This is a genomic window from Oryzibacter oryziterrae, from assembly GCF_021864535.1.
Lineage (GTDB): Bacteria > Pseudomonadota > Alphaproteobacteria > Rhizobiales > Pleomorphomonadaceae > Pleomorphomonas > Pleomorphomonas oryziterrae.
Genome location: NZ_JAKJIC010000013.1, coordinates 110,991 through 155,184, shown reverse-complemented (window position 1 = coordinate 155,184; position 44,194 = coordinate 110,991). Strand labels below are relative to the sequence as shown.

Here is a 44,194-nt window from a genome sequence, read left to right as displayed (position 1 = left end):
CGGTGGCTTTCGGCGAGGACGCGCTGGCGACCGATGAGGGCGAAGTGGCGCGTCTCGAAATCCCCCTGCGCCTCGATGCGGCCCAGAGCAACTGACCAGCGACTGTTGCAGGCATGAAGGAGACTGTGCGCGCCTTGAAGGGCGCGGGCCGCGATCCGCGCACAGCCGCTCCCACCTCAGAATGGCGTGCGCGACCTGATCGCTGCCGTGAGCGTGCCCTCGTCGAGATAATCGAGTTCACCACCGACCGGCACGCCATGGGCGAGGCGGGTGATTCGGACCTCGAGACCTTCCAGACGATCGGTGACGTAATGCGCCGTCGTCTGGCCGTCCACCGTGGCATTCACCGCCAGGATGATTTCCTTGACCGCAGGATCCTGCGCCCGGTCAACCAGACCGGCGATGTTGAGATCGTCCGGCCCGATCCCGTTGAGGGGCGACAGCACGCCGCCGAGCACATGATAGCGGGCGTTGACGGCGCCGGCGCGTTCCAGCGCCCAGAGGTCTGCCACGTCCTCGACGACGACGATGGTCGAGCCGTCGCGGCCGGGATCGGTGCAGACGGCGCAGGGATCGGACGTATCCACATTGCCGCAGCAGGAGCAGACCTTGACCCGGTCACGGACCACGCCCATGGCCTCGGTCAGCGGTGCCAGCAGCTGATCGCGGCGCTTGACCAGTTGCAAGGCTGCGCGGCGCGCCGAACGCGGTCCGAGGCCCGGCAAGCGCGCCAGCAGCTGGATCAGCTTCTCGATTTCCGGTCCGGTGACGCGGCGTGCCAAGTCTCAACTCCAGAGTTTCGGTCGGGCCAGCAAGGCCCGGGGCTGCGTGTTGCGATCAGAACGGCAGCTTGAGGCCGGGCGGCAGCTGCAGACCGCCGGTCACGGCGCCCATCTTGTCGGCGACCAGGGCATCGACCCGCGCCTTGGCGTCGGCATGGGCGGTGACGATCAGGTCTTCCAGGATTTCAGCGTCGTCGGGGACGATCAGGGACGGATCGATGCTGATCGCCTTGAGTTCGCCCTTGCCGGTGAGCGTCACCTTGACAAGGCCACCGCCGGAGGTGCCTGTCGCCTCGGCGCGCTGGATCTCTTCCTGTGCTTCGGCCATCTTGGCCTGCAGGGCCTGGGCCTGTTTCATCATCTTGCCGATATCGCCGAACATGAACGTCTCCACACTGCCGATGGGTCTGCGATTGGATTTGGCGGCTCCGGTCCCCATTGTCAAACGACTTTCTTGCCGAGGCCGAATCGGAGGAAAGTGCCGACCCACCCCAAGGAGAGACCATGCCGCTGCATCCCGACATCGCCACCCTTCTGGCCGAGGCTGACGCGCCTGGATTGACCCCGCTTGAACAGATGACCATCGCCGAAGCACGCCGGCTCGATGCCGAGGATCCGCCGGCCCCGGGCGTGCCGCTGGACGCGGTTGTCGATCTTGGGAACGGGCCGGTGCCCTTGCGCCTCTACCGTCCCTTTGGCGCGCCGACGCCGGCACCGGCAATCGTGTTCATCCACGGCGGCGGTTTTGCCCTGTGTACGCTCTCCTCCTACGACGGCCTGTGCAGCCGGCTTGCCGCCGACAGTGGTGCTGTGGTCGTGTCGGTGGATTATCGTCTGGCGCCGGAGCATCCCTTTCCCGCTGCGCCCGACGACTGTCGCCAGGCGCTGCGCTGGATCGCCGCGCAGGCTTCGGCGCTCGGCTGCGATCCGGCGCGCCTGATGGTGGCCGGCGACAGTGCCGGCGGCAATCTGGCCGCCGTTGCAGCGCTCGACGCCCGCGATGGCGGCGGCCCCGACCTGCTGGGACAGGTCCTCGTCTACCCGGTCACCGCTCATTACAGCGCGGGGCTCGCCTCCTATGGCGAATGCGCCACGGGCTACGGGTTGACGGCGGCGGGCATGAAATGGATGTGGGACCATTATGTGAGCGACCCGGCGCTTCATCGCCATCCCAGGCTTTCGCCGCTCTTCGCGCCGGAGCTTGCAGGCCTGCCGCCCACCTTTCTGGCTGCAGTCGAGTATGACATCTTGCGCGACGAAGCCGTGGCTTATGCCGAACGCCTCAAAGCAGCGGGCAACGCGGTCTGGCATCGGCTCTACCCGGGTGTCCACCACGGCTGCCTCAGCCTGCTCGGACAAAGTGACGCCGCCGATCCGCTCTGGCGCGACATGATCGCCTGGATCCGCGCCCGCTTCGCTGCCGCCTGAAAGCGCTCCGTACCGAAGGGAGTGCCTCGGTTCAGAGAATGCGGCTCAGGAACTCGCGGGTGCGGGCTTCCTTGGGATTGCCGAAGATCTGCGCCGGCGGGCCGGCCTCGGCGATCACACCCTTGTCGAGGAAGCAGACCCAGTCGGCGGCCTCGCGGGCAAAGCTCATCTCGTGAGTGGCGAGCACCATGGTCATGCGCTGGCTCTTGAGCTGGCGCACCACGTCGAGCACCTCGCCCACCATTTCCGGATCGAGTGCCGAGGTCACCTCGTCGAACAGCATGATCTCCGGCTTCATGGCCAGCGCGCGAATGATGGCCACGCGCTGCTGCTGGCCGCCCGACAACTGGTCGGGATAGTGGCCGATGTGGCTCTTGAGGCCGAAGCGCTCGAACATGGCGGTGATCTCGTCCCTAAGCTCGGCGCGGCTCCTGCGATGCACGCGGCGCGGCGCCAGCATCACATTCTCGATGGCCGTCATGTGGGGGAAGAGATTGTAGCTCTGGAACACCATGCCGATGCGGCGGCGCAGCGGCAGCGGATCGATCTCGGGATCGGCGATGTCGAAGCCGTCCAGCAGGATCTGGCCGCTGTCGATGGGCTCCAGAAGATTGATGCAGCGCAGGAGCGTCGACTTGCCGGAGCCGGAGGCGCCGATCAGGCAGACCATGGATCCCTCGGCAACGGTCAGGTCGATGCCGCGGCAGACCTCGTGTTCGCCGAAGCTCTTGCGCAGGCCGACAAGCTTGAGTTTTTCGTGCGTTTGCATGGCTCAGCTTCGCTGCCGGTTCTGTCGCTCGATCAGCCGATCCGCGTAACGCGTGGCCGGAATTGTCACGGCGAGGAATATGATCGAGGCGCCCACATAGGGCGTGAAGTTGGCGGCCAGCGACTTCTCGACGCCGGCCTGGCGCAGGATCTCCACCGGGCCGATCACCGACAGCAGGGCCACGTCCTTCTGCAGGGCGATCAGAATGTTCATGTTGGCGGGAATGACGCGCCGGATCGCCTGCGGCAGGATCACGAAGCGCATGATGTCGGAGGGCGTGAGCCCGAGCGACATCGCCGCCGAACGCTGCGACTCATGGATGGATTCGATGCCGGTGCGGATGATCTCGGCGACATAGGCGGCGTAGGTGCACACCAGCGCCAGCGTGCCCCAGATATAGGGGCTGTTCCACGGGCGCGGCAGACCGAGGCCGGGAATGCCGAAGCCGAACAGATAGATGACCAGCATCACCGGCACGCCGCGGAAGACGTCGTTGTAACCGATGGCGAACAGCTTGAGGGGAAACAGCGCGGGAGAGCGGACATCGCGGCAGAGAGCCATGGCCAATCCGCTCACGGCGATCAGCGGCGCACTCCAGGCGAAGATCATGATGTCGACCAGGAAGGCCGACAGGAGCTTGGGAAAGGTCTTGGCGAACACTTCCCAATCGAAGAAGGAGGCCTGAACCTTCGACCAGCCGGGCGCCATGGGGATGAGGATCCACAGCGCCAGCACGACGGCGGCCGTACTGGCCGAGGCGACAGCAAAGCCTCGGCGACGAATGCGCTCCTCGCGGATACGGCGCGGATTGACCGCGCCGCTTGCCTGGAGCTTAGGCTTTTCCAATGCGCCGGTCACTTGATCACAGGGACCCCGGTGGCGGACGACAGCCATTCGGCTTCGATCTTGGCCAGGGTACCATCGGCCTTCATGGACTGCAGCGCCTTGTCGACGCAGGCCACGAGCGGATTGCCCTTCTCGAGAACCATGCCGAACTGGTCGAGGCCTTCGGAATTGTCGGTCGGGAACTGGCCGAGCACCACGCCGTCGTCCATTTCCACGGCCGACTCGTAGAGGGCGGTCGGCAGGTCGAGCATGGTGGCGTCGATCTGGCCCGACTTCAGCGCCTGCACCACGTCGGCGGTGTCGTTGAACATCATCGGGTCCTTGTCCGGACCGACGGTCTTGGCGAGGATGCCGCCGGCGGTCGTACCGGCCGCGACGCCCCACTGCAGCTTCTTGAGCGCGGCAAGATCCGGCTTCAGACCGGCCTCGACGGTGGGCTTGCGCACCAGAACCGCGGTGGCGGCCGTGTAATAGGAATCCGAGAAATCGATCGTCTTCTTGCGCTCTTCGGTGATCGAATATTGCGCGACGGAGAAGTCGAAATTCTTCGGGCCCGGCTGGATGCCTTCGTCAAAGGTGGCAACCGCCCATTCCACCTTGTCGTGGGGATAGCCAATGCGCGCGGCAACTTCATAGACCACGGCGGCTTCGAAGCCCTTGCCGGCCGAGGGGTTGTTGTCGGCCACCCAGGGGAAGTAGGCCGGATCGCCCGTCGCCGGGGTCAGCACGCCGTCCTTGACGGTCTTGGCTGCGCAGACTTCACCCGCCGAAGCCGAAAACACGGAAAGAGCAATGGCCGAGGCAGCCATCGCGATCACGCGCACAAGCGACATATCCTGAACCCTCATTGACAGAAGCCGCGAAACCGCGCCCGCAGCCCCTCATTGAACCCTGACCTCAACAAGGGACAAGCAAGGCGAACTGTCAAGTTCGACAAGGCCCGATTATCGCCGGTTCCACGCAAAATCATTGCGTTGGCACCAACGGCCTCGCTTGCAGCAGGGTTTGCAGCCGGCTCGGCGTGCCGCGCCGGTCAGGGCTCGAAATCCACGTCGCCGTCAAAGATGCCCGCGGCCCAGTCGCCGGTGTCCTCGAACACCGGATCAATGGACAGCGCATCCTCGTAGACGGGTGCCGCCTCATCCACCACGTCGCCATCCTCGAACTTGACGTCGACGATCTCCGCGCCGGGGAACGTGCGCAGGATGGCGGCGACCACCGGGTCGGCCCGGGCGTCGTCGACGGCCTGGGTGCGGCGCGCTTCGCGCATTTCATGCAGCGTCGGCTGGCCGTCCTCGCGCGCAATGGCAACGATCCAGCGCTTGCCGGTCCAGGCGGAGAGCTTGCGGCCGAGATCGCCGGCGAGATTGGGATTGGCGCCGGCGACCGGATTGAACTCCAGCCGACCGTCCTCGAAGCGCACCACACGCACGTGGCGTTCGAGGGCGAATTTCAGGGCGATGTCGCGGTTCTTCTCGGCGAGACGGACGGCCTCCTCGATGGTGCCCAGCGAAATGGCGTTCTCGGCCTCCGCCTGAGGACTGGCAAGGCGCGCCGTCGCACCGCCGCGCGGCCCGGTGAGCCCGCCCTGGATCACCATGCGCGGGCCGGGACCGCCACCACCCTGCCCGCCGGCACCGCCCGACGACGGGGCGCCCTCGCCACCGGAGAAGGCCCCCGACTGCAGCATCTTCAGCGCTTCGTCGGGCGTGGGCAGATCGGCGGCATAGGCAAGGCGCACCAGCACCATTTCGGCGGCCGGCAACGGCCTCGGCGCGGTCTGCACTTCGGCGATGCCCTTCATCAGCAACTGCCAGGCGCGCGAGAGCACGCGCACCGACAGCTTGCCGGCAAAATCGCGACCGCGCGTGCGCTCGGCTTCGGTGAGCGAAGCGTCGTCGGCACTTTCGGGCACGTGCTTGAGACGCGTCACCAGATGCACGAAGGAGGCGAGGTCGGCGAGAATCACCGACGGATCGGCACCGGTGTCATATTGATCGGTGAGGATGGTGAGGGCAGAGGCAACATCGCCCTTCATCACCGTCTCGAAGAGATCGACCACGCGCGTGCGATCGGCGAGGCCGAGCATGGCGCGCACCGTCTCCGCCGACACATGGCCGCCGCCATGGGCAATGGCCTGGTCGAGGATGGTCAGGGAGTCGCGCACCGAGCCTTCGGCGGCGCGGGCGATCATCGCCACCGCCTCATCGTCGATGGTCACCGCTTCGGCACCGGCGATCTTGCGCAAGTGATTGGCGAGCGTGCCCGTCTCGACGCGCCTGAGATCGAAGCGCTGGCAGCGCGAGAGCACGGTGATCGGCACCTTGCGGATCTCGGTGGTGGCGAAGACGAACTTCACATGTTCCGGCGGCTCTTCCAGCGTCTTCAGGAGCGCGTTGAAGGCCTGCGTCGAGAGCATGTGCACTTCGTCGATGATGTAGACCTTGTAGCGGGCCGACACCGGCTTGTAGCGCGCCGCCTCGATGATCTCGCGCACATCATCGATGCCGGTATGCGAGGCGGCGTCCATCTCGATGACATCCACATGCCGGCCTTCCATGATGGCGCGACAATGGGTGCCCTCTTCCTCGATATGCACCGAGGGGCGATCGACCTTGCCGGGGATCTCGTAATTTAGGGCGCGAGCCAAGATGCGGGCGGTGGTGGTCTTGCCGACGCCGCGTACGCCGGTCAGCATCCAGCCCTGGGCGATGCGGCCGGTCTCGAAGGCGTTTTCGAGCGTGCGCACCATGGCGCCATGGCCGATCAGATCGGCAAAGCTCTGCGGACGGTATTTTCTGGCAAGAACCCGGTAGGGCGACGCCGAGGGCTTCTGATCGGAGGGCGTCAGACTGTCGGACATGCGCATATACCAGGAAAAAAGAAGGTGGGAGGCCGACGAGTGACCCGAGCCGAAGCTCGTTGGGGCTGCTTCCTTCCGGACCTGACCCGGTTGGCGAGTGGTTCGTCCACAGCCAACCTCCCGCCCTTCATATCGCGATCTTGCGTGAAAAAAGCAAGAGGCTTCGTCGGCGAACATCGGGAATGGATTGCGTTGCGGCGGCTTTGATGGAAATTTCGCAAAGACCATGGTTTTTTCGCGAGGATTGCCGATGATTCGTTTTGCGTTCGCATTGTCTGCCGCCCTGGTGGTCGCCGGCCTTGCATCCGTGCCGCCGGCGCTTGCCGACGAACCGGTCTGGCGGCATGCGAGCGCGCTCAACGGCGAGCCGCGCTATCCCGCCGATTTCAAGCATTTCGACTATGTGAACCCCGACGCCCCCAAGGGCGGCACGGTTCGCTTCGGCGTCGAGGGCGGTTTTGACAGCACCAATGTCTATCTCGGCACCAAGGGCGATCCCGCCTCCGCGGTGGCGCAGGTCTACGAGGCGCTGACCACCGAGTCGCTCGACGAGTACAACATTTCAGCGACCTATGGGCTGCTGGCCGACAAGTTACGCTATCCAGATGATTACGCCTGGGTGGACTATCACCTCAACCCGGCAGCCCGATGGTCCGATGGCCAGCCGGTGACGGCGGACGACGTCATCTGGTCGTTCACGACGCTGAAAGACATCTACCCGCTGTTCGCGTCCTATTATGGTCACGTCGTCAAGGCCGAAGACGCCGGCGACAACGTGATCCACTTCACCTTCGATGCCCCTGGCAACCGCGAACTGCCGCACATCGTCGGCCAGCTGCCCGTGTTGCCGCGCCATTGGTGGGAGGGCAAGGACGCCTCCGGCAAGCCGCGTGACATCAGGGCAACGACACTCGAAGCGCCCATGGGCTCAGGCCCCTACAAGGTGACGTCGGTGGATGCCGGCCGGCAAATCGTGCTTGAACGGGATCCCAATTATTGGGGCAAGGACCTGCCCGTGAATGCCGGCATCAACAATTTCGATCGGATGAGCTACGAGTATTTCCTCGACCCGACCGTGTTGCTTGAAGCCTTCAAGGGCGACAAATACGATTTCCGTCTCGAACGCTCGGCCAAGATGTGGGCGACGGCCTACGACTTTCCCGCAAAGACCGAAGGGCGCGTCGTCACGGAGACCTACCCCAAGCGCGGCGTTGGTGTGATGCAGGCTCTGGTGGTGAATCTCCGCCTGCCGAAATATCAGGACGCCCGTGTGCGCTCGGCGCTCAACTATGCCTTCGACTATGAAACACTGAAGCACAACGTCTTCTACGATCAGTATGACCGCATCAACAGCTATTACTTCGGCACCGAGCTTGCCTCCTCCGGCCTGCCTTCGGCCGAGGAGCTGAAGCTTCTGGAGCCGCTCAAGGACCAGATCCCGGCCTCGGTGTTCACCACGCCTTACACCAATCCGCTCGGCGGGTCGCCGGAGGCGCTGCGCAAGAACCTGCGGGAGGCCATCCGGCTCTTCGGCGAGGCTGGCTGGACGCTGCAGGATGGGGTGATGAAGAATGCCAAGGGCGAAGCCTTCACCATCGAGTTCAAGACCAACGACCAGCTGAGCGAACGCTACGTGGCGCCCTACGCCAAGGCCCTGAAGCTGATCGGCATCGATCTTGTCTTCCGCGTGGTGGATGACGCCCAGTATCAGAATGTGATGGACAGCTTCTCCTTCGACATGACCACCGGCATCTGGGGCGAAACGCTCTCGCCCGGCAACGAGCAGCGCGAGAACTGGGGTTCGGCGGCCGCCGACAAGCCGGGATCGCGGAACCATGCGGGCATCAAGAATGCCGCTGTGGACAAGTTGATCGACGCCGTGATCTTCGCCCAGGACCGGCCAGCGCTGGTGACCGCCACCCACGCGCTCGACCGGGTACTGCTCGCCAACAATTTCGTCATTCCGCTGTTCTATTCGCTCAACGACCGCATCGCCTACTGGAACCGCTTCTCCCATCCCGACAAGCTGCCGGAATACAGTGTCGGTTTCCCGACCGTCTGGTGGTATGACGCCGCCAAGGCTTCCGCCACCGGCGGCCCCTGACACGACCAAGAGCCCAAGGATCCAGAAGCTTCATGGCAGCCTATCTTCTCCGGCGCATCCTGCTGATGATCCCGACCCTGATCGGTATCATGGCGATCAACTTCATCGTGGTGCAATTCGCGCCGGGCGGCCCGGTCGAGAAGGTCATCGCCAAGATGCAGGGCACGGATGTGGACGCCACCGCGCGCTTCAACGGCGGCTCGGGCGACACGGCGCAGGCCGATCAGGGCGGCGAGGGGTCCATGACCTCGAAATATCGCGGGGCTCAGGGGCTCGATCCGGAGTTCATCAAGAAGCTCGAGAAGGAGTTCGGCTTCGACAAGCCGCCGCTCGAACGTTTCGGCCTCATGCTGTGGAACTATGCCCGCTTCGACTTCGGTCAGAGCTACTTCCGCTCCATCTCGATCATCGATCTCATCAAGGAGAAAATGCCGGTCTCGATCTCGCTCGGCATCTGGATGACGCTGCTGAGCTACGGCATTTCCATCCCGCTCGGCATTGCCAAGGCGGTGCGGGACGGGACCCAGTTCGACGTGTGGACCTCGGCGGTGATCGCGGTGGGCTATGCGGTGCCGAGCTTCCTGTTCGGCATCCTGCTGATCGTGCTGTTTGCCGGCGGATCCTTCTGGTCGGTGTTTCCCTTGCGTGGACTGGTCTCGGAGAACTGGGCCGATCTCAGCTGGCCCATGCGCATCGCCGACTATTTCTGGCACATGGCGCTGCCGCTGATGGCCATGGCGACGCATGCCTTCGCCACCACGACATTGCTGGTGAAGAACTCCTTCCTCGACGAGATCCGCAAGCAATATGTGCTGACGGCCCGCATGAAGGGCCTCCCCGAGCGGCGCGTGCTCTACGGCCATGTGTTCCGCAATGCCATGCTGATCGTCATCGCCGGCTTCCCCGGGGCCTTCATCGCGTCCTTCTTTGCCGGCTCGCTCCTCATCGAAACGATCTTCTCGCTCGACGGGCTCGGCCTACTCTCCTACAACGCCATCATCGATCGTGATTATGCCGTTGTCTTTGCTACACTTTATGTCTTTTCGCTGATGGGACTCGCCGTCAATATCCTGTCCGACCTCATGTATATGTGGATCGATCCGCGCATCGATTTCGAAAGCCGGGAGGTCTGAGCGATGGCCAACGCATCCGATCGCCCCTGGCTCAGCCCGGTCAATCGCCGCCGCCTCGCCAATTTCCGCGCCAACCGGCGTGGCTGGTGGTCCTTCTGGATCTTTGCCGTGCTGTTCGTGGCGACGTTGCTGTCCAACTTCATCGCCAACGACAAGCCGCTCGTGGTCTCCTACAAGGGCGAGATCCTGTTCCCGGTCTTCGTCGACTATCCCGAGAGCAAGTTCGGCGGCTTTCTTGCCATCACCAACTATCGCGACCCCTTCAATCGCGACGAGATCGAGCAGAATGGCTGGATGATCTGGCCGCCGATCCGCTATTCCTTTGACACCGTCAACTCAAGCGCCCCGACGCCGGCCCCCTCGCCGCCGGCCTTCCTGCTGTCGCCGGAGGACCGCTGCAAGGGCTATACGGACGGAGTGGCCGACAAGGATTGCGTTGCCGGCAACATGAACTGGCTCGGCACCGACGATCAGGGGCGCGACGTGATCGCCCGGGCGCTCTATGGCTTCCGCATTTCCGTGCTGTTCGGCCTGACGCTCGCCTTCTTCTCATCGATCATCGGCGTGATCATCGGTGCGGTGCAGGGCTACTACGGCGGCCTCCTCGATCTCCTGATGCAGCGCTTCATCGAGATCTGGAACGCAGTGCCGACGCTCTATCTGCTGATCATCATCTCCTCGGTGCTGGCGCCATCCTTCTGGATCCTGCTCGGCATCCTGCTGGCCTTCTCCTGGACGCATCTGGTCGGCGTGGTGCGCGCCGAGTTCCTGCGGGCGCGCAACTTCGAATTCGTCCGCGCCGCCCGGGCACTCGGCGTGTCCAACACAACGATCATGACGCGGCATCTCCTGCCCAACGCCATGGTGGCGACGCTCACCTTCATGCCCTTCATCCTCAACGGGTCGATCACCACGCTGACCTCGCTCGATTATCTCGGCTTCGGCCTGCCGGCCGGCTATCCGTCACTGGGCGAACTGCTGCGGCAGGGCAAGGCCAACGTCTTCGCCCCCTGGCTCGGCATCACGGGCTTCTTTGTGGTGGCCGTCATGCTATCCTTGCTCATCTTCGTGGGCGAAGCCGTGCGCGACGCCTTCGACCCCCGCAAGACCTACTCGTGAGGAGGCGGCGATGAACAAGGTGGTCACGTTGGAAATGCTCGCTTCCGAACTGCCTGAGAAGGTCCGCGGCGCTATCGCGTCCGATCACCGCGTCGAGGTCAGTGTGCGCGACCTGGGCGTGGAGAAAGACCAGCCGCTGCGGAAGGGAAAGGGCGTGTTTTCACGCCATTTCGACATTCACTTCCAAAATTTCAGCTCGACCGATGACGTCCTTGATCACATCAGAGCCATACGCGACGGCGAGGATGGTTCGCAAGAATGACCACCCGCATCTATGTTGACACCAACATTTTCATATCAGCTTTTGAAGGGGCTTTGCCGAAGGCGGAGGAAATCCGCAGGATCATGGCGCTCTTGGAAACCCCCGCTTTCCTGCCCGTCACCAGCGAGTTGACGATCGCGGAGCTGTTGGTCGGCCCCTTGATGTCAGGCAACACCGTCTTGGCCGATCGCTACAAGGCGATTCTTGGTTCGCCAGACGAACTTGAGGTCATTGGGATCAACAGGCAGGTCTTGGAAAGATCCGCGCAGATAAGAGCCCGCAGACAGTCCCTCAAGTTACCCGACGCAATACATGTTGCCACGGCTGTGCAAGCTGGGTGCCGGCTGTTCTTGAGCGATGATCGACGCATGCGTATGGATCTGCCAGACCTCGCATTTGCTGGATCTCAAGCAGGGGAAGCTGTAGCCGCTCTCGAAAGTCTCGCCCCATGACAGAACCTCTTCTTGCCGTTCGCGATCTCTCCGTTGCCTTCGCGCAGGGCAGCAGCACCGTCACTGCCGTCGACCGCATCTCCTTCACGCTGATGAAGGGGCGGACGCTGGCGATCGTCGGGGAATCGGGGTCGGGCAAGTCGGTCACGGCCTTGTCGATCCCGCGGCTGCTGCCGCCATCGGCCAGCCATCCCAGCGGCGAAATCCTGTTCAAGGGCAAGAACCTTCTCAAGGCCGGCGAAGCCGACCTGCTCGCCCTCCGCGGTTCGGACATCACCATGGTGTTCCAGGAACCGATGACCTCGCTCAACCCGCTGCACACCATCGAGCGGCAGATCGGCGAGATCCTCGACCTGCATGGCGGTGCCGCCGGCCGGGCGCGCCGGGCGCGGATCGTCGAGTTGCTCACCGAGGTGGGCATTCCCGATCCGGCGAGCCGGCTCGGTGCCTATCCGCACCAGCTGTCCGGTGGCCAGCGGCAGCGCGTGATGATTGCCATGGCGCTCGCCAACGCGCCCGATCTTCTGATCGCCGACGAGCCGACCACGGCGCTCGATGTCACGGTGCAGGCGCAAATCCTTCAGCTGCTGAAGGGCCTGCAGGAAAAGCATGGCATGGCCATCCTGTTCATCACCCACGACCTCGGCATCGTCGAACGGTTTGCCGACGACGTGGTGGTGATGACCGAGGGCAAGATCGTCGAGCAGGGACCGACCGCCAGGGTCTTCGCAGCACCGCAGCACGCCTATACGCGGCATCTGCTGGCCGCCGCGCCCAAGGGCGAACCGCCCGTTCCGGATGACGCTGCCGCCGAGGTGATGACCGCGCGCGATCTGCGCATCTGGTTTCCCATCAAGGCCGGCTTCCTGCGCCAGACCGTCGGGCATGTGAAGGCGGTTGACGGGGTGTCCCTGACGGTGCGGTCCGGCCAGACCCTCGGGATCGTCGGCGAGAGCGGTTCGGGCAAGACCACGCTCGGCCTAGCGCTGTTGCGCCTCATCTCGTCACAGGGCGCGATTTCCTTCGGCGGCCAGGCGATCGAGGGGCTGAACTCCAAGGGCATGCGACCGCTTCGGCGCGACATTCAGGTGGTGTTCCAGGACCCCTATGGCTCGCTCAGTCCGCGCATGACGGTCGCCGACATCATCGCCGAGGGGCTGAAGGTGCACGAGCCCGGCCTCTCCCCTGAGGAACGCGATCGGCTGGTGGTCTCGGCTCTTGAGGAGGTCGACCTCGATCCGGAGGCTAGGCATCGCTACCCGCACGAGTTTTCCGGCGGCCAGCGCCAGCGCATCGCCATCGCGCGGGCCATGGTGCTGAAGCCGAAGTTCGTCATGCTGGACGAGCCGACGTCGGCGCTCGACATGAGCGTGCAGGCACAGGTGGTCGACTTGCTTCGCGACCTGCAGCGCCGGCACGGCCTCGCCTATCTCTTCATCAGCCATGACCTCAAGGTGGTCAAGGCGCTCGCCAATGACCTGATGGTGATGAAGAACGGCAAGGTGGTCGAAGCCGGCCCCGCGGCAGAAGTGTTCGCCAATCCGCGCGAAGCCTATACGCGCGCCCTGCTCGCCGCGGCCTTCCGGCTGGAGAGCCGGGAGGGGGCCGTCGCGGGGTGACCGGCGGGCGCTGGTCCAAGCGATTCCTCTCGACTTTCCGGCCTTGTCATGGCACTTCCGACAGGCCATGACACACGCCTCCCTCCTCACCAAGATCTGCGGCCTGTCGACGCCAGAGACTCTGATTGCCGCGCTCGACGCCGGTGCCGACATGATCGGCCTTGTGCAGTTTCCGCCGAGCCCGCGCCATGTCGACCTCGGCAAGGCCGCGGAACTGGCTGCGCTTGCCCGTGGCCGCGCCAGTGTGGTGGTCCTGACGGTCAATCCCGATGACGCCCTGATCGATGCCATCCTCAAGGCAGTCTCCCCGGACTTCATCCAGCTGCATGGCAAGGAGACGGTGGATCGGGTTGCAGAGGTACGGCGGCGGATCCCCGTGATCAAGGCGCTCGGCATTGCCACAGCCGAGGACGTTGCGGCCGCGCGCGCCTATGACGGCGCTGCCGATTATCTCCTGCTCGACGCCAAGCCGCCCAAGGACGCGACACGGCCGGGCGGGCTCGGTCAGGCCTTCGACTGGTCGCTTCTCGACAGCTTCAAGGTCGGCACCTCAGTCTTGCTTTCCGGCGGCCTTCACCCTACCAACGTTGCCGAGGCCATTTCCCGCGTCCGCCCCGAGGGCGTGGACGTGTCGTCGGGTGTCGAAAGCGCACCGGGCGTCAAGGACAAGGCAAAGATAGAGGCCTTCCTGATCAATGCGCGCGCCGCCGCCGGCAGCATGCGTTGAGGGAACCTGAGGGACGGAACGACATGAACGATATCGCCAAGCCCAACAGCTATCGCACCGGCCCGGACGAACGAGGCCATTTCGGCATTTTCGGCGGCCGCTATGTGGCCGAAACGTTGATGCCGCTGATCCTGGAACTGGACGCGGCCTATACCGCCGCCAAGGCCGATCCCGCCTTCCAGGCCGAGCTTGCGGCATTGGGCGCCACCTATACCGGCCGTCCCTCGCCGCTCTATCTTGCCGAGCGGCTGACCGCCCATCTGGGCGGCGCCAAGATCTACTTGAAGCGCGAAGAGCTCAATCACACCGGTTCGCACAAGGTGAACAACTGCCTCGGTCAGATCCTGCTGGCCAAGCGCATGGGCAAGACGCGCATCATCGCCGAAACCGGCGCCGGCCAGCATGGCGTCGCCTCGGCCACGGTTTGCGCGCGCTTCGGCTATCCTTGCGAAGTCTACATGGGCAAGCTCGACACCGAGCGGCAGAAGCCCAACGTGTTCCGCATGAATCTCCTGGGTGCCAAGGTGCATCCGGTCACCGCCGGCAACGGCACGCTCAAGGACGCCATGAACGAGGCGCTGCGCGACTGGGTGACCAATGTCGAGAACACCTATTACATGATCGGCACCGCCGCCGGCCCGCATCCCTATCCGGCCATGGTGCGCGACTTCCAGTCGGTGATCGGCATCGAGACCCGCGAACAGATCCTCGCCGTCGAGGGCCGCCTGCCCGACGTGGTGGTCGCCGCCGTCGGCGGCGGGTCCAATGCCATCGGCATCTTCCATCCCTTCCTCGACGATCCGAGCGTCGAGATCGTCGGCGTCGAAGCCGGCGGCCATGGGCTGGACGTCTACAACGGCCACGCCGCCTCGCTGAACGGCGGTCGTCCGGGCGTGCTGCATGGCAACCGCACCTATCTGCTGCAGGATGACGACGGCCAGATCCTCGAAGGCCATTCGATCTCCGCCGGCCTCGACTATCCGGGCATCGGCCCCGAGCACTCCTGGCTCAAGGAAAGCGGCCGCGCCCGCTATGTGCCGGCCACCGACACCGACGCGCTCGAAGCCTTCAAGCTGCTGACCCAGATCGAAGGCATCATCCCGGCGCTCGAATCGGCGCATGCCATCGCCGAGGCGATCCGCCTCGCGCCGACACGCGGCAAGGACGAGATCATCGTCGTCAACCTCTCGGGCCGCGGCGACAAGGATGTCTTCACCGTCGGCAAGATTCTCGGCTTCGATCTGTGAGTATGCCCATGCGTCCCGTTACCCGTATCGATGCCCGTCTTGCCAAGCTGAAGGCCGAAGGCCGCGCGGCGCTCGTCACCTTCGTCACCGCCGGCGATCCGAACTATGACACCTCGCTTGAGATCCTGAAGGCGCTGCCGGGCGCCGGTGCCGACATCATCGAGTTCGGCATGCCCTTCTCCGACCCCATGGCCGAGGGCCCGCCGATCCAGGCGGCGACGCTGCGCGCGCTCGGCAATGGCCAGACCATGGCGAAGACGCTGGAGATGGTCCGCGCCTTCCGCGCCGGTGACAACGAGACGCCGATCGTTCTGATGGGCTATTACAATCCCATCTATATCTACGGCGTGGAGCGTTTCCTCACCGATGCCAAGACCGCTGGCGTCGACGGCCTGATCGTCGTCGACCTGCCGCCGGAAGAAGACGAGGAGCTTTGCGTTCCCGCCCTCGCCCATGGCGTCAGCTTCATCCGCCTGGCGACGCCGACCTCCGACGACAAGCGCCTGCCGGCGCTGATCCGCAATACCTCCGGCTTCATCTACTATGTCTCGGTGCTGGGCGTGACCGGGGTCAAGAGCGCGGCGGCCACCGATGTGGCCGAGGCGGTGGAGCGCATCCATCGCCATTCCGACCTGCCCGTCATGGTCGGTTTCGGCGTCAAGACCGGTGATCAGGCCAAGGCGATCGCAGCCAAGGCCGAAGGCGTGGTGGTGGGATCGGCACTGGTCAACGCCGTACGCGACAGCCTTGAGGACGGCAAGCCAACGGGCCGCACGGTGAGCGCCGTGACCGACCTCGTCCGCGAGCTGGCGGCCGGCGTGCGCGCAGCCCGCGCCTGATCCACTCGGGAAGACAAGATATTTCGCGCGGGGGCTTCGGCCCCCGTTTTCGTTTGCGTGGGGATGCACATGGCATGCTCCAGGGAAGTCTTCCCGAGTTCACGGACCCAAGACAGGATGTGATCGAAGTAATGCACTGAGGCTAAATGCAGACCTGTGGACAGGACTCCGTTTCCTCAAAACTCGCTCACCTTATTGTGAATCCCGGTCCGGAAATTGCCTTAGTTTAGCCGCGGCGCATTTTCATGCTTCACGCATGAAAATACTGAATCTTTTCGCCGCTCTGGCGCTCAGCACCCTCATGTGGTTTGGCATTGCGGCCGTCGTCCGCGGCATGTGGCACGACGTGCGAATCGCCGAGTCGCAGTCCGCAGTCCATCCCGGCTAGAAGCCTCTCCGCCAACCGGCGAACAGGCTGGCGCCGTCGTCCGGTCATGGCGCCACCGTGACCCGGCTCTCCATCCGCCAGGCCCGGGGCAGGTGATGCACGGTGCCGGTCAGCCGTACCACCGCCTTGAGGCGAATGTCGCCACTCGATGCGCCGATCATCAGCTCGAAGTCGCCGGGTTCGACGATGCGACCGCCCTCCGGTCCGGTGAAGTTGAGCATGTCGGTCGGCACGGTCATGGTCACCTGCCGCGCCGCGCCCGCTTCGATCTCGACGCGGCCGAAGGCCTTGAGTTCCTTGACCGGACGAACCACCGACGCCAGCACATCGCGCATATAGAGCTGCGGCACCGCCACGCCCTTGCGCGCTCCGACATTGCGAATGGTGAAGCTGACCACCACCTCGCCGCTGCGGCAATCCACCAGGGGATCAGCGAGCGTCAGGTCTTCATAGGCGAAATCGGTGTAGGAGAGACCGTGCCCGAAGGGATAGCGGCTGCCGAAATGCAAGGCCACCGGCGTGCCGGAACTCTTGAACTTGTGATTATAGAAATAGGGCACAGCGCCGACGGAGCGGGGCACGGAGACCGTCAACCGGCCGGAGGGTTCCACCCGGCCGGTCAGCACGTCGGCGAGTGCCGTTCCCCCTTCCTGGCCGCCGAAGAAGGCCATCACCTGGGCTGCCAGCTGGTCTTCAAGACCGCCGAGATTGTAGGGGCGACCATTCGTCTGGACCACGATGACGGGCTTGCCGGTGGCCACCACGGCCTCGAGGAGCTGCCGTTGCACGCCTGGCAGCTCCAGCGTCTCCACGTCCGACCCTTCACCGACCGTGCCGGCCTGGAACAGGCCCGAGAGGTCGCCGACGCAGACGATGGTCACGTCCGAGGCTGCGGCCGCGGCCACGGCCTCGGGGATCAGATCGAGCCGGGTCGACAGACCGCTCTGCTTGCGCTGCAGCGCTGCGGCATCGGGCACGTCGCCGGGGAAGACCGGAGCGCCGGACGAGCGCTGTTCGAGGATGTGGCAGCCCTTGGCATAGGTGACCTTGTTGGCGCCCAGGAGATCGCGGAAGGCGGCATATGGCGTGCGCACATTGCTGGCTGCTTCCATCTGGTCCGAAAGGATCAGATGGACTGGGAAGGTGTAATCGCCGAGCAAGGCCAGCGGATCGTCGGCGGTCGGCCCGATCATGGCGATGGTCTCGTGACCCTTGAGCGGCAGGATGCCGTTGTTGTCGAGAATGGTCACGGCCTGTTCGGCCACCTTGCGCGCCGTCGCCACCGCCGACGGGGTCTCAAGGACAATGGCGCCCTCGTCGGCATAGGGCTTTTCAAAGAGGCCAATGCGGACCTTTTCCGTGAGCACGCGGCGGACGATCTCGTCGATGGTCTCGAGCGTGATTTCGCCGCGATCGAGCGCGGTCTTGAGATGCTGGGCGCAGTCCTCACCCGGCAGCTCGATGTCGAGGCCGGCATTGAAGGAGAGCGCCGCGGCGGCGGCCCTGTCCTCGGCGATGCCATGGTGGGTGGCAAGCAGGGTGACGCCGATATAGTCGGCGACGATCAGACCGTCGAAGCCCCAGTCCTCGCGCAAGACCTTGGTGAGCAGATGCCGCGAGGCATGGCAGGGTTCATTGTCGATGTCGTGATAGGCCGGCATCACCGAACCGGCGTTGGCAAGCTTCACGGCCATCTCGAAGGGCAGGAGGAAGATGTCGTTGAGTTCGCGCCAGCCCAGATGCACCGGCGCGTGATTGCGGCCACCCTCGGAGAAGGAATGGCCGACATAGTGCTTCAGCGTGGCCAGAAGATCGCGCTTCTCGCCCTGCAGGCCGCGCACATAGCGGCTGGCCAGTACGCCCACCAGATAGGGATCTTCGCCGAAGGTCTCCTCTGTGCGGCCCCAGCGGGCGTCGCGCGCCACGTCGAGCACCGGCGCGAGCCCCTGGTGACAGCCGATGGCGCGGGCTTCGAGACCGATGTGACGGCCCACCTCCTCGATGAGGTCGGGATTGAAGGTGGCGCCGAAGGCGAGCGCCGAGGGGAAGAGCGTGCCACCGCGAGCCATGATGCCGGTCAGGCATTCCTCGTGGCTCATCACGGGAATGCCGTGCCGTGTCTCCTCCACGAGCACCTTCTGCAAGGCATTGAGCGCGCGAACGCCCGGTTTGGGATCGACCACATGGGTGCCGAGCGGACGCGTGATCTGGCCGAGACCGTTCAGCAGTCGCTGGCGCAGATGGGCGGGGTCGGTGGAGCCGATGAAGGCATCGTCGCGAACCTTGTGGTCGCCATCTTCCGAGAGAATCAGCCAGAGGGCGTGCATCTGCGCGATCTTCTCGTCGAGAGTCATGCGGACGAGGAGATCGTCGACGCGGGCTTCGACGGCGCGGGTGGGGTCCTTGTAGAGCGGCAGCATGGCGCAGTTTCCTGAAGGGAGGTGGGCGCGGTCGACGGGACCGGTCGAGGCCGCCGCGCACGGCGAGAGCAGGATGGGGCTAACGTTAGCGCTAACGTTACAGGTCGTCAATTGCCGCTGCGGTTGCGCCTGGCACCCGCGAAGGGGCGCATTTGAGCCGTTGTGCCGGCAGCGCAGGCGCGTTAATGCAGGTTGAGCCCGATAACGTGGAAGGAACGGCCGCGGTCATGGCGCAAAGCAGAGGTCCGACCCTTGCCGAAGTCGCAAGGATTGCCGGCGTGTCGCTGATGACCGCGTCGCGGGCTGTCAACAATCGGCCCGGCGTGTCGGATGAGAAGCGCGAGGAGATCCTCGGGATCGCCGACGCCATCGGCTATGTGGCCAATCGGGCGGCGCAGAAGCTGTCCGGCGGGCGAACGCATGTGATCGGCGTCATCGCGCAGCTGCACACCCCGTTCACCAGCGATCTCGTGCTCGGCATCGGCAGCGCGGCGCGGGCGGTAGGCCATGAAATGCTGGTTTACTCGCTGCCCGATGAAGGCCGTCGGCCGCCGGACAGCGTCGTCGACCTGCTGCATCAGGTCGCCGATGGCGTGATCGTCATCCTGCCCTACGCGTCGGACTATCTCACCAATCTCTCGCGCTCGCATATCCCGATCGTCACCATCGAGGCGGGAGAGACGGCGGAGTTCCCGACGGTCGCCGCCGACAACTATCACGGCGCGGCGCAGGCGATCCGGCATCTGCACGACCTCGGCCACCGGCGCATCGGCTTCATTACCGGCAATGAGCGGCTTGCCTCGGCACGCGACCGCCATCGCGCCTTTGTGGACCTGCGCCACCAGCTCGGGCTCGACGCCGACGACGACCTCGTTGCCATGGGCGACTTCACGCAGCGGGGCGGCTTCGTCGCGGCAGAGCGCCTCATGGCCCTTGCATCGCGACCGACCGCCATTTTCGCGGCCAATGACGCACAGGCACTCGGCGCCATGACGGCGATCCGGCAGGCAGGCTTGAGCGTCCCGCAGGACATTTCGCTGATCGGCTTCGACGACATCCTGCTGGCGGCACAGATGCACCCGCCGCTGACCACCATACGCCAGCCGCTGGCGCAGATGGCCCGCGCCGCCATCAAGCTGTTGCTGACCCTGGTGGCCAAGGGCGAGCCGCCCGCGACCCCGATCACCCTGCCGACGCAACTGATCGTGCGCGAAACGACGGCGCCGCCCCGCGCTTGATCGGCGTTACGGGGACTTGTTCACCGGAAATCTCCGTTGATCCCCCTGGCAAGCATGGAATGGCCATATCAGAAAGTAGCAATCGGCAGCCCTTGACGACCCAATTTTTGGAACAAGCCTTCCATTTTTCCCTGTCATATTTCACTTTCAGTCCATTCCGGCGGGGCCCTCGCACTTTGATCAAGGCCCTGGGCATGAGCGAACCGCGCCACACGGGCACCTTGCCAGACAATTTGCGCCCGCAAAGAATGCTCTACCGTCGAGCAAGGAAAGATGAGTTTTACCGACAACTGTCGCAGGAGCCAGAAGGTCGAGCGTCGCGGCCCGGAGTCTGCGGTCGGCGCCAAGGACTCGCGGCCAATACTGCATGGAAGCCGGACTCCGGCTGCGGGAATTACACTCACGACAACATCTTTTATATCTGATATATCACATATATTCTATGAATCTTTTCTTTGTAAATCTCATCTTCTGCTGACCCTACTACTGAGCAGGAACCTTCTGCCGACTCACCGGCATTCCCTCCCGCGTGGGCGGCCGATCATCCTGGCGACGGTCGAATTTGCCCCCATGAACGCGACAACGACTCTGCCTTCCGCCAAATTCCCCCTTGACCCATCCGATTAAAATAGAATATTTGTTCTGATATTGTTTGACGACGACTTTTTTGTTGCATTGCGGAGATGGTGCAACAGGAAACGTGCGGGGATGGCGGTGGAGGCCGGTGCCCTGCGCTTTGGAGAGGATCCGGATTTTTACGGGGTGCGAACCGGACACCCCTTGTGGAGGAGAGAACATGAAGAAGCTTTTCCTGACGTCCGCACTGGCCCTCGTCCTGTCGACGGCCGCCCATGCCGAAACGATCGGCGTGTCCATGGCCCTGTTCGACGACAACTTCCTGACCGTTCTGCGCAACGGCATGATCGACTATGCCAAGACGCTCGACGGCGTCACGCTGCAGGTGGAAGACGCCCAGAATGACGTCTCCAAGCAGCAGAGCCAGATCCAGAACTTCATCGCCTCGGGCGTGACCGCCATCGTGGTCAATCCGGTCGACACCGACGCCACCGAAGCCATGTCCAAGCTGGCTGCCGACGCCGGCATCCCGCTCGTCTACGTCAACCGCCAGCCGGTCAACGTCGACACGCTGCCCGACAAGCAGGCCTTCGTTGCCTCGAACGAAGCCGAGTCCGGCACGCTCGAAGCTCAGGAAGTCTGCAAGCTGCTCGGTGGCAAGGGCAAGGCCGTGGTGATGATGGGCGAACTGTCCAACCAGGCGGCGCGCATGCGCACCCAGGACGTCCATGACGTCTTCAAGACCGACGCCTGCAAGGGCATCGAGATCGTTGAAGAGCAGACCGCCAACTGGCAGCGCACCCAGGCGTCCGACCTGATGACCAACTGGCTGTCGGCCGGTCTCGAGTTCGATGCCGTCATCGCCAACAACGACGAAATGGCTGTCGGTGCCGTTCAGGCGCTCAAGGCCGCTGGCCGCGACATGAAGACCGTCGTGGTGGGTGGTGTTGACGCCACGCAGGACGCGCTTGCCGCCATGAAGGCCGGCGATCTCGACGTGACCGTGTTCCAGAACGCCGCCGGCCAGGGCCGTGGCGCGCTCGACGCTGCTCTGAAGTTCGCCAAGGGCGAGACGGTCGACAAGAAGGTCTACATCCCCTTCGAACTCGTCACGCCGGAAAACGTCGACAAGTACATCACCAAGAACTGATCCGTCTTCGTCTGGGGCAAGCGGGTGCCAGCCATCCGCTTGCGACCGGAAGACGTCCCGACCGGACGGCAACATCCGATCGGGAGAGACTGCACAGACAAGTCAGGGCGCGGCGGGCCAACCGGCGGCGCGGCGCCCTTTGACCTTGAATGCAGAGACGTTTCGCGCCGGGCGCCAAGGGTTGCCCCCGGACGCCAACTTGCCAGGACCATCAGGGGGTCGAGATGACCATCAGCCCGTCGACCATGGCGGCCGTGCGCGCCAGCGGCGCCATTCCCAACGCCGAATTCCTGCTCACCGTCGAAGGCGTCCGCAAGGAGTTTCCAGGCGTCGTTGCCCTGGATGACGTGCAGTTTCGCCTCAAGCGCGGCACGGTGCATGCGCTGATGGGCGAGAACGGCGCGGGCAAATCGACGCTGATGAAGATCCTCGCCGGCATCTACCATCCCGACAAGGGCGAGGTGCGCCTCAAGGGCCAGGTGATCCGCCTGCAATCGCCGCTCGACGCGCTGGAAAACGGCATTGCCATGATCCATCAGGAACTCAACCTGATGCCCTTCATGACAGTGGCCGAAAACATCTGGATCCGGCGCGAGCCGCTCAACAAGTGGGGCTTCGTCGACCACCGCGAGATGTACCGGCGCACGGCTGCCCTGTTCGAGCGCCTGCATATCTCCATCGATCCGGGCATCGAAGTGCGCCAGCTGTCGGTGGCCAATCGCCAGATGGTCGAGATCGCCAAGGCGGTCTCCTATGATTCCGACGTGCTGATCATGGACGAGCCCACTTCGGCGCTGACCGAGCGCGAGGTGGAACATCTGTTCCGCATCATTCGCGACCTGCGCGCCCAGGGCATCGGCATCGTCTACATCACCCACAAGATGAACGAGCTGTTCGAGATCGCCGACGAATTCTCGGTGTTCCGTGACGGCCGCTACATCGGCACCCATGCCTCCAAGGACGTGACGCGCGACGACATCATCCGCATGATGGTGGGTCGCGAGATCACGCAGATGTTCCCCAAGGAGATCGTGCCGATCGGCGACGTGGTGCTTTCGGTGAAGGACCTCTGCCTTGACGGCGTGTTCCGCGACGTGAGCTTCGAGGTGCGCGCCGGCGAGATCCTCGGCGTCGCCGGTCTGGTCGGCTCGGGCCGCTCGAACGTGGCCGAAGCGTTGTTCGGCGTCACGCCGGCCAGCTCCGGCACCATCACGCTCAACGGCCAGCAACTGAGCATCAACAAGCCGTCCGACGCCATCCGCAACCACATGGCCTTCCTCACGGAAGACCGCAAGGATACCGGCTGCCTGCTGCTGCTCAGCGTGCTCGACAACATGCAGGTGTCGATCCTGCACGACAACAGCTACGTCAAGAATGGCTTCGTCGAGGAACGGCGCGTCGCCACCGCCTGTACGGAGATGGCACAGAAGCTGCGTGTCAAGACGCCCAACCTGGCCGAGCCGGTGCAGAACCTCTCCGGCGGCAATCAGCAGAAGGTGCTGATCGGTCGCTGGCTGCTGATCAATCCCAAGGTGCTGATCCTCGACGAGCCGACGCGCGGCATCGACGTGGGCGCCAAGGCGGAAATCCACCGTCTCGTCACCGAACTCGCCCGACAAGGCGTCGCCATCATCATGATCTCCTCGGAAATGCCCGAGGTGCTCGGGATGAGCGACCGCATCATGGTCATGCACGAGGGCCGGGTCACCGGCTTCGTCGATCGGGCCGACGCCACTCAAGTGAAAATCATGGATCTGGCCGCTCGCTGACGGCGCGACCGCAGCGAAAGGCAAAGGAGGATACAATGTCCGCCAACACGGCATCGACAACACCGTCTTCGACGAAAGCCACGACGAAGAAGCGCCTGCCGCCGGAAGTCAGCATTCTCCTGGTGCTGGCCGGCATCGCGCTGGTCTACGAGGCGCTGGGCTGGATGTTCATCGGGCAGAGCTTCCTCATGAACTCGCAGCGCCTGACCATCATGATCCTGCAGGTGTCGGTGATCGGCATCATCTCGGTGGGTGTGACGCAGGTGATCATCACCGGCGGCATCGACCTGTCGTCGGGCTCGGTGGTGGGCATGACGGCGATGATCTGCGCCTCCTTCGCCCAGTCGTCCACTTGGGCACGCGCACTCTATCCCTCGCTCACCGACCTGCCGGCGATCGTGCCGATCCTGGTCGGCCTGCTCATCGGTCTCCTGGTCGGCATGGTAAACGGCTGGCTGATCAGCTTCACCAAGATCCCGCCCTTCATCGCCACGCTGGGCATGATGGTGTCGGCGCGCGGCGTGTCCAAGTGGTACACCAAGGGTCAGCCGGTATCCGGTCTCACCGACAGCTTCAACTTCATCGGCACCCATGCCTGGCCGGTGGTGGTGTTCCTGATCGTCGCCGCCATCTTCCACGTGGCACTGCGCTACACCCGCTATGGCAAGTTCACCTATGCCATCGGCGCCAATGTGCAGGCGGCGCGCGTGTCGGGCATCGACGTCGACAGGCATCTGATCAAGGTCTATGCCATCGCCGGCTTGCTTTCGGGCCTCGCCGGTGTCGTGACCACCGCCCGCGCCCAGACGGCGCAGGCCGGCATGGGCATGTCCTATGAACTGGACGCCATCGCCGCGGCAGTCATCGGCGGCACCTCGCTCAACGGCGGCGTCGGGCGCATCACCGGTACGGTGATCGGCACCGTCATCCTTGGCGTCATGATGTCGGGCTTCACCTTCCTGCGCGTCGACGCCTATTACCAGGAGATCGTCAAGGGCGTGATCATCGTCGCCGCCGTGGTGACCGACGTCTATCGCCAGAAGAAGCGCACCAAGGTCTGATCGACCCCAGGCGTCGGCTGGCCACGGCCGGCGCCTCTCCCCTTGCAGGCGCCGGCGACGCGCCGCCCCAATCCCCCATCTCCGCGCGGAATTTCCATCATGAAGACGATCGGCATCGGTCTCATCGGCACCGGCTACATGGGCAAGTGCCATGCGCTCGCCTGGACCGGCGTGGCGGCCACCTTCGGAGAGACGCTGCGCCCCCGCCTCGTGCATCTGGCCGAGGTGAACGCCGACCTTGCCCACACCAAGGCGACCGAGTTCGGCTTTGCGCGCTCGAGCGGCGACTGGCGGGCGCTGATCGCCGACCCCGAGGTGGATGTGGTCTCGGTGACCACGCCCAACGCCTTCCACGCGGACATGGCGATTGCCGCCTTGCAGGCGGGCAAGCATGTGTGGTGCGAAAAGCCCATGGCCACCGCGCTTGCCGACGCGGCGCGCATGCGTGAGACGGCGCGGGCCAGCGGGCGGATTGCCGTGCTTGGCTACAACTATATCCAGAACCCGACGGTCCGGCAGATCGAGGCCCTGATCGCCGGTGGGGCCATCGGTACGGTCAACCATATCCGCATCGAGATGGATGAGGATTTCATGGCCGACGCCGAGGCGCCGTTCAACTGGAAGAACGAGGCGGCCTCCGGCTATGGCGCGCTCGACGACTTCGCCGTGCATCCGCTGTCACTGATGACGCGTTTTCTGTCGCTGCCCTCCGAGGTGCTGGCGGACATGTCGCGCCCGGTGGCAAGCCGTCCCCTGGCCGACGGCAGCCGGCGCGCCGTCGAGACCCATGATATCGCCAATGTGCTCCTGCGCTTTCCCGGCGGGGCCAGCGGCGTTCTCACCGCCAACCGCGCCGCCTGGGGCCGCAAGGGCCGCATCTTCGTGCAGATCTTCGGGTCGGCCGGCACCCTGCATTTCGACCAGGAACGCGGCAACGAGTTCAATCTCTATCTGGCCAAGGGCGATCCGGCGACGCAAGGCTTCCGCACCGTGCTGCTCGGGCCGCAACATGCGCCCTATGATCGCTTCATTCCCGCGCCCGGCCATGGGCTCGGCTTCAACGATCTGAAGGTGATCGAGGCGCATGAACTCATCCGCGCGCTCAACGGCGACGCCGACGCCCGCGTGATCGACTTCGAGACGGGGCTCGCCATCGAAGGCTGCGTGCACGCCATGGCCAAGTCCCATGCGGATGGCCGCTGGACCCCGACCGGCGCCTGACCCTGGCGCAGGTGCGGTTCCCTCCCTGAAAGCGAACTCCTTGCCCCTTCAGGCGCTGCGACCATCGGGTCGCGGCGCCTGTCTGCATGGGCAGGCGCAGCGGCCGCGCCTCGGGGATCTCGGGGCATAGTGACAAACCCGGATGGCCGCGAATCCAATCGAAATACAATATTCATTCCAAAATTATTTGGATACAATCCGTTCATTCCATTTTCGGCCCAATCCAGTCGGCCGAACCTCATGCGGGAGGCAAGAGATGAACGTGATGGTTCCCAGAAATCAGGTCGCCGGCATCGCCCGTCTGCGCTATTGCGTCGACAACGAATGGCGGCTTTCCACCACCGACACCTACATGCCGGTGATGAATCCCTCGACCGGCCAGCAGATCGCCGAGACGCCCTGCTGCACCCAGGCCGAGGTGGACGCCGCCGTTGCAGCCGCCGACGCGGCCTTCCCCGGCTGGGCCGATACGCCCATTCCCACCCGCATCCAGCTGATGTTCCGCTTCAAGCAGCTGCTGGACGCCCATCTCGACGAGCTCACCGACCTGCTGGCCACCGAGAACGGCAAGGTTCTGGCTGAAGCGCGCGGCGATGTGCTGAAAGCCATCGAAGTGGTCGAATGCGCCTGCTCCACCCATTACCTGATGCAGGGCGATACCTGCATGAACGTCTCGCCGGGCTATGACACCGTCTCCTATCGCGAGCCGCTGGGTGTCTTCGCCGCCATCGCGCCTTACAACTTCCCGGCCATGATCCCCATGGGCTGGATGATCCCCTTCGCCATCACCACCGGCAACACCGTGGTGCTGAAGGCGGCGTCCATGGTGCCGCAGACCGCCATGCGCATGCTGGAACTGTTGATCGAGGCGGGCCTGCCCAAGGGCGTCGTCAACATCGTCACCTGCTCGCGCGTCGAGGCCGACAGCCTCCTGGTCAATCCGGCCATCAAGGGCGTCTGCTTCGTCGGCTCCACCTCCGTCGGCCAGCATATCTACAAGACCGCCGCCGGCGCTGGAAAGCGCGTGCAGGCGCTGACCGAAGCCAAGAACCACGCCTTGGTGCTTGAGGACTGCGTGCTGGAACGCTCGGTGCGCGGCATCATCAACTCGACCTATGGCTGCGCCGGCCAGCGCTGCATGGCCTTGCCGGTCGTCTGCGTGCAGGAGTCCATCGCCGACGAGTTCGTCGCCCTGCTCACCAAATTTGCCCGCGAACTCAAGCTCGGACCGGCCTATCTTGCCGATTCGCAGCTCGGGCCGGTGATCTCGGCGGCGCAGAAGGTGTCGATCGAGAAGGCGATCCAGCGCGGCGTCGATGAAGGCGCGCACCTGGTACTCGACGGCCGCGGCGTCAAGGTGCCTGGCCATGAGGGTGGCTACTATGTCGGTCCGACGGTCTTCGACCATGTGAAGGCCGGCATGTACGTGGGCGACGAGGAAATCTTCGGACCGGTGACGTCGATCAAGCGCGTCAAGGACTTCGAGGAAGGCCTCGCCATCATGAATGCCAACCGTTTCGCCAACGGTTCGTGCATCTACACCACGTCCGGCCGCAAGGCGCGCGAGTTTGCCAAGCGCACGCATGGCGGCATGGTGGGCGTCAACGTCGGCATTCCCGTGCCCTTCTCCATCTTCCCCTTCTCGGGCCACAAGCAGTCCTTCTTCGGCGACCTGCATACGCTCGGCAAGGATGGCGTCGCCTTCTTCACCGAGACCAAGTCGGTCACCTCCGTCTGGTTCTCCGAGGAAGACGCCAAGCAGAAGGTCAGCACCTGGGACGGCACGCTGACGCGCAGCTGATCACGCCCCCCGCTCCCGGGGGCTTCCGGCACCGCCGCAGGCTGCGTTTTCCCGTGCGGCCCTCCCGGCGGCGGTGCCGGCCTTACAGTGTCGGCTCGCCGCAATTCTCGCGGAAATGCAGCCGAAACTCGCTCCGGCGGGCGGGGGGCTCCGGCCCGTCGCCCGCCTTTGCCGTTTCGATCAGCCGGCGCAGGGCGCTCGCCGCCTGCAGGTCCGGGTCCTGATCGATCACCATGGCCAGGCGGCCCGCCAAAAGGGCGTGGCGGTGATTGTCGGAGAGCTCGTGGGTGATCCACACCACGCGGCCCTCAGGATCATAGCGCTCCAGTGCCTTGAGGATGCCGGCCGACCCTTCGCCCGAATTGTAGATGCCCACCACGTCGCCCTGCGTCAGGGCCGCGCTCACCGCCTGATAGCAGGCGGTGTCGTCGTCATGGGTCTCGATCGGTCGTTGGGTGGCGGCAAGGCCGGGGAAGGCCGTGAGCACGTCGCGGCAGCCGGCCACGCGGCGCAGATGCGCCTCCCAGGTATCGCCACCGCTCAGGAACAGGATGCGCCCGGAAGTCCGGATGAAGCGACCGAGGATCAGCCCTGCCGTCCGGCCGGCTAGGTAATTGTCGATGCCGTGATAGCTGACGCCCTCAAGGCCTGCGAGCTGTGACATCACGGCGGCGATCGTCTCGCCGCGCCTTGCCGCTTCGGTCAGGGCCGCGCGCACCGGCGCGGTGTCGGGGGCAGCGATCACCAGACCGTGCCGGCGATAGGCTGGCTCCAGGATGGCGCGCAGCAGCGCCTTCTCGTCGCTCTGCCGGAAGATGCGCCGATGCAGCACGAAGCGCTTGTCGAGAAAGGCGGAAGCCTCGGCGAAGGCCCGTCCCAGACGCTGGAAAAACGGCGTCCGGTTATCGGGCAGAAGAATGTCGAGATGCACCAGCGAATGGTCGGTGCGCGGCAGGAGGCGCGGTACACCCAGCCGTTCGGCGGCGGCGATCACGCGCACCCGCACCGCCTCGGACACGCTGTCGCGCTCGTTGAGCACGCGGTCGACGGTGGAGACGCTGACGCCGGCCTCGCGGGCAATCTCGACGAAGCGCGGCGCGCGCTTGCGACGCAGTCCCTCAGTCATGGGCAATCTCCGATTTCCGCCTGTGCAAGCAATCAGCTTGACGATAAATCGTCAACTCCCCATGAGGTAACCGGGACCGGCTGCGCTAGCTTTTGCGCCAATCAGAAGCTGGAGGAAACAATGTCAGCACCTTCGATCAAGTTCGGCTTCAACCACATGGTCTGCCCGGCGCTCAGCCCGGACGATTTTCTGAAGGCGGCCGTCGCTCTCGGCGCCAGTGCGGTGGAACTGCGCAACGACATCGGCGTCAACAGCGTCACCGACATGGCCGCCGCGCGCGAGATCGGCGCCAAGGCACGCGATCTCGGGCTCGAGATCCGCACCATCAACGCGCTCTATCCCTTCAACGTCTGGACGCCGGAGCTGGCGGCCAAGGCGGTATCCATGGCCCAGCTGGCGCAAGCCTGCGGCGCGACAGGGCTTGTCATGTGCCCGCTCAACGAGGGCCGCCTGCTGGAGGACAATCTGGAAAAGACCGCCGGACTGCACGCTTCGCTCGCCGGCATTGCCAGGATCCTCAGGGACTTCGGCCTCAAGGGTTTTGTCGAACCCTTGGGCTTCCCCTTCTCGTCGATGCGCTTCAAGGCGACGGCGCTCGCCGCCATCGACGAACTGGGGCTGTCGGGGCTCTACAGTCTCGTGCACGACACCTTCCACCACACCGGCGCCGGCGAGGCCGATCTCTTCCCGGCTCGCACCGGACTCGTGCATATCTCCGGCCTCGAGGATCCCGCCATCAGCTTCGCCGACATGCTGGACGGCCATCGCGTGCTGGTCGGCCCCAAGGACCGGCTCGGCAACATCGGCCAGCTCAAGGCGCTCTATGCCGGCGGCTTTGACGGCATCGTCTCCTTCGAGCCCTTCGCCAGGGAAGTCCACGATCTGCCCGACCCGATCGCCGCGGTGCGCGCGAGCATGGACCATGTGCGTCAGGCCTTGTCCAGCTGACGGCGTGAGGCGGACTAAAGCCGGTAGAGATCCGGCCGCCGTTCCGTCAGATACTCGCTCTCGGCCCTGGCGCGGCTGATCTCGGCGCGATCGAGATCGGCGATCAACAGCGCTTCGGCAGGGCCGGCCCGCGCGAGATCATTGCCGTCGGGGCCGGCGATCACCGATCCGCCGTGGTAGCTGCAGGCGCCTTCCTCGCCGCAGAGGTCGGCATAGGCGACGAAGAGACTGTTTTCGAGCGCGCGCGTCCCGATCATGCGTCCGGAGATGCTGTAGGAGATCGGCGCGCGCGGCAGGGCGGTCGGCACCAGCACCAGTTCGGCGCCAGCCAGCGCCAGGCTGCGCACCGTCTCGGGGAACTCCACATCGAAGCAGATGAGAAGACCGATGCGCCAGCCGCGGTAGTCGAACACCTGCGCTGGGTCGGACGACGGCTGAAAAGCCGCCTTCTCCTGCGGCCCGTAGAGATGGGCCTTGCGATAGAGCTGCAGGCTGCCGTCGGCGCCGGCGAAAACGGCGCTGTTGTAGACGACGTCCCCCGATCGCTCGGGAAAGCCCGCGACAATGGCAAGGCCGAGGCGACGCGCAAGCGCCCGCAGCCGCTCCACCATGGGGCCGTCGGCCGGCTCGGCGATGGCCGCAAAGCGATCTGCCAGCGCATAGCCGGTCAGCGCCAGCTCAGGTGTCAGGAGGAGATCGGCGCCCATGGCGACGGCTGCCGTTGCCGCCGCCTCGATCTTGGCGAAGTTGCCCTCGATGTCGGCGGACAGGGGCTGCATCTGCAGGGCGGCGATCTTCATTCGGGCTCCTCTGCGCCCCATGGAAGCGGGCGGATCGACAGGATCGCCAATCCGCCCGTCAAAGTCGAGCACAGCGCGCTTTCAGAGCATACATTCAGCCCCTGGAGCGCTTTCCAATCAGGTGGAATCACCTGATCGCCAAGAAATCGCTCCAGACTCAATAGTTAGGGCAGCCGCTTTTCGATCATGTTGTTTCAACATGATCGGCGGATGCCCTGGAGGCCAGGTAGGCGCGCCAGCCGCCGAAGGCGGTGATGTCGGTGGCCCCATCAAGCGCTGCGGGTTCGCAGACGAAGCCCTTGACCGTGCTGCCGTCGGCCAGTTCCACCGAGCCGATGGCGAGGGGGCACGGCACCAGCGCGGTGAAGCTGCCGAAGGCGGCGGCATCGAGCGCATAGACCTCCACCTCGATGCCTTCGCCCGCAAAGCCGGGCGTCGCCACGAGGCCCGGCTTGGGCGGCGTGGTGTTGGCAAGTGCGTGGAGCTTGTAGTGCGGCGCCGTGCGGGTGCGGGCGATGAGTTCGGCCTTGCGCTCGGCGAGCTGACCGTGCAGCGGCTGGCCTGCGAGATGGGCGCCGACCACGGCGAGCGCGATGCGGTCATGGCTGGGTTCGGCGAGCGCGGCCCCGAGGGGACGGCGCGTCTTGCCGGAGGTGGGCTCCAGCGTCCGATGCAGCCGGTCTGCCAGAGCGGCGATGGCGTCGTCGCTGAAGGCGGGGCCGACCAGCATCACGCCGAAGGCAAGACCGGCGCTTGTGAAGCCGGCCGGGACGGCAATGGCCGCAAAATCCAGCAGATTGCAGAAATTGGTGTAATGGCCGAACTCGCTGTTGCGCTTGATCGGCTCGGCCAGCATGTCGGCCACCGTGTGGATGGTCGGCGAGGTCGGCAGCAGCATGACGTCCATCCGGCCCCATTCGGCCTCGGACAGGCGGGCATAGCGGGCGAGCTCATACTGGCCGCGGAAGGCGTCGACCGCGCTCATGCCGCGCGCGCCCTCTACGATGGCCCGAACGGTCGGGTCCATGCTCTCGGGCTTCTCCGTGGCAAAGGCCTCGATAGCGGCGAGGCGCTCGGCGACCCAGGGACCGCCGTAGAGCAGCTTGGCGGCGTCGCGGAAGGGGGCAAAGTCGATCTCGACGATGTCGGCACCGAGCGCGGCCATGGCGGCGAGCGCCTTGTCATAGAGCGCGGCATAGGCGGCATTGCCGTAGAATTCGCGCTGGTCCTGTCGCGGCACGCCGACGCGCAGGCGCCCGCCGGGCAGCGCCACCGGTCGCATGGGGCGCGAATAGACGTCCGAAGCGTCGAAGCCCTCGGCGATGCGGCGCAGCACCGTCCCTTCCGCGGCACTGGCGGCGAAGAGGGTAACGCAGTCGACCGACCGGCAGGCCGGCACCACGCCGGTGGTGCTGATGAGCCCCTTGGTCGGCTTGACGCCGACGATGTTGTTGAAGGCGGCCGGCACGCGGCCCGAGCCGGCCGTATCGGTGCCGAGCGAGAAGGCGACGAGGCCTGATGACATGGACACTGCCGATCCCGAACTCGATCCGCCCGACACATAGGCTTCGTCGAACACGCAGCGCGGCGCACCATAGGGCGAACGGCTGCCGTTGAGGCCGGTGGCAAACTGGTCGAGGTTGGTCTTGCCGACGACGATGGCGCCGGCGGCCCGGAGACGGGCCACCACGGTGGCGTCCTCAGCGGGTTCATAGGCATAGTCCGGGCAGGCCGCCGTAGTCGGCAGACCCTTGACGTCGATATTGTCCTTGACCGCGAAGGGCACGCCGAACAGCGGTCCGCGCACCGGGGCGGCGTCAAGGGCGCGCGCCTCGGCAAGAGCCTCCTCGCGTGGACGCAGGGTGATCCAGACCGCGGGATCGGCATAGGCGGCGATGCGGTCATAGGCTTCGGCGATCACGGCTTGCGCCGTGCCACCTGCGGTGATGAAGGCGGCAATGCCCTCAAGGGTCATCTCAAAGGACATGTCAGTCTTGCTCCTCGACAACAAACAGGCGCTGGCCCGCCTGGACGGTCTTGCCCGTCTGGCAAAGCACATCCCGCACCACACCGGTGGCGGGGCTCACCACTTCCATTTCCATCTTCATCGATTCCAGGATCGCCACCACCTGGCCCCGCTCCACCCGGTGACCGGGTTCGGCGAGGATCTTCCAGATATTGCCGGGAATGGGACTATCCACCGACGCAAGGCCCGGCGCCAGGGTTTCGCTGTCGACCGGCGCGCCCGACCCGGCTTCGTCGGACACATAGGCGGCGAGGCCCAGATCGCGCCAGCGCTGGCGCTCCGCCTCGAAAGCGGTCTGCTGCCGGCGCTTGAAGGCGGCGATGCTGCCGGCGTTCTCCGACAGGAAGCGGCGATAATCGGCCAGACGGAAGGTGTCTTCCTCCACCTTCAGCTCGTAGCCGCCATAGGGGAAGGCGTCGCGCGCTTCCAGAAGCTCCACGGCCGAGACGGGGAAGAAGCGGATCTGGTCGAAAAAACGCAACAGCCAGGGCTTGCCGCCCGTAAAGTTGGCGGTCTGGCGATAGGTGTTCCACACCTGCACCGTGCGGCCGACGAACTGGTAGCCGCCCGGCCCCTCCATGCCGTAGATGCACATGTAGGCGCCGCCGATGCCCACTGCGTTCTCCGGCGTCCAGGTACGGGCCGGATTGTATTTGGTGGTGACCAGGCGATGGCGCGGGTCCACCGGCGTTGCCACGGGCGCGCCGAGATAGACGTCGCCGAGGCCGAGCACCAGATAGCTCGCCCCGAAGACGATGTCCTTCACCGCCTGTTCGTCCGCAAGGCCGTTGATGCGGCGGATGAACTCGATGTTGGACGGGCACCAGGGCGCGTCGGGGCGGACGAGTTCCTGATACTTGCGGATGGCCAGCTGCGTCTGCTCGTCGTCCCAGGACAACGGCATATGAATAGTCCGGGTCGGCACCTCGATGGCGTCGACCGGTGGCAGGCTGTTCACCGCGTCGACCAGGATCGAGCGCAGGCGCCGCACCGGCAGGCGGTCGGGATCCACGTGCACCTGCAGCGAGCGTATGCCCGGCGTCAGGTCGAGGATGCCCGGGAGCTTCTCCGCCTTCAGCCGCTCCATCAGTGCGTGAGCGTTGAAGCGCAGCGTCAGATCGAGTTCCAGCGGCCCGAACTCGACGAGGAGATTGTCGTCGCCCGACTGGCGCAGCACCACCTTGTCCTCGCCGCTGCCGAAGTGATCGAGGACCGGATCGTCTTCAGGGGGCCTGACGATGGCGGGGGCCGGCAAGGCGCCGGCCTCGCCGAGCAGCCGTTCCTGCGCCGCCCGCAAGGCGTCGGCGGTGTCCATGTCGATGCGGACAAAGCGCAGGCGATCGCCGGGCTTCAGCTGGCCGATCTTCCAGAGGTCCGCCATGGCGACGGTCACCGGGCAGACGAAGCCGCCAAGCGAGGGGCCGTCGGGGCCGAGGATGATCGGCATGTCACCGGTAAAGTCGAGCGCGCCCACGGCATAGGCGTTGTCGTGGATGTTGGAGGGATGCAGGCCCGCCTCGCCGCCGTCGGTCCGCGCCCACTCGGGCTTGGGGCCGATCAGGCGCACGCCGGTGCGGGCGCTGTTGAAATGCACCTCATATTCGCTGCCGAAGAGCGTGGCGATGTCCGCCTCGGTGAAGAAGTCGGGCGCGCCGTGCGGGCCGATCAGCACCGAGAGCGTCCAGCTGTGGGTCAGGGCCGGACGCGCCGCTTCGGGCCAGACCGGCACGCCGGCGTCGGCGGCGCCCTGTCGGTTGAGCCGCAGCACGTCACCGGTGCGCAGCGTGCCGACACCATGGCCGCCGAATTTGCCCAGCGCGAAGGTGGAGCGGCTGCCGAGATAGCTAGGCGCGTCAAAGCCGTGGCGGACAGCGAGATAGGCGCGGTTGCCGGTACCGACTGCCCGTCCGAAGCTCAGAACCTGTCCGGCGGCAACGGGGATCGCCGTGTGAAGCGGCACGATCGCCTCGTCCAGCGTCGCGGTCATGTCGGCGCCGGTGATGGCGATGACGGTGGCCGCGTTGAAGCGCAGGGTCGGGCCGGTGAGGGTGATTTCCAGCGTCGCCGCATCCAGGGGATTGCCGAGGATGCGGTTGGCGATGCGGTGGCTCAAGGCGTCCATCGGCCCGCTCGGTGGCACGCCGACGTCCCAGTGGCCGATGCGCCCCGGCCAATCCTGCAGGCTCGATTGCGCGCCGGGCGACAGCACGTCGACGGTCTGAGGCGCATAGGGGAAATCGGCAAGCGCGCGGGTGGCGACCTTGCCGCTTTCCAGCATGTCCGAGGCGGCGATGGCCTTGAGATAGTCGAGATTGGTCTCGATGCCGTAGACTTCGGTGGCCTCAAGCGCCGCGCGGAGCTTGCCGAGCGCTTGTGCGCGGTCCGCCCCGGTGACGATGATCTTGGCCAGCATGGGATCGTAGAAGGGCGTCACCTCGGTGCCGCTCTCCACCCAGCCGTCGACGCGTGCGTCGTCAGGGAAACGCACATGGGTGAGCCGGCCCGACGAGGGGCGGAAGCCCTTGCCGGGGTCTTCGGCATAAAGGCGCACCTGGATCGAGGCGCCCCTGGCCGGCGGCACGACCAGCGGGCCGAGCTCGCCGGCCGCCTGGCGCACCATCCAGTCCACGAGATCGACGCCGGTCACCTGTTCGGTGACGCCGTGTTCCACCTGCAGGCGGGTGTTGACCTCCAGGAAATAGAAGGCATCCGCCTGATCGTCATAGATGAACTCCACCGTGCCGGCCGACTCATAGGCGACATGGCGGCCAAGCCGAACCGCCGCCTCCATCAGCGCCGCGCGGGTGGCGGGCGGCAGGTTGGGGGCCGGGGTCTCCTCGACGACCTTCTGATTGCGCCGCTGCAGCGAGCAGTCGCGCTCGCCGAGCGCCACCACATTGCCCGCCCCGTCGCCGAAGATCTGCACCTCGATGTGGCGGGCGCGGTCGACATATTTTTCAAGATAGATGCCGCCGTCCTTGAAATTGCTCTCGGACAGGCGCCGCACGGTCTCGAACAGCGGGCCGAGTTCCGCCTCCGAGCGGCAGAGCTGCAGGCCGATGCCGCCACCGCCGGCGGTGCTCTTGATCATAACGGGATAGCCGATGCGGGCGGCGGCGGACCGGGCCGCAGCGAGATCGGGTAACAGGCCGGTGCCGGGCAACAGCGGCACGCCGCACCTTTCCGCCGCTGCGCGCGCCGTGTGCTTCAGCCCGAAGACCGCCATATGCTCGGCGCGCGGGCCGATGAAGCGGATGCCTTCGGCGGCGAGGCGGGCGGCAAAGCCGGCGTTCTCCGACAGGAAGCCGTAGCCCGGATGCACAGCCTCGGCACCGGTCGCCTTGGCGGCGGCGACGATGGCGTCGATGTCGAGATAGCTTTCCTTGACCGGCGCCGGGCCGATCAGCACCGCCTCGTCGGCCATCAGCCGATGGCGGGCGTGACGGTCGGCCTCCGAATAGACCGCCACCGTGCCGATTCCCATGCGCTTCAGCGTGCGGAAAATACGGCAGGCGATGGCGCCACGGTTGGCGACCATGACCTTGTTGAACATGGCTCGATCCCTTCGCGTCAGGCCGCCGGATCCCACACCATCACTTCAATGGGCGTGGGATTGTAGGCGTTGCAGGGATTGTTGAGCTGGGGACAGTTGGAGATCAGGACGAGCACGTCCATCCTGGCCTGCATCTCCACATATTTGCCCGGTGCCGACAGGCCGTCTTCGAAGGTCAGGCCGCCGTCGGGCGTCACCGGCACGTTCATGAAGAAGTTGATGTTGTGGGCAATGTCGCGCTTGGAAAGCCCCAGGTGATCATTCTCGGCGACGGCCAGCAGCCAGCTGTCGCGGCAGGCGTGCATGGTCTTCTTCTCGAGCGCATAGCGTACCGTATTGCTTTCGGTGGCGCAGGCGCCGCCGAGCGTGTCATGCCGGCCGACGGTATCGGCGACGATTTCCAGCATCTCCCTGCCTTCCTGCGACAGCAGGCGGCTGCCGACGGTCAGGTAGACATTGCCCTGTTCGCGGATGGTATCGACGGCCGAATAGCGCTCGCCCGGATCGCGGGCCGAGAAGAACAGCGTGTCGGCAGCCTGATTGCCTTCAAGGTCGACGATGCGGACGATCTGGCCCGCCTTCACTTCCTCGAGGAAATAGGTGCCGGCGTTGACCACCTTGCGGAAGGTGGCGGTTTCGGGCTGGTAGCGGCTTTCCTTGATCATGGCTCAGCCCTCCGATCCGCAGTTGCACAGGTGATGGATGCGATTGTTCTCAAAGCCGCGGCCGTTCTCGGGGCGGAAGTTGAGGCAGTAGTCGGTGGCAAGCACCGGTTCGGCGCTGAGAAGTTCATAGGCAGTGGGGCGGCGCGGATAGACCGGGCTCGGGTCGAGCGGATGCGGGCAGGTGTGCATCAGCACCAGCGTGTCCATCTCGAAGCGCAACGTCACCTGATCGCCGGCCTTGGAGTTGACGGTATCGTAGACAAGCGTGCCGTCGTCGGCGACGGAGACGCGGGTGAACCAGTTGACGTTGGCGGCGGTGTCGCGACGGGTAAGACCGTATTTGGCCCCTTCCACCAGGAAGCTGTCGTGGCCGTTCTGCGTCCAGTCGTTGCGGGCGGTCTGGTAGTCCGCGTGACCCCACTTGCGGGCAACGGAGGCGCGGGTGCTGTTGCCGGTCACCGTGTCGTGCCAGCCCACCGTGTCGGCAACGATGGAACAGAAGATGCGTCCCATGTCGGAATAGAGGCAGTTGCCGGCGGTGAGCTTGAAGGTGTGCTGGCACTTCAGCGTGTCGGGCGCATTGTAGCGTTCGAGCAGGTTGGCCGGATTGTAGAACAGCATGCCCACATTGGCGCCGCCCTCAAGGTCGGTCAGGCGCAGAAGGGTGCCGCGTTTCAGCACCATGGACCAGTGCTTGCCGCCGGGCAGTTCGTCCCGATAGAGAACCTCTTGGCTCATCTCTCTCGCTCCTCGCGGGTCGTCCCGTCCTCGGGGCCCTGTCGTGGCCGGGTCGTCCCGGCGGGCCTTGGGTTATGTCAGTTGCCGGCCACGGCGTGGCCGATCTCGGCCATGGCCTCGCGCTTTTCGCGCGGGCTCGACCGGTCGAGCGGCAGGTCGAAGGTGATGGTGGCGCCATAGGCGCCGATCTCCTCGGGGCGGCGGCGGTAGCGATCGAAGGCGATCAGCCGCGTGCCCAGATGGAAGGCTTCCTTGAGGTCATGCGTCACCATGAACACGGTGAGGCCGGTCTCCTCGAACAGGGTCAGCATAAGATCGTGCATGTCCGCGCGGATGCCCGGATCAAGCGCCCCGAAGGGTTCGTCGAGCAACAGGATGCGCGGCCGGCGGATCAGCGCCTGGGCGATGGCGAGGCGCTGCTGCATGCCGCCCGACAGCTGGGAGGGGTATTTGTCGCGCGCCGCATCGAGCCCGACGGCGGCAATGATCTCGCCGCAGGCCTCGAACACTTCACGCCGCCTTGCGCCGAACAGGCGGCCGACCAGCCGGGAGCGCTGCACTTCGAGGCCGAAGGCGACGTTTTCCAGCACGGTCAGATGCGGGAAGACCGAATAGCGCTGGAACACCACGCCGCGTTCCTCGGTGGGCTCGGGCGGCAGCGGCGCGCCGTCGACCAGGATGGAACCGCGCGAGGGCATCTCCTGGCTCAGCAGCATGCGCAGGAAGGTGGACTTGCCGCAGCCGGACGGGCCGACGATGGAGACGAAGGCATGCGGCTTGACCTCGAGATTGACCCGTTCGAGGACGATCTGGCCGTCATATTCCTTCCAGACGTTGCTGACGGAGACGTGGCTCATGCGGACCTCCGGCCAGCTTCCATCCAGGGAAACACCCAGGCGTTGAAGCGCTTGAGCGCAATGTCGAAGATCAGCGCCAGCAGCGTGATCCAGACCACGTAGGGCAGGATCACGTCCATGGCGAGATAGCGGCGCACCAGGAAGATGCGGTAGCCCAGACCGACGTCGGCGGCGATGGCCTCGGCCGAGATCAGGAACAGCCAGGCCGGCCCCAGCGACAGGCGCACCGCGTCGATGAGGCGCGGCAGCATTTGCGGCAGCACCACGCGCAGCACGATCTGCCAGCTGGAGGCGCCGAGCGTCTGCGCCTTGATCAGCTGTTCGCCCGGCATTTCCAGAATGCGCGCTTCGAGATCACGCATCAGGAAAGGGGCGATGCCGATGACGATCAGCACCACCTTGGACAGTTCGTCGAGGCCGAAGACGATGAACAGCACCGGCAACAGCGCCATGGGCGGGATCATCGAGACGATGGCCACCATGGGCGACAGGCCCGCCCTGACATAGGGCAGCACGCCGTTGACGACGCCGATCACCAGCGACAGCGCCGTGGCGATCACGAGGCCGAGAACCAGCCGCTCAAGGCTCGCCGCCGTGTCGGCCCAGAGGAGCACGACACCGGTGCGCGGGTCGGTGGAAAAGGCCACGCGAGCGATGGCATTGCCCAGCGAGGCAAAGCTCGGCAGGAGCTTGTCGTTGGGGTTCACCTCCAGCCGCATCGCCGATCCGGTCGCATAGACCAGGATCAGGATGAGGAAGGGCAGCAGCCCCAGGAACAGGCGTTCCGCCCGTCCCGGATGCCGGTTGATCCATCGGCGCGCCATGGCCGTCCTCCGTAGGGGGCGTGTCAGAGCTTGCCGTCGGCTGCGAGCTGCTCGTAGGTGTCGTCGAAGCGCAGCTTCACGTTGGCCGCGTCGCCGAGCACCTTGCCGCCGGGGAAGGCGATGCCCACCACGTCCTTGCTGGCAGCGCCTTCACCCAGCAGGTTGTGCTCGAAGGAGAAGCTGCGGACGAGATCCATGTACTTGACGATGTCGTCGGAGCGGGTGAAGGCGGCAGCGTCCTTGGGATCGGTGTAGAGATAGGTGGTCTTGAGCTGCGCGTCATAACCGGGCAGATCGGTGCCCGACAGCTTGGCCATCTCCTCGCGCGCCGCCTTGCCCTCGGCGTCGTCCCTGGCCATCAGCGCGAGGGTCTCGAACCAGGCACCGGCGAGCGCCTTGCCCAGCTTGGGATTGTCCTTCAGCGTCTCGGTGTTGACGACGGCCAGATCCATGATTTCGCCGGGAATCTTGGTGCTGTCGAACACCTCGGTCATGTCGGGCGACTTCTTGATCTCGGCGAGCTGGGGGTTCCAGGCGACGACAGCGGTGACGTCAGGGCTGGCCGCGGCGGCGACGATGTCGGCGTCAGAGGTGTTGACGGTGGAGACGTCGCTTTCCTTGAGACCAATGCTGTCGAGGCCGCGGGCCAGGAGATAATGCGACACCGACAGCTCCACCAGATTGACCTTCTGGCCCTTGATGTCGGCAAGCGACTTGGCACCCTTCAGCACAACGCCGTCGTTGCCATTGGAATAGTCGCCGACGAGAACCACCGACGTATCGACGCCACCGGCGGCCGGAATGGTCAGCGCGTCCATGTTGGTGACGAGCACGCCGTCGAACTTGCCGGCGGTATACTGGTTGATCGACTCCACATAGTCGTTGATCTGCTGGAACTCGATGCTGATGCCGTATTTGTCGGCCCATTTCTTGACGATGCCGTGCTCCTGGGCATAGGGCCAGGGCATCCAGCCGGCGTAAATGGTCCAGGCGATCTTGAAATCGGTCTTTTCGGCGGCCAGGAGCGGCGCCGGGGATGCCAGCAGCCCGGTCATGGCGGCGGCTGCGAACAGGGTCTTCAGGGGAAATGCCATCGTCGTCAACTCCGGATCCTCGATTACACCATCCGGGGGGAGCGACAGCTCTGGCGGGAAGACACGAACGGGCGACTTCGCCGGCGAAACGGATGACCGTTCCCCTCGGTTTGAGCCTCCCGGGCTTTTATCCCGCCGTGTGTCCGGGCGAATGCAGCGCCTCACCCGGATTGCGACTCTCGGACCAGTCACCGCAGAAGCGGCCGGAACCCTAGACGCATCAGTAACAATGCAGATTGCGTGCCAAGCCAAGAAAGGCGCGGTTCCCGGCGGGATCATCGAGACGGAGACGGCCGAAGGTCATTTTATGGGCAAAGGCTGCTTACAAACTGCATTCAACGTTCAAATTTGCCAGCCCACCGACAGACGATACTATAGCGAGGCCATTGTTCCGGCGAACTCTTTACGCGCTCCGCATTCAGCCTAAAATTCCGCCTTGAGCCCAAGATGAACCTGTTGCAGTCTTGCTTTGGAGTGCTTTTTGATCCTGTTGTTTCAACAGGATCGGCGGGTGCTCCAGACTTGTGACGTCCGGGACGACCCGGACTGTTCGTCGATCAACCCGGGACGACCCGGACAGATTGGGCCTCCCGAGCGCGGGATCGGCTGCACCGGATCACTCCGATGAACGAACCCGACGTCCCCCCGCCCCCCGACATGATCCCTGCGGATGACTTGATCGGCGCCTGGAGGCGCCTTTCCATCGCCTGGCCGGACGGCCGGCATGACGACCAGACCTTCGTCCTCTGGCTGCAGGCCGGGACCGCCTTTGCCGACATCCGCATCGGCGCCGACGGCGCCGCCGAAGGCTTTGCGGGCACCATCTCGCTCGACGGTGACGTCTGCACCTGGCATCGCGAGATCGATCTCAACCCGACAGGATCGGCGGACGTCGGCCAGCTCGTGTGGACCGGGCCGGACCGGATGCTGGAGCGCGGTTCGCTCTCCCCTTATGTGGAGGATTGGCAGCGGGCGCCGGACCGGGCGCCGACGCTGGTCCTGCGCGCCGACGACGGCATTCTGGTGCGGGTCGGGCAGGACCTCCTCGCGGCCACGCCGGCACAGGTAGATCACTGGACCCTCGGCGATCCGGTCATCCGCCGCTCCACCGATCCCCGCCGGGTGGGCCGCGCCCTAGGATATCGCCGTACCGATCATGGCCTTGTCGACGCTGATGGTCGCCTCTGGCGCTGCGTCGAGGGCAACCTCGCAGACGCCCCCCTCTGATCCGACAGGAGACCTGAGCATGAGCCTGCCCATCATCGATCTCTCGCCGATGTTCGGACGCGACACCGCCGCCAAGGCGCGGCTCGTCGAGGAGATCCGCCTGGCCGCCACCGCCAACGGCTTTCTCTATGTGATCAACCACGGCGTTCCCGAAGCGCTGTTTGCCAGGCTGGAAGCGCGCGCCAAGGAGCTGTTCGCGCAGCCGGACGACTTCAAGCTCCGCTATCACATCGCCAGGTCGACCAATCATCGCGGCTACGTGCCGCCGGGGGAAGAAACCTTCTACGACGACGACATCAAGCGCAACGACACCAAGGAATGCTTCGACACGGCCCTGGACCTGCCGGCCGACGATCCGGACTATCTCGCCGGCAACCTGCTGCTCGGCCCCAATGTCTGGCCCGACATCCCCGGCTTTGCCGCCGATGTGACGGAGTATTACACCGCCGTCATGGGCGTTGGCCGCGTCTTGCTGCATGCCTTCGCCCTGGCGCTCGGCCTGCCGGAAGAGCATTTCGACCGCTTCGTCACCAAGCCGACCTCGCAGCTCAGGCTCATCCACTATCCGCGCGACGAGAAACGCGTCGACGACGGCAGCCTCGGCATCGGTTCGCATACCGACTACGAGTGCTTCACGCTGCTGCATGTGACCGGGCCGGGTCTGCAGGTGGTCGACGTGAATGGCAAGTGGATCGACGCGCCGCCGGTGCCCGGCGCCTATGTGGTGAACATCGGCGACATGCTGGAAGCCTGGAGCAATGGCCGGTTCGTGGCCACCAGCCACCGGGTGGTGAAGACGCCGGCCGAGCGCTATTCCTTCCCGCTGTTCTTCGCCGTCGACCATGACACCGTGGTGGCGCCGTTGCCGCATTTCGTGCCGGAGGGCGAGACGCCCAAGTTCGCGCCGCTGTCGGCGGGCCGGCATCTCGAGGCGCAGACGATCCGCACCTTCCGCTATCTGCGCAAGAAGGCGCGCGACGCGGGACGGACGGTGTTGAGCGCCGAGGACATCCAGTTCGGCCGCGACAAGGTGGCCGACCCGGCAGTCTCGGCCTGACGGCTCAGAAGAGCCGCCGCCGCAGGAGCTTCGGGCCGATCACCGCGCAGAAGCCGAGGAAGGCGGCGGCCCAGGCAAGACCTGCGGTGGCGATCCACAGCGTGAAGCGATCGGGATCGAACACGGCGGCAAGGCGGAAGAGCGTAGCCGCAACGACCAGGGCATAGACCAGTTGCGCCGGGCGGTTCATGGTCAGCGCGTGGCCGGTATGGCCGAGCGACGAGCGGATCATCACCGACAGCGTCATCGCGCCGAAGGCTCCGACGCCGAATGCGTGCAGGCCAGCGGCGGCCGGCACCAGATCGGGCCGCAGCGCCGCCAGACCGGCGAGCACAAAGCCCTGGGGAATGAAGGCGAAGGAGAGGTGCAGCACCAGGACCAGCGGTTCGCGCGTCGTCCGATCGCCGGCCCAGCGGGCGAGGCGCAGGCCATTGGCGAGCGCTGCCAGCAGCATCAGCACGCCCGCCGCCAGGCTCTCGGGCCAGCAGGACCAGACGGTGAGCGCCGCAAGGCTCAACCCCATGATCAGCATGTCCAGCCGCGCGAAGGGCGCGGGCAGGCGGCCGGGGTTCTCCCGCACCAGCCAGTTGCGCGTGAAGCTCGGCACGATGCGGCCGCCGATCAGCATGATCAGGGCCAGGACCGCCGACAGCGCCAGACGCCGGGCGATGTCGGTGCTGCCATTGGCGATGGCTTGCCAGTGGAACAGGAGATTGGCCGCCAGCAGGACCGTCAACGGCAGGAGCACCTTGAGATTGCGCCAGTTGCGGCCCGAGACGATCTCGTTGGCGATCACGGCCGCCAGAACCGCGAGATAGAGGCAATCGACGCCGGCTGCGGCCATCGGGCCGATCACGGCAGACCAGCCAATCGCCAGCCGTCCCGCCAGCCAGAGGCCGACGAGGCCCGCGAGCGGTGCGCCCCGCACCGGCAGCCGTCCCGTCCAGTTGGGCACGGCGGTCAGAAGGAAGCCGGTGACGATGGCCGGCAGGAAGCCGAACAGCATCTCGTGCACATGCCAATCCACCGGCGCAAAGGCGGTCTTCGGCTCAATCCAGCCGAACAGCCAGCCGAGCCAGATCAGGATGGCCACGGCCGATTGCAGCGCCCCCAGCAAGAAGAAGGGGCGGAAGCCCTGCGACAGCAGCACCGGTCCACGATAGGCCCGCATTTTCTCGACGGACATGATGATCACCTTCCCTGCAGCCGCGATTTTGACAGACGGCGGGTGGTGACCGGCCCTGTCTCTCCGCGGACCTTGGCATGGGCGAGCAGCGCGGTATTTGTTGAGAAACAAACTCCAGGATCTTTCCGGCCCGCACCTGCGGTCACCTTGCCGCTCACCCACCTGCGACATTCTGTCCGATTTGTGCGGGTACTCAGTCGAACTGCTGGCGATAGGCGGTGGGGGTCTGGCCGATGCGGCGCTGGAAGGCGCGGCTGAAATAGGCCGGATCGTCATAGC

Annotated in this window: 37 protein-coding genes, 1 other RNA gene and 1 riboswitch (1 of these 39 running past the window's edge); of the genes, 19 read left to right on the top strand and 19 right to left on the bottom strand. The window is 65.2% G+C overall.

The window, feature by feature from the left end; all coding sequences use genetic code 11:
* Window positions 1-176 precede the first annotated feature (176 nt).
* Window positions 177-782, bottom strand: a complete 606-nt coding sequence (gene recR, locus L2I41_RS15050) for a recombination mediator RecR (protein WP_237154389.1) — start codon at window positions 780-782, stop codon at window positions 177-179.
* Between the two features lie 55 nt (window positions 783-837).
* Window positions 838-1,164, bottom strand: coding sequence for a YbaB/EbfC family nucleoid-associated protein (locus L2I41_RS15045; protein WP_237154388.1), 327 nt, complete (start codon window positions 1,162-1,164; stop codon window positions 838-840).
* Window positions 1,165-1,286: 122 nt separating this feature from the next.
* Between L2I41_RS15045 and L2I41_RS15040 the strand changes: the two genes are divergently transcribed.
* Window positions 1,287-2,210: an alpha/beta hydrolase gene (locus L2I41_RS15040; RefSeq protein ID WP_237154387.1), complete on the top strand. Its 924-nt coding sequence runs from the start codon at window positions 1,287-1,289 to the stop codon at window positions 2,208-2,210.
* Window positions 2,211-2,241: 31 nt separating this feature from the next.
* Here the strand turns inward: L2I41_RS15040 and L2I41_RS15035 are convergent, their stop codons facing one another.
* From L2I41_RS15035 to ffs, 5 genes are all read right to left on the bottom strand, one after another.
* Window positions 2,242-2,979 carry an amino acid ABC transporter ATP-binding protein gene (locus tag L2I41_RS15035; RefSeq protein ID WP_237154386.1) on the bottom strand — a complete coding sequence of 246 codons (738 nt, stop codon included), beginning with the start codon at window positions 2,977-2,979 and terminating at the stop codon, window positions 2,242-2,244.
* Window positions 2,980-2,982: 3 nt separating this feature from the next.
* Window positions 2,983-3,825 (bottom strand): amino acid ABC transporter permease, encoded by an 843-nt coding sequence (locus tag L2I41_RS15030; RefSeq protein WP_237154385.1) that lies wholly within the window; start codon window positions 3,823-3,825, stop codon window positions 2,983-2,985.
* A gap of 8 nt (window positions 3,826-3,833) precedes the next feature.
* Window positions 3,834-4,658 carry an ABC transporter substrate-binding protein gene (locus L2I41_RS15025; RefSeq protein WP_237154384.1) on the bottom strand — a complete coding sequence of 275 codons (825 nt, stop codon included), beginning with the start codon at window positions 4,656-4,658 and terminating at the stop codon, window positions 3,834-3,836.
* 200 nt (window positions 4,659-4,858) lie between these two features.
* Window positions 4,859-6,688 (bottom strand): DNA polymerase III subunit gamma/tau, encoded by a 1,830-nt coding sequence (locus L2I41_RS15020; RefSeq protein ID WP_390634277.1) that lies wholly within the window; start codon window positions 6,686-6,688, stop codon window positions 4,859-4,861.
* Window positions 6,689-6,712: 24 nt separating this feature from the next.
* Window positions 6,713-6,809: signal recognition particle sRNA small type (gene ffs, locus L2I41_RS15015), an RNA gene on the bottom strand.
* 129 nt (window positions 6,810-6,938) lie between these two features.
* Between ffs and L2I41_RS15010 the strand changes: the two genes are divergently transcribed.
* From L2I41_RS15010 to trpA, 9 genes are all read left to right on the top strand, one after another.
* Window positions 6,939-8,792, top strand: a complete 1,854-nt coding sequence (locus tag L2I41_RS15010; protein WP_237154382.1) for an extracellular solute-binding protein — start codon at window positions 6,939-6,941, stop codon at window positions 8,790-8,792.
* 32 nt (window positions 8,793-8,824) lie between these two features.
* Entirely contained in the window at window positions 8,825-9,925 is a 1,101-nt protein-coding gene (locus L2I41_RS15005; RefSeq protein ID WP_237154381.1) for a microcin C ABC transporter permease YejB, read from the top strand.
* A gap of 3 nt (window positions 9,926-9,928) precedes the next feature.
* Complete coding sequence (locus L2I41_RS15000; protein ID WP_237154380.1) at window positions 9,929-11,044, top strand: ABC transporter permease; 1,116 nt, start codon at window positions 9,929-9,931, stop codon at window positions 11,042-11,044.
* A gap of 10 nt (window positions 11,045-11,054) precedes the next feature.
* Window positions 11,055-11,306: a hypothetical protein gene (locus L2I41_RS14995; RefSeq protein WP_237154379.1), complete on the top strand. Its 252-nt coding sequence runs from the start codon at window positions 11,055-11,057 to the stop codon at window positions 11,304-11,306.
* Entirely contained in the window at window positions 11,303-11,758 is a 456-nt protein-coding gene (locus L2I41_RS14990) for a type II toxin-antitoxin system VapC family toxin (RefSeq protein WP_237154378.1), read from the top strand. Before L2I41_RS14995 ends, L2I41_RS14990 begins: the two co-directional genes overlap by 4 nt.
* Complete coding sequence (locus L2I41_RS14985) at window positions 11,755-13,377, top strand: ABC transporter ATP-binding protein (RefSeq protein ID WP_237154377.1); 1,623 nt, start codon at window positions 11,755-11,757, stop codon at window positions 13,375-13,377. Before L2I41_RS14990 ends, L2I41_RS14985 begins: the two co-directional genes overlap by 4 nt.
* 67 nt (window positions 13,378-13,444) lie before the next feature.
* Window positions 13,445-14,104, top strand: coding sequence for a phosphoribosylanthranilate isomerase (locus L2I41_RS14980; protein WP_237154376.1), 660 nt, complete (start codon window positions 13,445-13,447; stop codon window positions 14,102-14,104).
* A gap of 23 nt (window positions 14,105-14,127) precedes the next feature.
* Window positions 14,128-15,351 carry a tryptophan synthase subunit beta gene (gene trpB, locus L2I41_RS14975; protein ID WP_237154375.1) on the top strand — a complete coding sequence of 408 codons (1,224 nt, stop codon included), beginning with the start codon at window positions 14,128-14,130 and terminating at the stop codon, window positions 15,349-15,351.
* Between the two features lie 8 nt (window positions 15,352-15,359).
* Window positions 15,360-16,190 (top strand): tryptophan synthase subunit alpha, encoded by an 831-nt coding sequence (gene trpA / locus L2I41_RS14970; RefSeq protein WP_237154374.1) that lies wholly within the window; start codon window positions 15,360-15,362, stop codon window positions 16,188-16,190.
* A 432-nt stretch (window positions 16,191-16,622) separates the two neighbouring features.
* Here the strand turns inward: trpA and L2I41_RS14965 are convergent, their stop codons facing one another.
* Window positions 16,623-18,998, bottom strand: coding sequence for a glycoside hydrolase family 3 N-terminal domain-containing protein (locus tag L2I41_RS14965; RefSeq protein WP_237154373.1), 2,376 nt, complete (start codon window positions 18,996-18,998; stop codon window positions 16,623-16,625).
* A 227-nt stretch (window positions 18,999-19,225) separates the two neighbouring features.
* Here L2I41_RS14965 and L2I41_RS14960 point away from each other — a divergent pair, with 227 nt between their 5' ends.
* The 6 genes from L2I41_RS14960 (at window position 19,226) to L2I41_RS14935 (ending at window position 27,814) form a co-directional block, all read left to right on the top strand.
* A complete protein-coding gene (locus tag L2I41_RS14960) occupies window positions 19,226-20,236 on the top strand; it encodes a LacI family DNA-binding transcriptional regulator (protein WP_237154372.1) in 1,011 nt (336 codons plus the stop codon).
* A 796-nt stretch (window positions 20,237-21,032) separates the two neighbouring features.
* The gene (locus tag L2I41_RS14955) at window positions 21,033-21,962 is read left to right on the top strand and encodes a sugar ABC transporter substrate-binding protein (RefSeq protein WP_237154371.1); all 930 of its coding nucleotides are present in this window, start codon (window positions 21,033-21,035) and stop codon (window positions 21,960-21,962) included.
* Between the two features lie 224 nt (window positions 21,963-22,186).
* A complete protein-coding gene (locus L2I41_RS14950) occupies window positions 22,187-23,731 on the top strand; it encodes a sugar ABC transporter ATP-binding protein (protein WP_237154370.1) in 1,545 nt (514 codons plus the stop codon).
* A gap of 35 nt (window positions 23,732-23,766) precedes the next feature.
* Window positions 23,767-24,792, top strand: a complete 1,026-nt coding sequence (locus L2I41_RS14945) for an ABC transporter permease (RefSeq protein WP_237154369.1) — start codon at window positions 23,767-23,769, stop codon at window positions 24,790-24,792.
* Window positions 24,793-24,891: 99 nt separating this feature from the next.
* Window positions 24,892-26,013 (top strand): Gfo/Idh/MocA family protein, encoded by a 1,122-nt coding sequence (locus L2I41_RS14940; RefSeq protein WP_237154368.1) that lies wholly within the window; start codon window positions 24,892-24,894, stop codon window positions 26,011-26,013.
* A gap of 256 nt (window positions 26,014-26,269) precedes the next feature.
* Window positions 26,270-27,814, top strand: a complete 1,545-nt coding sequence (locus L2I41_RS14935) for a CoA-acylating methylmalonate-semialdehyde dehydrogenase (protein WP_237154367.1) — start codon at window positions 26,270-26,272, stop codon at window positions 27,812-27,814.
* 82 nt (window positions 27,815-27,896) lie between these two features.
* Here the strand turns inward: L2I41_RS14935 and L2I41_RS14930 are convergent, their stop codons facing one another.
* On the bottom strand, window positions 27,897-28,940 hold the full coding sequence (locus L2I41_RS14930) for a LacI family DNA-binding transcriptional regulator (RefSeq protein WP_237154366.1): 1,044 nt from the start codon (window positions 28,938-28,940) through the stop codon (window positions 27,897-27,899).
* Between the two features lie 120 nt (window positions 28,941-29,060).
* Here L2I41_RS14930 and L2I41_RS14925 point away from each other — a divergent pair, with 120 nt between their 5' ends.
* Entirely contained in the window at window positions 29,061-29,888 is an 828-nt protein-coding gene (locus L2I41_RS14925; RefSeq protein ID WP_313791142.1) for a TIM barrel protein, read from the top strand.
* A gap of 14 nt (window positions 29,889-29,902) precedes the next feature.
* On the opposite strand, the gene L2I41_RS14920 is transcribed toward L2I41_RS14925, so the two are convergent.
* From L2I41_RS14920 to L2I41_RS14885, 8 genes are all read right to left on the bottom strand, one after another.
* The gene (locus tag L2I41_RS14920; protein WP_237154365.1) at window positions 29,903-30,688 is read right to left on the bottom strand and encodes a carbon-nitrogen hydrolase family protein; all 786 of its coding nucleotides are present in this window, start codon (window positions 30,686-30,688) and stop codon (window positions 29,903-29,905) included.
* Window positions 30,689-30,872: 184 nt separating this feature from the next.
* On the bottom strand, window positions 30,873-32,675 hold the full coding sequence (atzF, locus tag L2I41_RS14915; RefSeq protein ID WP_237154364.1) for an allophanate hydrolase: 1,803 nt from the start codon (window positions 32,673-32,675) through the stop codon (window positions 30,873-30,875).
* Between the two features lies 1 nt (window position 32,676).
* Entirely contained in the window at window positions 32,677-36,267 is a 3,591-nt protein-coding gene (uca, locus tag L2I41_RS14910) for an urea carboxylase (protein WP_237154363.1), read from the bottom strand.
* Window positions 36,268-36,284: 17 nt separating this feature from the next.
* On the bottom strand, window positions 36,285-36,932 hold the full coding sequence (locus tag L2I41_RS14905; RefSeq protein WP_237154362.1) for an urea amidolyase associated protein UAAP2: 648 nt from the start codon (window positions 36,930-36,932) through the stop codon (window positions 36,285-36,287).
* A 3-nt stretch (window positions 36,933-36,935) separates the two neighbouring features.
* The gene (locus L2I41_RS14900; protein ID WP_237154361.1) at window positions 36,936-37,670 is read right to left on the bottom strand and encodes an urea amidolyase associated protein UAAP1; all 735 of its coding nucleotides are present in this window, start codon (window positions 37,668-37,670) and stop codon (window positions 36,936-36,938) included.
* A gap of 77 nt (window positions 37,671-37,747) precedes the next feature.
* Window positions 37,748-38,527 (bottom strand): ABC transporter ATP-binding protein, encoded by a 780-nt coding sequence (locus L2I41_RS14895; RefSeq protein WP_237154360.1) that lies wholly within the window; start codon window positions 38,525-38,527, stop codon window positions 37,748-37,750.
* Window positions 38,524-39,351, bottom strand: coding sequence for an ABC transporter permease (locus L2I41_RS14890; RefSeq protein WP_237154359.1), 828 nt, complete (start codon window positions 39,349-39,351; stop codon window positions 38,524-38,526). Before L2I41_RS14890 ends, L2I41_RS14895 begins: the two co-directional genes overlap by 4 nt.
* Window positions 39,352-39,374: 23 nt before the next feature.
* On the bottom strand, window positions 39,375-40,445 hold the full coding sequence (locus tag L2I41_RS14885) for a putative urea ABC transporter substrate-binding protein (protein ID WP_390634271.1): 1,071 nt from the start codon (window positions 40,443-40,445) through the stop codon (window positions 39,375-39,377).
* Between the two features lie 114 nt (window positions 40,446-40,559).
* Window positions 40,560-40,671, bottom strand: a riboswitch (guanidine-I (ykkC/yxkD leader).
* A 398-nt stretch (window positions 40,672-41,069) separates the two neighbouring features.
* Here L2I41_RS14885 and L2I41_RS14880 point away from each other — a divergent pair.
* The gene (locus L2I41_RS14880; RefSeq protein ID WP_237154358.1) at window positions 41,070-41,672 is read left to right on the top strand and encodes a hypothetical protein; all 603 of its coding nucleotides are present in this window, start codon (window positions 41,070-41,072) and stop codon (window positions 41,670-41,672) included.
* 19 nt (window positions 41,673-41,691) lie between these two features.
* The gene (locus tag L2I41_RS14875) at window positions 41,692-42,729 is read left to right on the top strand and encodes an isopenicillin N synthase family dioxygenase (protein ID WP_237154357.1); all 1,038 of its coding nucleotides are present in this window, start codon (window positions 41,692-41,694) and stop codon (window positions 42,727-42,729) included.
* A 4-nt stretch (window positions 42,730-42,733) separates the two neighbouring features.
* Here L2I41_RS14875 and L2I41_RS14870 read toward each other — a convergent pair whose 3' ends face one another.
* Together L2I41_RS14870 and L2I41_RS14865 are read right to left on the bottom strand one after the other, a co-directional pair.
* Window positions 42,734-43,915, bottom strand: a complete 1,182-nt coding sequence (locus tag L2I41_RS14870; protein WP_237154356.1) for an NnrS family protein — start codon at window positions 43,913-43,915, stop codon at window positions 42,734-42,736.
* 193 nt (window positions 43,916-44,108) lie between these two features.
* Window positions 44,109-44,194, bottom strand: partial view of a helix-turn-helix domain-containing protein gene (locus tag L2I41_RS14865; RefSeq protein WP_237154355.1) — the end only. It continues 796 nt past the right edge of the window; only the last 86 of its 882 coding nucleotides appear in the window; the start codon falls outside the window, past its right edge; it ends in the stop codon at window positions 44,109-44,111.

Bases quoted from the DNA above. Each gene is read 5' to 3' on its own strand.
- L2I41_RS14890 (WP_237154359.1), bottom strand. From the start codon at position 39,351: ATGGCGCGCCGATGGATCAACCGGCATCCGGGACGGGCGGAACGCCTG.
- L2I41_RS15025 (WP_237154384.1), bottom strand. From the start codon at position 4,658: ATGTCGCTTGTGCGCGTGATCGCGATGGCTGCCTCGGCCATTGCTCTT.
- L2I41_RS14885 (WP_390634271.1), bottom strand. From the start codon at position 40,445: ATGGCATTTCCCCTGAAGACCCTGTTCGCAGCCGCCGCCATGACCGGG.
- L2I41_RS14960 (WP_237154372.1), top strand. From the start codon at position 19,226: ATGGCGCAAAGCAGAGGTCCGACCCTTGCCGAAGTCGCAAGGATTGCC.
- L2I41_RS15040 (WP_237154387.1), top strand. From the start codon at position 1,287: ATGCCGCTGCATCCCGACATCGCCACCCTTCTGGCCGAGGCTGACGCG.
- L2I41_RS14995 (WP_237154379.1), top strand. From the start codon at position 11,055: ATGAACAAGGTGGTCACGTTGGAAATGCTCGCTTCCGAACTGCCTGAG.
- L2I41_RS15045 (WP_237154388.1), bottom strand. From the start codon at position 1,164: ATGTTCGGCGATATCGGCAAGATGATGAAACAGGCCCAGGCCCTGCAG.
- L2I41_RS14985 (WP_237154377.1), top strand. From the start codon at position 11,755: ATGACAGAACCTCTTCTTGCCGTTCGCGATCTCTCCGTTGCCTTCGCG.
- L2I41_RS15035 (WP_237154386.1), bottom strand. From the start codon at position 2,979: ATGCAAACGCACGAAAAACTCAAGCTTGTCGGCCTGCGCAAGAGCTTC.
- L2I41_RS14920 (WP_237154365.1), bottom strand. From the start codon at position 30,688: ATGAAGATCGCCGCCCTGCAGATGCAGCCCCTGTCCGCCGACATCGAG.
- L2I41_RS14870 (WP_237154356.1), bottom strand. From the start codon at position 43,915: ATGTCCGTCGAGAAAATGCGGGCCTATCGTGGACCGGTGCTGCTGTCG.
- L2I41_RS15020 (WP_390634277.1), bottom strand. From the start codon at position 6,688: ATGTCCGACAGTCTGACGCCCTCCGATCAGAAGCCCTCGGCGTCGCCC.
- L2I41_RS14990 (WP_237154378.1), top strand. From the start codon at position 11,303: ATGACCACCCGCATCTATGTTGACACCAACATTTTCATATCAGCTTTT.
- L2I41_RS14905 (WP_237154362.1), bottom strand. From the start codon at position 36,932: ATGATCAAGGAAAGCCGCTACCAGCCCGAAACCGCCACCTTCCGCAAG.
- L2I41_RS15010 (WP_237154382.1), top strand. From the start codon at position 6,939: ATGATTCGTTTTGCGTTCGCATTGTCTGCCGCCCTGGTGGTCGCCGGC.
- L2I41_RS14965 (WP_237154373.1), bottom strand. From the start codon at position 18,998: ATGCTGCCGCTCTACAAGGACCCCACCCGCGCCGTCGAAGCCCGCGTC.
- L2I41_RS14875 (WP_237154357.1), top strand. From the start codon at position 41,692: ATGAGCCTGCCCATCATCGATCTCTCGCCGATGTTCGGACGCGACACC.
- trpA (WP_237154374.1), top strand. From the start codon at position 15,360: ATGCGTCCCGTTACCCGTATCGATGCCCGTCTTGCCAAGCTGAAGGCC.
- atzF (WP_237154364.1), bottom strand. From the start codon at position 32,675: ATGTCCTTTGAGATGACCCTTGAGGGCATTGCCGCCTTCATCACCGCA.
- L2I41_RS14950 (WP_237154370.1), top strand. From the start codon at position 22,187: ATGACCATCAGCCCGTCGACCATGGCGGCCGTGCGCGCCAGCGGCGCC.
- L2I41_RS14945 (WP_237154369.1), top strand. From the start codon at position 23,767: ATGTCCGCCAACACGGCATCGACAACACCGTCTTCGACGAAAGCCACG.
- trpB (WP_237154375.1), top strand. From the start codon at position 14,128: ATGAACGATATCGCCAAGCCCAACAGCTATCGCACCGGCCCGGACGAA.
- L2I41_RS14955 (WP_237154371.1), top strand. From the start codon at position 21,033: ATGAAGAAGCTTTTCCTGACGTCCGCACTGGCCCTCGTCCTGTCGACG.
- L2I41_RS14880 (WP_237154358.1), top strand. From the start codon at position 41,070: ATGAACGAACCCGACGTCCCCCCGCCCCCCGACATGATCCCTGCGGAT.
- L2I41_RS14930 (WP_237154366.1), bottom strand. From the start codon at position 28,940: ATGACTGAGGGACTGCGTCGCAAGCGCGCGCCGCGCTTCGTCGAGATT.
- uca (WP_237154363.1), bottom strand. From the start codon at position 36,267: ATGTTCAACAAGGTCATGGTCGCCAACCGTGGCGCCATCGCCTGCCGT.
- L2I41_RS14935 (WP_237154367.1), top strand. From the start codon at position 26,270: ATGAACGTGATGGTTCCCAGAAATCAGGTCGCCGGCATCGCCCGTCTG.
- L2I41_RS14925 (WP_313791142.1), top strand. From the start codon at position 29,061: ATGTCAGCACCTTCGATCAAGTTCGGCTTCAACCACATGGTCTGCCCG.
- L2I41_RS14895 (WP_237154360.1), bottom strand. From the start codon at position 38,527: ATGAGCCACGTCTCCGTCAGCAACGTCTGGAAGGAATATGACGGCCAG.
- L2I41_RS15000 (WP_237154380.1), top strand. From the start codon at position 9,929: ATGGCCAACGCATCCGATCGCCCCTGGCTCAGCCCGGTCAATCGCCGC.
- L2I41_RS14940 (WP_237154368.1), top strand. From the start codon at position 24,892: ATGAAGACGATCGGCATCGGTCTCATCGGCACCGGCTACATGGGCAAG.
- L2I41_RS14900 (WP_237154361.1), bottom strand. From the start codon at position 37,670: ATGAGCCAAGAGGTTCTCTATCGGGACGAACTGCCCGGCGGCAAGCAC.
- L2I41_RS14980 (WP_237154376.1), top strand. From the start codon at position 13,445: ATGACACACGCCTCCCTCCTCACCAAGATCTGCGGCCTGTCGACGCCA.
- L2I41_RS15005 (WP_237154381.1), top strand. From the start codon at position 8,825: ATGGCAGCCTATCTTCTCCGGCGCATCCTGCTGATGATCCCGACCCTG.